This window comes from Nostoc sp. (genome assembly GCF_036918015.1).
Lineage (GTDB): Bacteria > Cyanobacteriota > Cyanobacteriia > Cyanobacteriales > Nostocaceae > Nostoc.
In genome coordinates, this window is sequence record NZ_JBALEO010000012.1 from 1 (window position 1) to 55,810 (window position 55,810).

At 42.9% G+C, this 55,810-nt stretch carries 69 protein-coding genes; 58 read left to right on the forward strand and 11 right to left on the reverse strand.

Annotated features, from left to right (window positions below; genetic code table 11):
- A partial coding sequence (locus V7K61_RS03215) for a HEAT repeat domain-containing protein (RefSeq protein WP_335050908.1) occupies positions 1–1,122 on the forward strand: 1,122 nt, incomplete at its 5' end.
- Positions 1,123–1,657: 535 nt separating this feature from the next.
- The gene (locus V7K61_RS03220; RefSeq protein ID WP_335050910.1) at positions 1,658–2,584 is read left to right on the forward strand and encodes a PEP-CTERM sorting domain-containing protein; all 927 of its coding nucleotides are present in this window, start codon (positions 1,658–1,660) and stop codon (positions 2,582–2,584) included.
- 133 nt (positions 2,585–2,717) lie between these two features.
- Here V7K61_RS03220 and V7K61_RS03225 read toward each other — a convergent pair whose 3' ends face one another.
- Positions 2,718–3,002: a DUF427 domain-containing protein gene (locus V7K61_RS03225; RefSeq protein WP_289799246.1), complete on the reverse strand. Its 285-nt coding sequence runs from the start codon at positions 3,000–3,002 to the stop codon at positions 2,718–2,720.
- Between the two features lie 834 nt (positions 3,003–3,836).
- Between V7K61_RS03225 and V7K61_RS03230 the strand changes: the two genes are divergently transcribed.
- The 9 genes from V7K61_RS03230 to V7K61_RS03270 all read left to right on the forward strand — a co-directional run bounded on the left by V7K61_RS03230 (position 3,837) and on the right by V7K61_RS03270 (position 10,693).
- On the forward strand, positions 3,837–4,061 hold the full coding sequence (locus V7K61_RS03230; RefSeq protein ID WP_335050912.1) for a hypothetical protein: 225 nt from the start codon (positions 3,837–3,839) through the stop codon (positions 4,059–4,061).
- A 257-nt stretch (positions 4,062–4,318) separates the two neighbouring features.
- Positions 4,319–4,720 carry a hypothetical protein gene (locus V7K61_RS03235; protein WP_335050914.1) on the forward strand — a complete coding sequence of 134 codons (402 nt, stop codon included), beginning with the start codon at positions 4,319–4,321 and terminating at the stop codon, positions 4,718–4,720.
- A gap of 218 nt (positions 4,721–4,938) precedes the next feature.
- Complete coding sequence (locus tag V7K61_RS03240; RefSeq protein ID WP_335050916.1) at positions 4,939–6,171, forward strand: damage-control phosphatase ARMT1 family protein; 1,233 nt, start codon at positions 4,939–4,941, stop codon at positions 6,169–6,171.
- Positions 6,172–6,297: 126 nt separating this feature from the next.
- Positions 6,298–6,513, forward strand: a complete 216-nt coding sequence (locus tag V7K61_RS03245) for a hypothetical protein (RefSeq protein ID WP_181928639.1) — start codon at positions 6,298–6,300, stop codon at positions 6,511–6,513.
- Positions 6,514–6,520: 7 nt separating this feature from the next.
- Positions 6,521–6,946, forward strand: coding sequence for a type II toxin-antitoxin system VapC family toxin (locus V7K61_RS03250; RefSeq protein WP_229462944.1), 426 nt, complete (start codon positions 6,521–6,523; stop codon positions 6,944–6,946).
- Between the two features lie 132 nt (positions 6,947–7,078).
- On the forward strand, positions 7,079–8,647 hold the full coding sequence (locus tag V7K61_RS03255) for a metallophosphoesterase family protein (protein ID WP_335050919.1): 1,569 nt from the start codon (positions 7,079–7,081) through the stop codon (positions 8,645–8,647).
- A gap of 176 nt (positions 8,648–8,823) precedes the next feature.
- A complete protein-coding gene (locus tag V7K61_RS03260) occupies positions 8,824–9,582 on the forward strand; it encodes a YebC/PmpR family DNA-binding transcriptional regulator (protein ID WP_335050921.1) in 759 nt (252 codons plus the stop codon).
- Positions 9,583–9,895: 313 nt separating this feature from the next.
- Complete coding sequence (locus V7K61_RS03265) at positions 9,896–10,072, forward strand: hypothetical protein (protein ID WP_335050923.1); 177 nt, start codon at positions 9,896–9,898, stop codon at positions 10,070–10,072.
- Positions 10,073–10,291: 219 nt separating this feature from the next.
- On the forward strand, positions 10,292–10,693 hold the full coding sequence (locus V7K61_RS03270; RefSeq protein WP_335050925.1) for a nuclear transport factor 2 family protein: 402 nt from the start codon (positions 10,292–10,294) through the stop codon (positions 10,691–10,693).
- Positions 10,694–10,777: 84 nt separating this feature from the next.
- Here the strand turns inward: V7K61_RS03270 and V7K61_RS03275 are convergent, their stop codons facing one another.
- Both V7K61_RS03275 and V7K61_RS03280 read right to left on the reverse strand, forming a co-directional pair.
- Complete coding sequence (locus V7K61_RS03275) at positions 10,778–11,095, reverse strand: RNA recognition motif domain-containing protein (protein WP_099102602.1); 318 nt, start codon at positions 11,093–11,095, stop codon at positions 10,778–10,780.
- Between the two features lie 264 nt (positions 11,096–11,359).
- Complete coding sequence (locus V7K61_RS03280) at positions 11,360–11,899, reverse strand: phycobiliprotein lyase (RefSeq protein ID WP_335050927.1); 540 nt, start codon at positions 11,897–11,899, stop codon at positions 11,360–11,362.
- Positions 11,900–12,431: 532 nt separating this feature from the next.
- On the opposite strand from V7K61_RS03280, the gene V7K61_RS03285 reads away from it, so the two are divergent.
- From V7K61_RS03285 to V7K61_RS03295, 3 genes are all read left to right on the forward strand, one after another.
- Positions 12,432–13,871, forward strand: coding sequence for an efflux RND transporter periplasmic adaptor subunit (locus V7K61_RS03285; RefSeq protein ID WP_335050929.1), 1,440 nt, complete (start codon positions 12,432–12,434; stop codon positions 13,869–13,871).
- A gap of 68 nt (positions 13,872–13,939) precedes the next feature.
- Entirely contained in the window at positions 13,940–17,251 is a 3,312-nt protein-coding gene (locus tag V7K61_RS03290) for an efflux RND transporter permease subunit (protein WP_335050931.1), read from the forward strand.
- Between the two features lie 604 nt (positions 17,252–17,855).
- Entirely contained in the window at positions 17,856–18,329 is a 474-nt protein-coding gene (locus tag V7K61_RS03295) for a GNAT family N-acetyltransferase (protein ID WP_335050934.1), read from the forward strand.
- A 42-nt stretch (positions 18,330–18,371) separates the two neighbouring features.
- Here the strand turns inward: V7K61_RS03295 and V7K61_RS03300 are convergent, their stop codons facing one another.
- Positions 18,372–18,848, reverse strand: coding sequence for an NAD(P)H-quinone oxidoreductase subunit N (locus V7K61_RS03300; RefSeq protein ID WP_292848162.1), 477 nt, complete (start codon positions 18,846–18,848; stop codon positions 18,372–18,374).
- Positions 18,849–19,810: 962 nt separating this feature from the next.
- Between V7K61_RS03300 and rplC the strand changes: the two genes are divergently transcribed.
- The 31 genes from rplC (at position 19,811) to prfA (ending at position 37,949) form a co-directional block, all read left to right on the forward strand.
- Complete coding sequence (rplC, locus tag V7K61_RS03305) at positions 19,811–20,443, forward strand: 50S ribosomal protein L3 (protein WP_094349087.1); 633 nt, start codon at positions 19,811–19,813, stop codon at positions 20,441–20,443.
- Between the two features lie 103 nt (positions 20,444–20,546).
- Positions 20,547–21,185, forward strand: a complete 639-nt coding sequence (gene rplD, locus V7K61_RS03310; protein ID WP_289800116.1) for a 50S ribosomal protein L4 — start codon at positions 20,547–20,549, stop codon at positions 21,183–21,185.
- A complete protein-coding gene (locus V7K61_RS03315) occupies positions 21,178–21,492 on the forward strand; it encodes a 50S ribosomal protein L23 (protein WP_335050937.1) in 315 nt (104 codons plus the stop codon). The genes rplD and V7K61_RS03315 overlap by 8 nt, the downstream gene beginning before the upstream one ends.
- Positions 21,493–21,591: 99 nt before the next feature.
- Positions 21,592–22,455 carry a 50S ribosomal protein L2 gene (gene rplB / locus V7K61_RS03320; protein WP_094349090.1) on the forward strand — a complete coding sequence of 288 codons (864 nt, stop codon included), beginning with the start codon at positions 21,592–21,594 and terminating at the stop codon, positions 22,453–22,455.
- 108 nt (positions 22,456–22,563) lie between these two features.
- Positions 22,564–22,842 (forward strand): 30S ribosomal protein S19, encoded by a 279-nt coding sequence (gene rpsS / locus V7K61_RS03325; protein ID WP_012410721.1) that lies wholly within the window; start codon positions 22,564–22,566, stop codon positions 22,840–22,842.
- 149 nt (positions 22,843–22,991) lie between these two features.
- Positions 22,992–23,348 carry a 50S ribosomal protein L22 gene (gene rplV / locus V7K61_RS03330; RefSeq protein ID WP_069070777.1) on the forward strand — a complete coding sequence of 119 codons (357 nt, stop codon included), beginning with the start codon at positions 22,992–22,994 and terminating at the stop codon, positions 23,346–23,348.
- A 53-nt stretch (positions 23,349–23,401) separates the two neighbouring features.
- The gene (rpsC, locus tag V7K61_RS03335; RefSeq protein WP_334835599.1) at positions 23,402–24,184 is read left to right on the forward strand and encodes a 30S ribosomal protein S3; all 783 of its coding nucleotides are present in this window, start codon (positions 23,402–23,404) and stop codon (positions 24,182–24,184) included.
- An 80-nt stretch (positions 24,185–24,264) separates the two neighbouring features.
- Positions 24,265–24,690, forward strand: a complete 426-nt coding sequence (gene rplP, locus V7K61_RS03340; RefSeq protein ID WP_179068333.1) for a 50S ribosomal protein L16 — start codon at positions 24,265–24,267, stop codon at positions 24,688–24,690.
- Between the two features lie 3 nt (positions 24,691–24,693).
- Positions 24,694–24,921 carry a 50S ribosomal protein L29 gene (rpmC, locus tag V7K61_RS03345; protein ID WP_289799262.1) on the forward strand — a complete coding sequence of 76 codons (228 nt, stop codon included), beginning with the start codon at positions 24,694–24,696 and terminating at the stop codon, positions 24,919–24,921.
- Positions 24,922–24,927: 6 nt separating this feature from the next.
- Positions 24,928–25,176 carry a 30S ribosomal protein S17 gene (gene rpsQ / locus V7K61_RS03350; protein WP_100901244.1) on the forward strand — a complete coding sequence of 83 codons (249 nt, stop codon included), beginning with the start codon at positions 24,928–24,930 and terminating at the stop codon, positions 25,174–25,176.
- A gap of 46 nt (positions 25,177–25,222) precedes the next feature.
- Positions 25,223–25,591 carry a 50S ribosomal protein L14 gene (gene rplN / locus V7K61_RS03355; RefSeq protein WP_069070772.1) on the forward strand — a complete coding sequence of 123 codons (369 nt, stop codon included), beginning with the start codon at positions 25,223–25,225 and terminating at the stop codon, positions 25,589–25,591.
- The gene (rplX, locus tag V7K61_RS03360; RefSeq protein ID WP_069070771.1) at positions 25,591–25,944 is read left to right on the forward strand and encodes a 50S ribosomal protein L24; all 354 of its coding nucleotides are present in this window, start codon (positions 25,591–25,593) and stop codon (positions 25,942–25,944) included. Before rplN ends, rplX begins: the two co-directional genes overlap by 1 nt.
- Positions 25,945–26,070: 126 nt before the next feature.
- Complete coding sequence (gene rplE / locus V7K61_RS03365; protein WP_292848148.1) at positions 26,071–26,619, forward strand: 50S ribosomal protein L5; 549 nt, start codon at positions 26,071–26,073, stop codon at positions 26,617–26,619.
- A gap of 20 nt (positions 26,620–26,639) precedes the next feature.
- Positions 26,640–27,041, forward strand: coding sequence for a 30S ribosomal protein S8 (gene rpsH / locus V7K61_RS03370; RefSeq protein ID WP_094349096.1), 402 nt, complete (start codon positions 26,640–26,642; stop codon positions 27,039–27,041).
- A 128-nt stretch (positions 27,042–27,169) separates the two neighbouring features.
- Positions 27,170–27,718: a 50S ribosomal protein L6 gene (gene rplF / locus V7K61_RS03375; RefSeq protein ID WP_163927942.1), complete on the forward strand. Its 549-nt coding sequence runs from the start codon at positions 27,170–27,172 to the stop codon at positions 27,716–27,718.
- A 2-nt stretch (positions 27,719–27,720) separates the two neighbouring features.
- Positions 27,721–28,083, forward strand: coding sequence for a 50S ribosomal protein L18 (gene rplR / locus V7K61_RS03380; protein WP_099101131.1), 363 nt, complete (start codon positions 27,721–27,723; stop codon positions 28,081–28,083).
- Between the two features lie 93 nt (positions 28,084–28,176).
- A complete protein-coding gene (gene rpsE, locus V7K61_RS03385) occupies positions 28,177–28,704 on the forward strand; it encodes a 30S ribosomal protein S5 (protein WP_094349099.1) in 528 nt (175 codons plus the stop codon).
- A gap of 148 nt (positions 28,705–28,852) precedes the next feature.
- Complete coding sequence (gene rplO, locus V7K61_RS03390) at positions 28,853–29,296, forward strand: 50S ribosomal protein L15 (RefSeq protein ID WP_069070765.1); 444 nt, start codon at positions 28,853–28,855, stop codon at positions 29,294–29,296.
- Positions 29,297–29,370: 74 nt separating this feature from the next.
- Positions 29,371–30,681 (forward strand): preprotein translocase subunit SecY, encoded by a 1,311-nt coding sequence (gene secY / locus V7K61_RS03395; protein ID WP_099101133.1) that lies wholly within the window; start codon positions 29,371–29,373, stop codon positions 30,679–30,681.
- A gap of 2 nt (positions 30,682–30,683) precedes the next feature.
- Positions 30,684–31,238 (forward strand): adenylate kinase, encoded by a 555-nt coding sequence (locus tag V7K61_RS03400; protein ID WP_335050939.1) that lies wholly within the window; start codon positions 30,684–30,686, stop codon positions 31,236–31,238.
- A 170-nt stretch (positions 31,239–31,408) separates the two neighbouring features.
- On the forward strand, positions 31,409–31,633 hold the full coding sequence (gene infA / locus V7K61_RS03405; RefSeq protein ID WP_006196724.1) for a translation initiation factor IF-1: 225 nt from the start codon (positions 31,409–31,411) through the stop codon (positions 31,631–31,633).
- A gap of 117 nt (positions 31,634–31,750) precedes the next feature.
- Complete coding sequence (rpmJ, locus tag V7K61_RS03410) at positions 31,751–31,864, forward strand: 50S ribosomal protein L36 (protein WP_015129703.1); 114 nt, start codon at positions 31,751–31,753, stop codon at positions 31,862–31,864.
- Positions 31,865–31,979: 115 nt separating this feature from the next.
- Entirely contained in the window at positions 31,980–32,360 is a 381-nt protein-coding gene (gene rpsM, locus V7K61_RS03415; RefSeq protein WP_094349103.1) for a 30S ribosomal protein S13, read from the forward strand.
- A gap of 54 nt (positions 32,361–32,414) precedes the next feature.
- Complete coding sequence (gene rpsK / locus V7K61_RS03420; RefSeq protein WP_069070761.1) at positions 32,415–32,810, forward strand: 30S ribosomal protein S11; 396 nt, start codon at positions 32,415–32,417, stop codon at positions 32,808–32,810.
- A gap of 310 nt (positions 32,811–33,120) precedes the next feature.
- Entirely contained in the window at positions 33,121–34,068 is a 948-nt protein-coding gene (locus V7K61_RS03425) for a DNA-directed RNA polymerase subunit alpha (RefSeq protein ID WP_094349104.1), read from the forward strand.
- 31 nt (positions 34,069–34,099) lie between these two features.
- On the forward strand, positions 34,100–34,450 hold the full coding sequence (gene rplQ, locus V7K61_RS03430; protein WP_094349105.1) for a 50S ribosomal protein L17: 351 nt from the start codon (positions 34,100–34,102) through the stop codon (positions 34,448–34,450).
- Between the two features lie 116 nt (positions 34,451–34,566).
- The gene (truA, locus tag V7K61_RS03435) at positions 34,567–35,415 is read left to right on the forward strand and encodes a tRNA pseudouridine(38-40) synthase TruA (protein WP_335051103.1); all 849 of its coding nucleotides are present in this window, start codon (positions 34,567–34,569) and stop codon (positions 35,413–35,415) included.
- Between the two features lie 65 nt (positions 35,416–35,480).
- A complete protein-coding gene (gene rplM, locus V7K61_RS03440) occupies positions 35,481–35,942 on the forward strand; it encodes a 50S ribosomal protein L13 (protein WP_335050941.1) in 462 nt (153 codons plus the stop codon).
- Complete coding sequence (gene rpsI / locus V7K61_RS03445; protein ID WP_012410698.1) at positions 35,942–36,358, forward strand: 30S ribosomal protein S9; 417 nt, start codon at positions 35,942–35,944, stop codon at positions 36,356–36,358. The genes rplM and rpsI overlap by 1 nt, the downstream gene beginning before the upstream one ends.
- Before the next feature lie 147 nt (positions 36,359–36,505).
- Entirely contained in the window at positions 36,506–36,748 is a 243-nt protein-coding gene (gene rpmE, locus V7K61_RS03450; RefSeq protein WP_069070756.1) for a 50S ribosomal protein L31, read from the forward strand.
- Positions 36,749–36,851: 103 nt separating this feature from the next.
- Entirely contained in the window at positions 36,852–37,949 is a 1,098-nt protein-coding gene (gene prfA / locus V7K61_RS03455) for a peptide chain release factor 1 (RefSeq protein WP_185583541.1), read from the forward strand.
- Between the two features lie 88 nt (positions 37,950–38,037).
- Here the strand turns inward: prfA and V7K61_RS03460 are convergent, their stop codons facing one another.
- Positions 38,038–38,484, reverse strand: a complete 447-nt coding sequence (locus V7K61_RS03460; RefSeq protein WP_335050943.1) for a hypothetical protein — start codon at positions 38,482–38,484, stop codon at positions 38,038–38,040.
- 240 nt (positions 38,485–38,724) lie between these two features.
- Here V7K61_RS03460 and V7K61_RS03465 point away from each other — a divergent pair, with 240 nt between their 5' ends.
- From V7K61_RS03465 to V7K61_RS03520, 12 genes are all read left to right on the forward strand, one after another.
- Entirely contained in the window at positions 38,725–39,087 is a 363-nt protein-coding gene (locus tag V7K61_RS03465; protein ID WP_012410694.1) for a helix-turn-helix domain-containing protein, read from the forward strand.
- 124 nt (positions 39,088–39,211) lie between these two features.
- Positions 39,212–39,670, forward strand: coding sequence for a DUF29 domain-containing protein (locus V7K61_RS03470; protein WP_335050945.1), 459 nt, complete (start codon positions 39,212–39,214; stop codon positions 39,668–39,670).
- A gap of 108 nt (positions 39,671–39,778) precedes the next feature.
- Positions 39,779–40,489, forward strand: coding sequence for a DUF4336 domain-containing protein (locus V7K61_RS03475; protein WP_335050947.1), 711 nt, complete (start codon positions 39,779–39,781; stop codon positions 40,487–40,489).
- Positions 40,490–40,592: 103 nt separating this feature from the next.
- On the forward strand, positions 40,593–41,120 hold the full coding sequence (locus V7K61_RS03480) for a hypothetical protein (protein ID WP_442936290.1): 528 nt from the start codon (positions 40,593–40,595) through the stop codon (positions 41,118–41,120).
- A gap of 49 nt (positions 41,121–41,169) precedes the next feature.
- Complete coding sequence (locus V7K61_RS03485; RefSeq protein ID WP_335050949.1) at positions 41,170–42,015, forward strand: Rpn family recombination-promoting nuclease/putative transposase; 846 nt, start codon at positions 41,170–41,172, stop codon at positions 42,013–42,015.
- 51 nt (positions 42,016–42,066) lie between these two features.
- Positions 42,067–42,378: a hypothetical protein gene (locus tag V7K61_RS03490; RefSeq protein WP_335050951.1), complete on the forward strand. Its 312-nt coding sequence runs from the start codon at positions 42,067–42,069 to the stop codon at positions 42,376–42,378.
- Between the two features lie 155 nt (positions 42,379–42,533).
- Entirely contained in the window at positions 42,534–44,219 is a 1,686-nt protein-coding gene (locus tag V7K61_RS03495) for an ABC-F family ATP-binding cassette domain-containing protein (protein WP_335050954.1), read from the forward strand.
- A 221-nt stretch (positions 44,220–44,440) separates the two neighbouring features.
- Positions 44,441–46,039, forward strand: a complete 1,599-nt coding sequence (gene gpmI, locus V7K61_RS03500; RefSeq protein WP_335050956.1) for a 2,3-bisphosphoglycerate-independent phosphoglycerate mutase — start codon at positions 44,441–44,443, stop codon at positions 46,037–46,039.
- Positions 46,040–46,197: 158 nt separating this feature from the next.
- Positions 46,198–46,431, forward strand: coding sequence for a preprotein translocase subunit SecG (gene secG / locus V7K61_RS03505; RefSeq protein WP_179066611.1), 234 nt, complete (start codon positions 46,198–46,200; stop codon positions 46,429–46,431).
- Between the two features lie 10 nt (positions 46,432–46,441).
- Positions 46,442–47,248 carry a peptidase gene (locus V7K61_RS03510; RefSeq protein ID WP_335050958.1) on the forward strand — a complete coding sequence of 269 codons (807 nt, stop codon included), beginning with the start codon at positions 46,442–46,444 and terminating at the stop codon, positions 47,246–47,248.
- Between the two features lie 36 nt (positions 47,249–47,284).
- Positions 47,285–47,470: a PIN domain-containing protein gene (locus tag V7K61_RS03515; protein ID WP_335051107.1), complete on the forward strand. Its 186-nt coding sequence runs from the start codon at positions 47,285–47,287 to the stop codon at positions 47,468–47,470.
- Positions 47,467–47,703 carry a hypothetical protein gene (locus V7K61_RS03520; RefSeq protein WP_335050960.1) on the forward strand — a complete coding sequence of 79 codons (237 nt, stop codon included), beginning with the start codon at positions 47,467–47,469 and terminating at the stop codon, positions 47,701–47,703. Before V7K61_RS03515 ends, V7K61_RS03520 begins: the two co-directional genes overlap by 4 nt.
- 73 nt (positions 47,704–47,776) lie before the next feature.
- Here the strand turns inward: V7K61_RS03520 and V7K61_RS03525 are convergent, their stop codons facing one another.
- Entirely contained in the window at positions 47,777–48,220 is a 444-nt protein-coding gene (locus tag V7K61_RS03525) for a DUF29 domain-containing protein (RefSeq protein WP_335050962.1), read from the reverse strand.
- Positions 48,221–48,310: 90 nt separating this feature from the next.
- On the opposite strand from V7K61_RS03525, the gene V7K61_RS03530 reads away from it, so the two are divergent.
- Positions 48,311–49,213 carry a pentapeptide repeat-containing protein gene (locus V7K61_RS03530; protein WP_335050964.1) on the forward strand — a complete coding sequence of 301 codons (903 nt, stop codon included), beginning with the start codon at positions 48,311–48,313 and terminating at the stop codon, positions 49,211–49,213.
- Between the two features lie 322 nt (positions 49,214–49,535).
- On the opposite strand, the gene V7K61_RS03535 is transcribed toward V7K61_RS03530, so the two are convergent.
- The 5 genes from V7K61_RS03535 to V7K61_RS03555 form a co-directional block, all read right to left on the reverse strand.
- Positions 49,536–50,684, reverse strand: coding sequence for a glycosyltransferase family 4 protein (locus V7K61_RS03535; protein WP_335050966.1), 1,149 nt, complete (start codon positions 50,682–50,684; stop codon positions 49,536–49,538).
- Positions 50,685–51,040: 356 nt separating this feature from the next.
- Positions 51,041–52,693 carry an MFS transporter gene (locus V7K61_RS03540; protein ID WP_335051109.1) on the reverse strand — a complete coding sequence of 551 codons (1,653 nt, stop codon included), beginning with the start codon at positions 52,691–52,693 and terminating at the stop codon, positions 51,041–51,043.
- Positions 52,680–53,591 carry a DNA repair protein RecO gene (gene recO, locus V7K61_RS03545; RefSeq protein WP_335050968.1) on the reverse strand — a complete coding sequence of 304 codons (912 nt, stop codon included), beginning with the start codon at positions 53,589–53,591 and terminating at the stop codon, positions 52,680–52,682. Before recO ends, V7K61_RS03540 begins: the two co-directional genes overlap by 14 nt.
- Before the next feature lie 102 nt (positions 53,592–53,693).
- On the reverse strand, positions 53,694–54,374 hold the full coding sequence (gene deoC, locus V7K61_RS03550) for a deoxyribose-phosphate aldolase (RefSeq protein ID WP_335050970.1): 681 nt from the start codon (positions 54,372–54,374) through the stop codon (positions 53,694–53,696).
- A 170-nt stretch (positions 54,375–54,544) separates the two neighbouring features.
- Positions 54,545–55,720 carry a DNA cytosine methyltransferase gene (locus tag V7K61_RS03555; RefSeq protein ID WP_335050972.1) on the reverse strand — a complete coding sequence of 392 codons (1,176 nt, stop codon included), beginning with the start codon at positions 55,718–55,720 and terminating at the stop codon, positions 54,545–54,547.
- Positions 55,721–55,810 lie beyond the last annotated feature (90 nt).

Genomic DNA, 55,810 nt, shown 5'->3' on the forward strand with positions numbered 1-55,810 from the left:
CAACTGCTGCAATCAACTAATCTGGATGACGAAACCCGTAGGCAAGCAGCATCAAGCTTAGGGGAAATTGACCCAGGGAATAAAATAGCGATCGCCGCCTTGGTGCAACTGCTGCAATCAACTAATCTGGATGACTACTACACCCGTTGGTATGCAGCATCAAGCTTAGGGAAAATCGACCCAGGCAATGAAATTGCGATCTCCGCCTTGGAGCAACTGCTGCAATCAACTAATCTGGATAACTCCACCCGTAGGCAAGCAGCATCAAGCTTAGGGGAAATCGGCACAGGCAATGAAATTGCGATCGCCGCCTTGGAGCAACTGCTGCAATCAACTAATCTGGATGACGGCACCCGTAGGCAAGCAGCATCAAACTTAGAGAAAATCGACCCAGGCAATGAAATTGCGATCGCCGCCTTGGAGCAACTGCTGCAATCAACTAATCTGGATGACGACACCCGTAGGCAAGCAGCATCAAACTTAGAGAAAATCGACCCAGGCAATGAAATTGCGATCGCAACTCTGGTGCAACTGCTGCAATCAACTAATGTGAAGGGGTACATCCGTAGACATGCAGCATCAAGCTTAGGGAGAATCGAGCCAGGCAATGAAATTGTGATCGCAGCTTTGGTGCAACTGCTACAATCAACTAATCTGGATGACGAAATCTTTAGCTACGCAGCATCAAGCTTAGAGAAAATCGGCACAGGCAATGAATTTGCGATCGCAGCTTTGGTGCAACTGCTACAATCAACTAATCTGGATGACTCCATCCTTAGGCAAGTAGCATCAAGCTTAAAGAAAATTGGTACAGGCAATGAATTTGCGATCGCAGCTTTGGTGCAACTGCTGCAATCAACTAATGTGCATTACTACCCCAGTAGGTATGTAGCATCAAGTTTAGGGGAAATTCTACAGAATAATAAGCATCGCTTTGCGGTAGTCAAAGCTTTAAGTAGTTTAAGTAGTTATTGGCAATTCAATAATGATTACTACGATTTAGCGTGGAAATGCGCCCAGAATATGCCTTACCACAAATTCTATCAAGCTTGGCATCAGCATAATGTTGCTACTCGTGCGATGCAAAGCTTAAAGAAAATCCTCTTCACAAGAATAATTTAAGTACTTTTGCAGCAGCAACGTTACAAATAAAGTTGCCGCGATCGCAACAGCTTGTCCACTCGTTACGAAGACAGACGCGGACTTTACGAATGTTTGTCTGTTAGCAACAACAGCTTAAACATTTATTATAAATGGATACTCATTTGCTGCGATCGCTGTCTTATCCATAACTAATACTTAAAATTTAAACTAACAAATTAAGCATTAATTATAATTGAGTACTCATTTATCGTATTTGAGTACTTATTTATCGTATTTGAGTACTCATTTATCGTATTTAGGTACTCCAATATCGTATTTGGGTACTCCAATATTGTATTTGGGTACTCCAATATTGTATTTGGGTACTCCAATATCGTATTTGGGTACTCCAATATCGTATTTGGGTACTCCGATATCGTATTTGGGTACTCCGATATCGTATTGAGGTACTTGTTTGTTATAAATGCTTGCGATAATTAATATTTAGTTAAAAAATGTAAGATGAATATCCGAGATTTTTTTAATTTTTCAAAATTAATACAAGGAGTTTTAGGTGAAAAAAAACAATAGAAAAAAGGCTGTTGCTCAAGCTATTTCTACAGCCATTGCTCTAGGTTGGGTGATAATGCAAGTGGAATCAGCACAAGCTGCTAACTTGGTAGTTAACAATCTCAATGATAGTGGCGTTGGCTCATTGCGAGACACTATCAACATTGCAAGTAACAATGACGTGGTAGAGTTCTTATTGGGCAGTAATCCTAGTACAATCACTCTGACCAGTGGGGTACTTGCGATCGCAAAAAATCTCACTATTAATGGCCCAGGTGCTAACTTACTTACCATCAGTAGCAATAATCACTTCCCGGTGTTAGACATTAATGCTGCGGATGTTACATTTTCTGGGCTTGCGATCGCTGGTAATATCAATGCTTACAATTCTAGTAATCTAACGTTTACCGATAGCACCATCAGCGGCGACAATGTGAATATAGATGGTAACTTAACACTTATCAATAGCACTATCAACAGCGAGAATTTAGCGATCAATGGTGGACTAACGGGAATCAATGATAGTAATGTAACAGTTCTCAGTAGTACCACCATTGGCGGCAATTTAACCAGCTCTAGCGGCAATTTAACTATCTCTACTGGCAGCCTGCAAATTAACGCTAGTAGCAATAATTCAGAAGCAGCAGGTAGTTTAACTGTTACAGCCGATAGTGTTGTCGTCATAAGTGGTAGTCAGGTAACGATTCCCATTAGCACTAGTGGCAATTCTGGGCAAATTAACAGTGGTAGCCATAATTCAGGATCAGCAGGCAACATCACTATCAACTCTGGTACTTTGATATTGAACCCTGGTACTATTATATCGAAACCAGTACCCGAACCAAGTGCGATCGCTGGTACTATACTTGCTGGTAGTCTGGCTTGGCTAGTGAAGAGAAAGCAAGTAGTATTTCGCAAGGCGAAGGTATAATTAGTTATTAAAATAAATTTGTAGATGAAATAGTTTAAATAATTAGCCCGCACAGACGGGCTAATTATTTTATGGGCAATTAGTCGGACATAATATCAATTACCTGAAACTAAAATAATTCCAGGAACCTTTATTAAGCCTCGACTTTTACACCCTTCCAGAAAGCCACATAACCTTCAATATTCTTAGCCTTCTCCTTAGTGCTGGGATAATACCAAGCAGCATCTTTATTGGTTTGCCCCTCAACTTCGATGCTGTAGTAACTAGCAACACCTTTCCAAGGACAAGTAGTGTGGGTGTTACTTTCAGTAAAGTACTGCTTGTTAATGGTGTCAACAGGGAAATAATGGTTTCCCTCGACAACTACAGTATTATCACTCTCGGCTAAAACAACTCCATTCCAAATTGCTTTCGGCATAAATGACTTTGTAAATAAACTATACATATAACATTTTGACACTATCAGCTTATTTGTAGTGAATTTCTGGAACCCGTGACGCTGCCAAAATAGTTCAGAAGTCATGAAGAGGCAATGAGTTACAGGATTTCCCTCTAGATATTAATTACAATCACTTTTACTTATCAATTTGAAAATTAAAAGCATTTGCTTCTACCAGAAAGATTTTCTAGCATATTGGTATGGAAAGTTTATTAGCAAAAACAAAGTTAAATTTCGCTTGATAGCCTCAAGCAAAAAATTTCTAAATATGTAAGTAAGCGATGCTTGCGGTAAGCAACGCTAACGCACTTTCTAGAAATGCTTGTCAGCTAAAGATTTTATTTAGCATATCTTTGCATCTTTTAAGTTCTGATTAAACCTGCTCAGAATGTTCAATTTCTCCAATTTAGGTGAATTTGACTAACCCGTTTGAGTAATTAACAAATCAACCTATCAGGTGAACCGATCCTAAAAGGTTGAGATTATTGAAGAAGAATTCAGAAGTCAGGAGTCAGAATCAAGACGCGACGCTCGTTCCTCGCTAACGCTTTGCTATCGCGGACTCGCTAACGCTGCGCTATCAGTCGGGGATTCAGACCGCGCAGGAATTGAAGACCACCAAATTTTCAATTTGGTGGGGGTCTTAAAGCCGATTATTCAGACGTTCGAGTACTCGCTAACGCTGCGCTATCCGCCAGTCGCACAGAATTCAGAATGAATTCTGACTCCTGAATTCTGTTTGATAAAACAGTGGACTCTATTACTAGAGAATACTGATTGCAATTGCATTTTGTTCTAATTGAGGATAACTCTATGAAATTCACAAACTCGCTAAAATCTGCACATATTATTGCTTGGATTAACTCTATGCCGAAAATCACTTGCTTTCATCAAGCCAAGAATCACAATAGCCCATCAATAAACACAGCCGTAAACTCTGAAACTTCCCCTAGCTATTCCACTAATATCAATTATCTCAAACCTTTTGATACTGCTTCTATTGCCTATTACATGATGGGTTTTGGTAATTTTGAATGAGCTAAGTTACCTCTATGCTTTTGAGATGTAGCTTATATCATTTTATCAATTACAGTTTTGTTTCCAAAATACTCCATTCTTACCCTGTAGTAATTTTCTTAAAAGCTTATTTCTCAAGGTTTTAGGGAATTATCTCACTCAAATATGTGAGTAATAAATCAACAAATATGATGACCTAATCACAAAAGCTTGAAATTGCTAAGAAAGAAGACTCTATTACTTTAAAACACTAATTAATTTATACCAAGGATAAAATCATGAAATTCACAACCTTGCTTAATTCTGCACTTATCATTACTTCTATGGTTTTTATACCTGGAATTGCTGGCGCTCAAACAGTTAATACTAACAATGGTGGTGGACAAATAAATACAGATGTCAACTCTAATACTTTACCTAAAAATCCTACAGATACTAAATATCTGCAACCCTTTAATATTGCCTTTCTAGCTTATCAAGGTTATTTAAAAGAGCAGGGTATTCCCAGTGGGGGCACTTTGTTATTCAAATACCAAACCGGATACTTGACTGCGAAAGATGTGGTTCAAGCTGCTATCAGGGCTAATAAGTTACCAGCGGAAGTTTTAAACGATCGAGGTTACGTTAACGCAGTCGAGTTACAGATGAAATCATTTGGTGATATTAATGATTCACAATAGACAATTTAGGAGTGCTAGAATCAATCTCTACATTTCCCTATAATTTTAGACGCGATAAATTGCCGTCTCTACAATAATCAGACGCGATAAATCGCCGTCTCTACAATAATCAGTCTTTCGTCTTGACGGCGATTTATCCGGCTTTTGAGTTGATTAGGTTTGAAAGAAAGTCGCGCACAGCGTTAGAATAACTGAAAATATGAGGAGAATCAAAGTTTGTGGCGAATATATCCCACATCCCCAAATTACCCATACCACCGTCTCTTTTGGGGTCAGAAGTTGGTTCTTTTACTGAGTATACAGTTACTCAACGAATGCCTGCGATCGCTCGCAAAGTTATTGCTGAAAATAATTTCTCGTCTGAAATTAATACCAGCTTAGAAAACCTGGCTACAGAATTGCCAACGGGATATGTGCAACCTCTTTTAAATAAGACTGCTGTAGATTTTTCAGCCTGGAATACATATTTAGAATTATACAAAGGTCAGCGTTGGCTAGATGTTCCTTGGTTTTTTGCCGAAACTTATTTTTTTCGGTTGATTTTAGAAATTACCAATTATTTTCGCCCTGGTGTCTGGCAAGGTGTCGATCCATTTGAATTACAAAAGTCTCAAAGTTTAGAAGCATCTTTGGATTCGATTATTCTACTGTGCGATCAGGCTAACAATTGGTTAAATAATTCCCAACTGAAGCGAGAATCAAATCAAACAGCTTTAATCGCATTGTTATATTTTGCTTTGTGGGGAAATCGAGTTGACTTGAGTTTATGGTCAGCATTCGAGAGCGATCGCAGTCGTTTTGATATTCAAACCCAACTAGCTCATATTTTAGTAAATGATGCCTCTCAAGTCACGGAATTGTTAATCAACTCTCAAGGGGGACGGATTGATTTTGTTGTAGACAATGCTGGTTTTGAACTCGTTTGTGATTTATGTTTAGTAGATTTTTTGTTAAGTAGCGGATTGGCTAATCAGGTTTACCTACACTTAAAGCCACATCCGACTTTTGTCTCTGATGCCATGATTAAGGATGTACATGACACAATAAGTTTTTTAGCCGCTAGTGGAAATCAACAACTTACATCCTTTACCAACAGACTGCAAGACAATATTGCATCAGGGCATTTAGTACTATCTGAAGATTACTTTTGGACATCGCCTTTAGCATTTTGGGAAATACCCAACTCCCTCAAAAATGAGTTAGCCAATGCGAGTTTGGTTATAGTCAAAGGAGATGCCAATTATCGCCGATTATTAGGCGATCGCCATTGGGATCTTACCACCAACATTGCAGATATAGTTTGCTACCTACCCGTGCCAATGGTAGCTCTACGCACCCTAAAGTCAGAAGTAGCAGTTGGTTTAAAACCAGAAGTTATTGAGAAAGTAGCAAAATCTGACTCTTCTTGGTTGACAAATGGACAGTGGGGTGTAATTCAGTTGGTGGTTTAGGCAATTTTGAAAAATCGAGATAATTTGTAAAAGAAGTATACGTATCTTCACTACTTATAGGGTCGTCTGCCCTACCCGTATCGCTACAACCAGCTTAGGATAGACTAGAATAACTTTCTAAGGAAAATGGTAGAAAAAATCACAGCTGTCTTTAATGGCAAAGTGTTCTATCCGGCTGAACCGATCGCACTGCCAATCAATACCCGCGTGCGAATCAGTATTGAAATTTTACCGCCAAGCGAACATGAAACGGTATCATTTTTGCAAACGGCGCGATCGCTCAACCTCGAAGGGCCGCCTGACTGGTCTGCCAATATAGATAAATATTTGTACAGTAAATAAACTTTTCATGCATTCTGAAGTCTTTCTTGATACATCATTTGCTATTGCCTTATCTGCACCGAGCGATCGCTTGCATGACCGAGCCTTACATCTGGCTAAAATGTTACAAGCCGCAGAAACTCGTTTGGTAACAACACAGGCGGTGATGTTGGAAATTGGCAATGCCTTATCCCAACAACCTTATCGTCAAGCGGCAATCATATTATTAAATTCTCTAGTAGCAGACTCGAAAGTAGAAATTGTCCCCCTTTCCCAGGAACTTTACGAACGTGCTTTCGAGCTATATCGCGAACAAACAGAGAAAGAATGGGGATTTGTCGATTGTGTATCTTTTATTGTTATGCAATATAGCGGAATAACTGAAGCACTGACTGCCGATGAGCATTTTCAACAAGCAGGCTTTCGAGCATTACTGCGAGAAAATTTGCCGTAAGGATGGAGATTGGCATTGGACATGGGACATGGGGCATTAGTTATTCACAAATGACAAATGACAAATGACAAATGACAATTAAATATTTCGTTACAATCGGTGTGTGCGTTAGGCATTCAAGAGTTATCAGCCATGAAATTGATTTCCGATCCACCGATTCCTGTGAAAATTCAAAAGATGAAGGAACGGGTGCGGTGGATGCATCCAAGTTTTGTGCAACGGGGAATTGACCAAACCAGTCTAGTTATTGACGATCGCAGGCAAGATAATCCAGAATTTTCCTTTATGGTTATTGGTGATTCTGGTACTCAATCCCATTATCGACAGCACCCCCAACGAAAAGTTGCCGAACTGATGCTTCCTCACCGCGATGATTGTAGCTTTGTGTTGCACACTGGCGATGTCATCTATGTGGTGGGTTCCCAAGAATATTATTCAACAAACTTTATTGAGCCTTACCGGGAATTTCTTGTCGGTGGTGACAACCCGAAAGGCATTCCTTATGATCGTATGGTGTTTAATCTGCCGTTCTTGCCAGTACTTGGTAATCATGATTACTACGATGTGCCGTTGATGTACCGTTTATTTACTGGTACAACATCGTCACTACGTCGCCTGTTCCGCTACAAAGACATTGAGATTGGCTGGCATGGCTCGTATCAAGGTAATGCTTATGCACGAGCATTTATGGACTATACCCAGGCGATATCTCCACAAGAGTTAGAACGTCATTTAGATCGGCACTACACTGCAAAGACCGACACAGGGCGCTGTTTGCGTTATGAACCTGGACAGTTTACCCGTTTACCCAATCGCTATTACACCTTTCGTTACGGCGGGATTGACTTTTTTGCACTGGATTCTAATACCTTTAATACACCCTCACCTTTACCTGCTACGAAAGAAGGGGAAATTTACCGCCGGGAATTACAAAAGCGTCGCCAGGAAATAGATCGAGAAGAATTGCAGATTTTGAAAATATGCGATCGCCTCAACCCAGATAAACCCACCGAAGCGGAACAACTAGATGACCTTAGTGCCAAATTAGACCAAATAGACGAAATCAAAATCGACATTGAAAAACAACTAGCATCTCATCAAATGCCTGCGATCGACTTTGAACAACTTGAATGGTTGCGAAGCAGACTAATCGAATCTTGGAATAACTCAGAGGTGCGCGGACGTGTAATCTTTTTCCACCATCCTCCCTACGTCACAGAAGCTACCAAGTGGAATCAGGCCCAAACCTTGGCGGTTCGTCACCGTTTGCGCTGGGTGTTTGAACAAGTCGCAGAAACTCTTGGTACTCTAATTAAAGAACGTCCCATAGTCGATTTGATTTTAAACGGTCACGCTCACTGTTTAGAGCATCTTTGCACAACTGACACCGGATTTGCAGACTCGCATATTAACTGTATTATCTCTGGTGGGAGCGGTCATCGTCCCCGCTATCAACGGCGAGAAGGGACTGAATTGATGGAAACTTTTGCTGAGATTGCAGGTAAACCCACTCGGAAAGTTGCAGATTCAACGCTATTTGTCGGCCGTCATAACTACAATTTCCAGAACCGACTGCCTTATTCATGTGTGCGGATTGATGTTCTGGATGGTAGCCCACCCAAGTTTATCATCAGACCGTTGATTACTGAACGGGTTGAACAAGAGTGGCATAACACAGAACTGGAACCTTTTGCGATCTAAACGGGATGCGAAGTAATTGAAGTACACCATTCCTCATCTGACTTGAAAATCAAATCTCAGTGCTGCTGGGTTGCTTTGAATGATTATCTTGGCAAACTTTTACCAAATGCACCTTTGCATTGAGACAAAAGCTAGGTATATCCTAATCTTAAATAGAGTTACGATCATCTCAAATTATGGCAGGACATAGTAAATGGGCAAATATTAAACGCCAAAAAGCGGTAGTAGATGCAAAAAAGGGAAAAACCTTTACTCAGTTATCCAGGGCGATTATCGTTGCGGCTAGAAGCGGCGTCCCAGATCCAGCGCTGAATTTTCAACTTCGCACAGCAGTTGACAAGGCAAAGGCTGCGAGTATTCCCAATGATAATATTGAACGAGCGATCGCTAAGGGTGCAGGCACTTTTGGCGGCGATAGTGCTACCTTTGAAGCGATTCGCTACGAAGGTTATGGCCCTAGTGGTGTAGCGATTTTAATCGAAGCCCTCACAGATAATCGCAATCGCACTGCTGCTGACTTACGTGTAGCTTTTAGTAAAAATGGTGGCAATCTTGGTGAAGTCGGTTGCGTTAGCTGGATGTTTGAACAAAAAGGCGTTTGTGTTGTGCAGGGTGTGCTTGACGAAGAACAGCTTTTAGAAGCATCCCTCGAAGGCGGTGCCCAGTCTTATGAAATGACTGAAGATGAGATGGCTGAGGTTTTTACTGATATTGGAAATTTAGAAACCCTTAGCCAGACACTCAAAAATCAAGGCTTTAAGGTAACTGATGCCGAATTGCGCTGGATTCCTAATAATAGTGTAGAAGTTACCGATCCCGATCGGGTGCGATCGCTTTTCAAGTTAATTGATACTCTAGAAGGCTTAGATGACGTGCAAAATGTCACAGCTAACTTTGACGTAGCAGAAGAATTTATGTCTATCACCATTTCCTAATCAAAATTAACCCAAGTATCATAGCCAAATTACAGTTATTTGGATGATGTCCAAATTGTTACATTGAAGATTGAAATGCCAGCAAGTATTTTTTAGCTAAGTATTCCACGTAAGCCCATAGGATTCAATTAAGCTTTTTTGATGAAAATTCTAGATTGTAGAGACGGCGATTCATCGCGTCTCTTGCCTTAACCGAGTAAATCCTATATTTGACGAATGTAAAAATAGACATGAAAGATTCATCTCAATTACAAACTTATGACATACGTCTATTGGATAGTTAAATTGTTGATTACCTGATGAGGATTTTCAAGTGAATAAGTTCGCTAAAGCTTTACTTTTGGCTCTAATTTTTGCTGCACCTGTAACCGCTTTTACATCCCAAGCTCAAGCTAAAACTATCCATCATACTAGCGTAAAATCTGCTAAAGTTCATCACACCAAGCATCACAGACATCATGCTAAAAAACTAGTTCATAAACACTTATAAATAGTTACTATTAGTCGTAAAAGTTTCTAGTAGCTCTGTAATCAAGTTTAGTGTTGGTTTCTCTGAAAAGATAACTGTATTATTTAACCCCGCTGAAATCCCTACCAATCAGCGGGTTTTTTTAATTAACTTGCTCAAGGGTGCGATCGTATAAAAATCAAAGTTAAAGCGATCGCCTAATCCTATCTGCTACCATTCAATTTAGTCTTCAAAACATATATGAAAGCAGACTCTTTAGAAGAATTACTTCTTCGTGAGTTGGAGGAGCGTTTGCTTCAACCCGATTTCCGAAAGTCAGCTAAAGATATCACGGATTTACTTGCTGATGAGTTCATTGAATTCGGAAGCTCAGGGCGTGTTTTTAATAAACAGCAAATTATCGAGAGCTTGCAGAATGAACCTATCCAATCCCTGGCTCAAAGATTGATAACAGAATTCAAAACGTTAGTTTTAGCAACAGGGGTTGTTTTGGTAACTTATCGTATAGTCAGACATATATCTGACGAACAACCTGTTCATTCGCTGCGAAGTTCCATCTGGAAATTAAACAACGATCGATGGAAAATAATCTTTCATCAGGGCACTTTGCTTAGAGAATCATCAGTGCAGTATGATGAATAATTGGCCAAAATTATTTAGAGTCAAAGTTTTGCATAAAAAAGGCTCAAGCATTTTTGCGTGAGCCTTTTCTAAATTCAATTAAGCTTAGTAGCGGTTGTTGCTACGGTTGTAGCCACCGCCACCACCACGGTTTCCACCAAAGGAACCACCACTTCTGTCTTCTTTAGGCTTGGCTTTATTTACCTTAAGGTCACGACCAAGCCATTCAGCACCATCAAGAGCTTCAATAGCTTTTGCTTCTTCATCTTCTGAACTCATTTCCACGAAAGCAAAGCCGCGTAAACGACCTGTTTCACGGTCAGTGGGTAATTGAACACGCTTTACAGCACCATATTCTGCAAATACAGCACTCAGCGCATCTTGTGTAACATCATAGGAGAGGTTACCAACGTAAATTGACATCAAATGTCTCCAAAATCATAAGTTTGTAGAGATTTAGATTTCGGAGAGAAGTCTGTAATACCAAAAGGAAAAAGCCTGTCAATACTAAAAACAAACACTGTCGCCGAATTAATTCTCATTTCACTTCCCATGATGACATAACAACCAAATTTCTGGGTAAAAGTTTGAAAAACTGTTATAAAAAGTTATATAAGTGGTTAATAGCTAGATGCTGGCTGGTCTAAAAACGGGTGAGGCTATAGTGAACCGCACCCAGGAGATCGGCTAATCCACTCTCTTTTCTAAATATTGACCAATCATCAACTGCTCACCAGCACGGGAGATAATGGTTTGTCTGGTGCGGTATTTGCTGCCAATTAGCTTTAACTCTTCTTCAAAGACCGAACCGTTGTACTCAGTTCGCAAACACATTGTTTTAGGGTTAGAGAAATAATACTGAGCGGTGACTGGTTTGGATATGGCAAAACCGCGATCGCGGTACAAAATGTTTCCTAAAGCTCCAAATATTGTTGAACCTTGCGACTCTTGCCTGTCCTTCAGCACATCCATACTTTCCCATATAACTGCTGCACCACAGATCAAACTACCTGTATCAGGCAAATCGTGCATCTGAGCTAGGTTTTGCAATTCATCACAGCCTTGGTTGAGAAAATTGATCGTAACTATACTCTCCATCTCCTTGGTTTCTCCCTTGGGTAGGGTATAGTAGCGCCGTTGCGATCGCCACTTACCCACCGATTCCTGGAAAAATTCGGAAATCTGGGCTTCGTCAGCGGTTTGGGCAATTTTTAACAATGATGTCACTTGTTACTTTCCTGGCCTAAATATATATCGCCCTCTTCTTTGCTGTATATGCGATGTCTACGACGGGCTACGCCTACGCTTGACCACATATACAGCTTCAGAAAAAGCAACTTATGTTTACTATTCTTAATATATTTGATTGAGCGTAAAAATTACTAAGTATTTTGCTATATTAAATTTGGTTATTTCAGCCATAAGTATAGCTACTTAATACTGCCCATTTTAGAAGTAGGGGTGTGAAAGTCCCGTATCTTCAGTAAACGCAAGTCTTCTACTAAGGGCAGATTGCAAGAAATTTAAAAATATTTATACTGGGTTAAGAATTGCATTGGAAGCTAAAAAGCTGCTAACTCAATGTAATGAGTTAAAGTGGTGAGAATTTTTTTTGAATAGAAAGTAATTTTTGATACAGAATTCTGCAAGAAGATAGCCAATTGACTCTCGCCGCTTTTCACTATTTATAATGTCTCAAAATTACTTGGTAATGCACGGCTGTTTAACCCAAAAAGCTCCCCAAATACAAGAAAAATAAATGATTTTGGACAGAAATAAGCCGCACAAGCAGGCGAAAATCTCACCTTTGGCAGCCGCTAACCAGGTAATTAATACCCCAGTTGTTAAGACTGATGTGGCTGTTGCAGATACAAAGAGTAGCGTTGACACAAAGGTGTCTTCCCCTTTTCCATCCATATTATTGATTCCCTGTTTGCTGGGCATAGGACTGCTGACAGCGAATTGTGGAGCGCTACCCAAAGAAGAACAGGCTGATGCCCAATCTCAGAGTCCTGGTAGTGGACAACGTGGTAGTGCAACGGCTGTAGATGCGGCGATCGCTCGAACTGATACGCTGCAAACACAACCAGAATACACAGGTAATACAACACCCTTTCGGATTGTATCAGTGCGATCGCAAGTAGAAGCCCGATTGTTGGCTTTGAACCTTGATGTTGGCGATACAGTAAAACTTGGGCAAAACGTCGGGCGGTTAGATGATGCCATCCTTTCGACCGAATTAAAGCAAGCAGAAGCAGAACTAGCAGCCCTGAAATCAGAAGTAGCTAGGGCAACAAATCAGGTAAGCAATGCCCGTGCAGACGTTGAACGGGTACGGCTAGAAGTGGTACAAGCTGAAGCAGACTCAGAACGCCAACAGAATCTATTCAAAGCTGGAGCGATCGCTGAACAAACTGCCCAGCAAGCACGTACCCAGGCAAAAACAGCTGCCCAAGCATTGCGCGCAGCCCAAGAGCAGGTTCGTACAGAACAGCAGGCCGTTGCAGCTGCCCAAGGTAGAGTACTTGCCCAACAAGCATTAGTTGCCCAAACCAAAGAGCGCAAGTCTTACGCTCGGTTGGTATCCCCCATCACTGGTATAGTCACAGAAAAGGTGACAGAACCAGGCAACCTACTGCAAGCAGGTAGCGAAGTCTTGAAAATTGGCGATTTTAACCGCGTCAAAGTCGTTGTGCAAGTTTCCGAATTAGAACTAGCACAAATTCAGGTTGGGCAGTCTGTACAAGTCCGCTTAGATGCCTTCCCCAAAGAAACATTAATTGGCAGAGTTACGCGCATTTCTCCAGCTGCCGATGCCACAGCCCGTTTGATACCTGTAGAAGTAGTGATTCCTAACACTCAAGCCAAGATTGGCAGCGGATTGCTGGCGCGAGTCAATTTTCAAACCCAGACTCAACAGCGCGTAGTAGTGCCGCAAACAGCGATTCAAAAACCAGCAGGGGCAGCAAAGGGAGCAGAAAAAGAGCAAGAAAACCCATCGGGGACGCTATTTGTCGTGAAAGACACAGAAGGCAAGACGAAAGTAGCGACACGTGCAGTTACTTTTGGAAAAAGGGCTGATGGCAGAGTGGAAATTTTATCCGGTTTGCAAGCAGGAGAGCGCTACGTTGTTCGGAGTGGTAAGCCGTTAAAAGAAGGTGACACTGTGAGTCTTTCAATTCTTTCAGAAAAGCAATAGTAGGGTGAGCAATAACTACCATCCCAAAGAAAAAAGTACTCAGTAGTCAGCACTTATCACTTAGTATCATGCAACAGGCAAACAATAATAATGGCAATGGCGGATTTAGCCTTAGTGCGATCGCTATCCGCCAACACATTGGCACACTCATGCTCACCGTGGCAGTAATTGTCATTGGAGTATTTTTTCTCACAACGATCCAAGTCGATCTTCTACCATCAATTACCTATCCCCGAATTGGGGTTCGGCTAGAAGCCCCTGGTATTTCACCAGAAGTAGCAGTAGATGAAATCACCAGACCCTTAGAAGAAGCTTTAGCAGCTACCGAGAATGTAGTGCAAGTTTTTTCCCGCACCCGTGAGGGACAGGTAAGCCTCGATTTATACTTCCAACCAGGGGGCGATATTGACCAAGCCCTAAACGATGCTACTGCTGCTTTTAACCGAGGTCGAGGACAACTGCCAGATACGATAGAGGAGCCGCGCTTATTTAAAGTCGATCCTTCTCAATTGCCGGTTTATGAATTGGCACTGACCTCTGCTTCCTTGCCAGGTAAAGATTTACGCGTATTTGCTGATGAAGAGTTAAACCGTGAACTCAGTGTAGTGCCGGGAGTCGCTTCTGTTGATGTATCTGGTGGTGCAGAGGAGGAAGTCCGGGTACTTCTTGACTTAAACCGATTGCAAGCTTTGGGTGTCGGGTTAAATGATGTCTTAAATGAATTAACAGCCCGTAACCAAGATACTTCTGGTGGTCGGATTCTGGGGCAAAATTCCGAGCCATTAACTCGGACTGTCGGACGTTTCCAAAATGCCAAGGAAATTGAAAACCTTTCCTTGGAAGTTTCTTCTCCTACTAGTGCTAATACCACTAATAGCAGTAATACTACTACCACTCCCACTACTACACCTGCACCCTCCCGCCGCGTTTATTTGCGAGACTTTGCAGAGGTAATTGACGATACAGAAGAACAACGAGTATTTGTTTACCTCAACCGTCAGCCTGCGGTAAAATTTTCAATTCAAAAGCAGCCTGAAGCCAACACAATCACAGTTGTAGATGCTGTCAAGCGGCGAATTGAACAATTACGGCAATCAGGTTTAATTCCAGCAGATATGACTTTGAGTCCCACCACAGATGAATCTGTCTTTATCCGCAATTCTCTAAATGATGTCATCTTTTCAGGGATTTCTGGGGCATTGCTAGCAGCAGCAGCAGTATTGTTATTTTTGGGATCGTTCAGGCAAACATTTATTATCAGTTTGACGATTCCGCTGTGTACTCTGGCAGCGATCGCTTTAATGAGAATATTTGGTTTAACCTTGAATGTTTTTAGTTTGGCAGGTCTGACATTAGGAGTCGGTCAAGCAATTGATACATCGGTTGTGATCTTGGAGAACATTTCCGAAAAAACAGGGATGACTCCCAATCAGAGAGAGATGGAGGCAGGGGAGCAGGGGAGCAGAGGAGCAGAGGGGAAAGGGAGAAATTCCAAATTCTTTATTGATAGTGCGATCGCAGCTTCCCAAGAAGTAGAATCTGCTTTAGTTGCTGCTACAGGTGCAAACTTAGTTTCTGTAGTACCATTCCTCTTAATTGGCGGCTTTATTGCACTGCTATTTAATGAACTGATTCTGACAATTAGCTTCGCAGTCGCAGCATCTCTTGTCGTCGCCATTACAGTAGTACCGATGCTGTCTTCTCGACTCTTGGGAATTCCTTGGTCTAGTCGGATCAGTGAATTTTGGCTGCTTAAACAATTTAATCACCGATTTGAAGATGCGACGCGGGGATACGGTAACTTCTTAACCAAGGTTTTACGCTATCGGCTTTTCGTCGTTACCGCCGCTTTGCTAATTTTAGGCGGCAGCAGCTTCTTCATGTTTGGTCAAATTCCCCAAGAAATTTTACCCCGCATCAGTACTGGTCAAGCTAACTTGAGAGCGCAGTTTCCGCCCGGTACACCTTTAGCAACTTCTGAAAAAGTTATGCAAATTGTCGATGACATTTTGCTCAAACAACCAGAAACCGAGTCTGCTTTCACAACTGTTGGTGGTAATTTATTTGGTAGTAGTACTACAGAAAATCCTTTACGTGCTAGTAGTACCATCAATCTAAAACCAGGCACAGATGTCGAAGCCTTCGTCAAAAAAGTAACTCAGGAATTTAATAAACTCAACTTAGCAGGAATTCTGCTGCGCCTCAATCCTGGTCAGGTGCGGGGTTTAATCTTGAGTAATTCTCCAGTACAAGGGTCAGAAGTTGACGTGATTCTGCAAGGTGAGAATGAAGAAAACTTGACCCAAGCAGGCGCACAAGTACTGCAAGCATTGCAGGAAAGGGCAAAATTAGCGACATTCCGACCAGATGCCGACCCCCGACAACCGGAAATCCAAATTCGCCCCGACTGGGAACGGGTTTCGGCTTTAGGCTTGAGCGCCGGGCAAATTGGTGCAACAGTTCAAACAGCAATTGAAGGTTCAGTTCCCACACAAATTCAACGGGGTAATCGTTTAGTTGATGTACGGGTACAGCTAAATAAAGCAGCGATTCAGCGTCCTTCCCAGCTAGAGCAATTACCGCTATTTACAGAAAACAATCAACTAATCCGGCTTTCTGATGTGGCGAACATTCAAGAAGGTCAAGCGCCTGGTGAGGTGCAACGGATTAATCAGCGCCAAGCTTTTATTGTGGCAGGAAATCTTAGCGAGGGAGCTAGTCTTGGTGAAGCGATCGCAGAAGTAAACGAGGTACTTCAGGATGTAGACTTACCTGATGGCGTTTCCATTGTGCCTAGTTCTGCCCAAGAAACTAATCAGCAACTTCAAGATGCTTTAAAAACTTTGGGGGCGTTGGCGACTTTCTTAATTTTTGTAGTCATGGCGGTGCAATACAATTCGCTGATTGACCCATTGGTAATTATGTTCACCGTACCACTAGCGTTAGCTGGAGGAATTTTTGGACTTTATATTACCCAAACTGCAATTGGCGCAACTGTAATTGTTGGTGTCGTACTGCTGGTGGGAATTGTGGTGAATGCAGGGATTCTCATGGTGGAACTAGCAAACCAAATTCGGGACGAAGAAGGTTGTAGTCGCCAAATTGCCATCATGAAAGCTGCTCCTCAACGCTTGCGCCCAATTATCATGACCACAGTCACCACTATCTTGGGACTGTTTCCTTTGGCATTGGGTATTGGCGAAGGTTCTGAGTTTTTGCAGCCTTTAGGGATTGTAGTTTTCTTTGGGATGGCGATCGCAACAATGCTGACACTGTTTATCATCCCCTGTTTTTATATTCTGCTGCACGATTTGCTTGGTGGAAATTGGGCAAAGCCAGTGTTAACCCGATTGCGTGGATTTACGAAAAAATTTATTTAAATCCCCGATCGGGATTAACGCAAAACAGTGTACACAGTTTATCGAATTACCCAAAACAAAAACCTCACCCTGTCCTGACGGACATCCCTCTCCTTACTAAGGCTACGGTGTACACACAAGTCAAATTACCCCCCTTAATCCCCCCGATGCATTGGGGGGAAACAAGAAAATCTAGTTCCCTCCCCTTTGCAAGGGGAGGGTTAGGGTGGGGTAAAACCCTGGTTAATCAGCTACTTCAGACTTTTGTATATACCGTAGCCTTTGCAAGGGGAGGGTTAGGGTGGGATAAAACCGTGATTTATCAGCTATTTCAAACTTGTGTATACCGTAGCCTTACTAAGAAGAGGGACAGGTTTTGCGTAGCAGAACCAGGGTGAGGTTTCTTATTCGCTTTAAAGTAAAGCGGCGTTGCATCGTTAACTAGCTGATGTCTGGTCTATAATCTTCTTAAATCTCTCAATCACATCCTTTCGGATCAACTTGAAATCTGAATTTTCTATTTTATTTTCAGCTTGGTCTGTGCCATCAACGAGTAAGTGAATAAAAACTAATACCTCACTGCAAGGCATTCTTTCTTATATGTGCTTTTTCTGCTTGAAAGCTTATGGTGATCCGCCCCGCCACAATAACTGACGTACCCGCAGTTTTACCAATGGTTGCCAAAATTTGTGCTTTGCATGAGTCTTGGGATTCTGCCAAGTATGGTTTTCTAGCGCATCCAGAACAGCGTTACGAACAATGGTTGACGCGTTTAGCAAATAGCGATCGCAGTGTATTTCTAGTATCCGAAAACGAAGGGCAAATTGCAGGATTTCTTATAGCAACAGTTGAGCGAGAAATACCAATTTATCGCTTACAGGAATTTGCTTTTATTCATGATATCTGGGTTGAGCCAGAATATCGCCAAAAGGGGATTGCGCGGCAGATGGTGATGCTGAGTGTTGAACGCTTTCATCAGATGGGCGTTAAGCAAATTCGTCTAGATACAGCAATTGCTAACGAGGCTTCACGGCGGTTATTTGCATCTTGTGGTTTTCGCTTCAGCATTATTGAAATGCTGATTGAATTGAGTCATTAGTCATTAGTTATGAGCAAATGACTAATGACTAATGACTAATGACTAACTAGCTAACAGAGTTTTTTCTAGAGAAGTCCAACGGAAAGCGCGATCGCCACCTCTCTCAATAATGACTTTCACTCGTGGTTCTAGTTGAGGCAAATTCGTTAAATACTCAACTTCCTCATTAGAAAGAATATGCCCTTCAATAATCCACAAGACCAGCCCCTTCGATTTTGGTGGCAGCTGTTCTAAATGAGAATTGAGAATTGGCGGCAGATAGTAAACCTGACCCACTGCTGCACCACTACCAGTGCTTTTCTTACCAAGATGAGGAGGTCTGACTCCATGAATTCTTGTGAGATACGCAGCTACGTCACCCAGTCCTTTAGCGGTAATGTGGAGGGTAGTATAGCCAGCTGCCCGTATTCGGCGCTGATATCGACCTTCATAACCCCCTTCCAGAGGTACATACACACCAAGAGCGCCAAATTTTTCCAGATCGCGGATTAAACCGTTGCCAGTGGTAATTAGTGCCATAGATTTTCGTCTTATCCCACTTAGATATCTCTATTATTTACCCTGAACCGATAGATTAAAAGCATTTTTTTGGGTATTGGGCATTGGGGATGAATTATTCTCCTCTGCTCCCCTGCTCCCCTGCTGCCCTGCTCCCCTGCTCCTCTGCTCCCCCACTCCCTAAAAATAGCTCTATAAATTACTGGACAAACATAAATAAATAATTTATATTATTAGATTGTGACCAAAAACGCAAATTAGGTTGACTTTTGACTGTCATTCTGAGGTAGTGTTAGCATCAAAAACTGATGACTTAATCCAAATTGGATAATCTAGCTCAGAGCGATCGTAGACTGGTAAACTAAGAAAGCTTTCAGGTCAACATTAGAGCTTATGGAAGAATAACTAAAGTTAATCCTAAGCTCCAAGGTACGTTTACTCCTGTGCCTCAAAAAAAGCAGGCAAAAGCTTAAACAATAGTTTAAGGTGTTTAAGGAAGTAAAGACTGAGCAGCAATGTTGGTTTCATGGCATTACGTCAGTCTCAGTTAACGGATACTGGGTGGTGATAACCGCTTAAGTCCAACTGCAACACGGCAGTAGCCAATCTCCGGGAAGCCGCCCTTCGGGCGTGTACAAATCGGAAAACCCGCCGACAGCGCTGCCTCCAGAAAGTGCCAGAGCAATTGCTTGGACGAAAGCATTGCTGCACACAGCTTAAAGCTGTAGCGCCTTGCATTGATTCCAGAAGTTACTCCTTCCCAATGGGAAGAGACTTGTGGCTGTTCTGGTGATCTAATGAGTGAAGCTAAACGGATTCACCAAGCAGTAAGGACACGGTTTGTTGTGTCCGAAAGCATTTGGAGCGGTTTATTGAAACCATTCCAAATTTCGCAGGCTAACCCAGCCTAAACTGATGCGTACAAAGCGTGTCCTCTAAAGTCCAATTCCAAGGTCAGCAAGTAGAAAGGAGAACCAGTTACTGTGTCTGTAGGTATTCTCGGCACCAAGCTGGGCATGACTCAAATATTTGACGAAGCAGGAGTATCTATTCCTGTAACTGTCATTCAAGCAGGGCCATGCACCGTTACACAAGTTAAAACGAAAGAAACCGACGGTTACTTTGCCATTCAAGTTGGTTATGGCGAAGTGAAACCCAAGGCACTAAACAGACCTCTACTGGGTCATTTGGCTAAATCATCTGCCCCAGCATTGCGTCACTTAAATGAATATCACACCGATAGCTCTAGTGATTATGCTTTAGGTCAAGAGATTAAAGCAGATATTTTTAGCGCTGGTCAAATTGTCGATGTCGTCGGCACAAGCATTGGTCGCGGCTTTGCGGGAAACCAGAAGCGCAACAACTTTGGTCGCGGGCCAATGTCACACGGTTCCAAAAACCACAGAGCGCCCGGTTCTATTGGTGCTGGTACAACGCCCGGTCGTGTCTATCCAGGTAAGCGGATGGCAGGTCGTTTGGGTGGAAAACGTATTACAATCCGCAAACTGACCATAGTGCGAGTTGATCCAGAACGCAACTTATTGTTGATTAAGGGAGCTATACCTGGTAAACCAGGCGCTCTAGTAAGTGTTGTGCCTGCAAAAACAGTGGGATAGTCAAAAGTCATTAGTCAAAAGTCATTAGTCAAAAGTCATTGGCTAAGGACAAATGGCAAAAGACCAATGACAAATGACAAAGGACAAAGGACAGATAACAAAGATGGTTGAAAGCGTAGTTAAAAATTGGCAAGGAGAACAGGTTGGTGAGACAACCTTCGAGTTGCGCGTTGCCAAAGAAGGAACAGCGTCTCATATTGTGCACCGCGCCTTAGTACGGCAATTGACCAATGCTCGTCAAGGAAATGCGAGCACAAAAACTCGTGCTGAAGTCAGAGGTGGTGGCCGTAAACCTTGGCGGCAAAAAGGTACTGGTCGCGCTCGTGCAGGGTCTATTCGTTCACCATTGTGGCGTGGTGGTGGTGTGATCTTTGGGCCAAAGCCTAGAGACTTCGACCTGAAATTGAACCGCAAAGAGCGACGTTTAGCACTGCGGACAGCATTTGTCGGTCGTATTGACGACTTGATCGTAGTAGAAGAATTTAGCACCGAGCTATCTCGCCCGAAGACTAAAGAATTAGTGGCAGCACTTGCCCGTTGGGGAATAGTACCAGAAAGCAAGGCACTGTTAATTTTGTCTGAAATTGCGGATACAGATAACGTTTATTTATCAGCCCGCAACATTGAAAATTTAAAACTAATTGCAGCCGACCAGCTAAATGTTTTTGATTTACTGCACGCTGACAAAATTGTAGTTACGGCATCAGCCCTAGAAAAAATTCAGGAGGTCTACAGTGCCTAGCTTTGACCCCCGCGACCTTGCCGACTTAGTACGTCGCCCAATCGTCACCGAAAAAGCGACCATCTTGATGGAGCAAAACAAGTACACCTTTGAAGTAATTCCCAAGGCATCAAAGCCAGAAATTAAGGCTGCGATCGAAGACTTGTTTCAGGTCAAGGTTGTAAAAGTCAACACCATACTACCACCGCGTAAAAAACGGCGCGTTGGTAAATTTATTGGTTATAAGCCCCAATATAAGAGAGCGATCGTCACCGTCGCATCTGGGGATGAAGACAAGATTAGACAAGTTCTATTCCCAGAAGTCTAAAAAAGTTAGGAGTTAAGAGTTAAGAGTTAGGAGTTACTAAGCTCAAAACTCAGCACTCAAAATTTCAAACTCAGCACTCAGCACTCAGCACTTAAAAATATGGGTACTCGTTCTTATCGCCCTTATACCCCCAGCACTCGCCAAGTTACAATCTCTGACTTTGCGGAAATTACCAGAACCGAGCCAGAAAAATCCTTAACAACCTCGAAGCATCGCGCTAAAGGTCGGAACAATCACGGACGGATTACTAGTCGTCGCCGGGGTGGCGGACACAAACAACTTTATCGGATCATCGATTTTAAAAGGGATAAACATAATATTCCGGCCAAAGTCGCAGCGATTGAATACGATCCTAACCGCAATGCCAGAATTGCCCTTTTGTATTACCAAGATGGCGAAAAACGGTACATCCTTCACCCCAACGGATTGAAAGTTGGAACAATAATTGTTTCTGGGCCTGATTCTCCCTTTGAAGATGGTAATGCCTTACCGCTTTGGAAGATTCCCTTGGGTACTAGTGTTCACAACGTAGAATTCACTCCTGGTAAAGGTGGTCAAATTGTACGTGCTGCTGGTGCTAGCGCCCAAGTTGTGGCCAAAGAAGGTAATTATGTAACTCTCAAGTTGCCTTCAGGAGAAGTCCGCTTAATTCGACGCGAGTGCTACGCCACTATTGGGCAAGTAGGCAACACCGATGCGAGAAACCTGAGTGCAGGTAAAGCCGGACGAAATCGCTGGAAAGGTCGCCGTCCTAAGGTTAGAGGCAGCGTCATGAACCCAGTGGATCACCCACATGGAGGTGGTGAAGGTAGAGCGCCTATCGGTAGATCCGGCCCTGTTACACCTTGGGGTAAACCTACATTGGGTGCGAAGACACGCAATCGCAAGAAACTTAGCAGCAAGTTGATTGTGCGTCGTCGTCGTAAGTCTTCTAAACGCGGTCGCGGTGGTCGTGAATCTTAAAGAGTTAGAAGTTATGAGTTATGAGTTATGAGTTGAATCTAAACTTATTAACTCCTCACTCCTAACTCCTCACTCCTAATTCCTAAATCCTAAATCCAAAATTGAACTATGGGTCGTTCTCTAAAAAAAGGTCCTTTCGTTGCGGATCATCTCTTAAAGAAAATTGAAAAGCTCAACGACAACAACAGAAAAGAAGTTATTAAAACTTGGTCACGAGCTTCGACAATTTTGCCCTTAATGGTAGGTCACACTATCGCTGTTCACAACGGACGCCAACACGTTCCAGTTTTTGTAAATGAACAGATGGTAGGACACAAGTTGGGTGAATTTGCCCCGACACGTACCTACAGGGGTCATGGAAAAAGCGACAAAAAAGCGGGTAGGTAGTTATTAGTCATTGGTCATTTGTCATTGGTGAGCCAGTGCGGTGTTGGGGGTTTCCCCCATGAGCAACTGGTGAACCCGAAGGGTCATTAGTTATTAGCTTTTGACAAAGGACAAAGGACGAAGGACGAAAGATAAAATTGGAGAAAATTATGGCTACTAATACTACTGAAGTAAAAGCGATCGCTCGTTTTATCCGCATCTCGGCCTACAAGGTGCGTCGGGTACTCGATCAAATCCGCGGGCGATCTTACCGAGAAGCGTTAATCATCCTGGAATTCATGCCCTATCGCGCCACTGAACCCATCTTGAAGGTTCTCAGAAGCGCTGCTGCCAATGCCGAACACAACGCTGGGTTAGATCGGACTCAACTAGTGATTACTCAGGCTTATGCCGATCAAGGGCCGCCGTTGAAGCGCTTCCAACCAAGAGCGCAAGGTCGAGCTTACCAAATTCGCAAGCCGACGTGTCATATTACTGTGGCTGTTGCAGCCGCCCCAGAAAAATAAGCACGTTTACACGAATAAATTGCGTAAAGTAAGAAATTTTAGAGGAAGCATTCGTGGGACAGAAGATTCATCCAGTTGGTTTTCGCCTGGGTATTACACATGAACACCAATCCCGTTGGTTTGCTGTTCCTGATCGTTATCCAGAACTTCTACAAGAAGACTACAAACTCCGTCAATATATAGAACAAAAGCTGGGTAGACAGGCTCAAAATAACGCCGGAATTTCCGAAGTGCGGATTGAGCGGAAAGCCGACCAAATCGACTTGGAAGTACGCACAGCTAGACCTGGTGTTGTAGTGGGTCGTGGTGGACAAGGTATTGAATCCTTACGTACCGGACTCCAAGGACTGTTGGGTAGTAATCGCCAAATTCGCATTAACGTAGTTGAAGTGCAACGAGTTGATGCTGATGCTTACCTAATTGCTGAATACATTGCTCAACAATTGGAACGTCGGGTTTCCTTTCGGCGGGTAGTGCGGCAATCGATTCAACGCGCTCAACGGGCGGGTGTCCAAGGTATTAAAATCCAAGTTAGCGGTCGCCTCAACGGTGCAGAAATTGCCCGGACAGAGTGGACTCGTGAAGGTAGAGTACCTTTACATACCTTACGGGCTGACATTGACTACTCTTATTGCACGGCAAAAACTGTTTACGGCATTTTGGGTATCAAAGTATGGGTGTTTAAGGGAGAAATTATTCCTGGACAGGAACCAGAACCGCTACCACCAGCAAGCCGCGATCGTGAACGTGACCCCCGCGATCGCGATCGAGAACCCCGTCGCCGTCAACAACAACGTCGTCGCCAGCAATTTGAAGACCGCTCAAATGAAGGATAAATCGTCATTAGTCATTAGTCATTAGTAAATGGCAGATGGCAAATGACAAATGACAAATGACAAACGACAAATGACAAACCATGTTAAGCCCTAGAAGAACTAAATTCCGCAAACAACAGCGGGGACGGATGGAAGGACTAGCCACCCGTGGTAGTACCCTCAACTTCGGTGATTTTGCACTCCAAGCTCAAGAACCTGCTTGGATTACCTCGCGTCAAATCGAGGCTTCCCGTCGGGCAATGACTCGTTATATTCGTCGGGGTGGACAAATCTGGATTCGGATTTTCCCTGATAAACCTGTAACCATGCGTCCTGCTGAAACCCGGATGGGTTCCGGTAAAGGTAATCCAGAGTTTTGGGTAGCTGTAGTCAAGCCGGGGCGGATTTTGTTTGAAATCGGTGGAGTTACTGAAGAAATCGCCCGTGAAGCGATGCGTTTGGCTTCATTTAAACTGCCCATCAAAACTAAGTTTATTGTGCGCTCTCAACCACAGGAGCAGGAGTAACTTATGCCTCTTCCCAAGATTTCAGAAGCTAGAGAATTAAGTGACGAGAAGCTCTCTGATGAAATTGTCGCAATTAAAAGACAACTATTTCAGTTGCGCTTGCAAAAAGCCACCAGACAATTAGAAAAGCCCCACCAGTTTCGACAATTGCGCCACCGCCTAGCCCAACTGCTGACGCTAGAAACAGAACGCAAACGGGCAGCAAGTCAATCGGCTAAAGAAGCAAAGTAGGAGATTATGGCAGTTAAAGAACGAGTTGGCTTGGTAGTGAGCGATAAAATGCAAAAAACTGTGGTAGTTGCCATAGAAAACCGCGCTCCTCACCCCAAGTACGGCAAGATTGTGGTTAACACCCAACGATATAAAGTTCACGACGAAGAAAATAAGTGTAAAGTAGGCGATCGCGTTCGCATTCAGGAAACTAGACCCCTGAGTAAAACCAAGCGCTGGAAAATCACAGAAGTCCTGAACGTCAAGCCTACTTAAACCTCATCGTTGTTAGAAACTAACAACATTACAAGGGAGAATAATTGTGATTCAACCCCAGACTTACCTGAATGTCGCAGATAATAGCGGCGCCCGCAAACTAATGTGTATCCGCATCTTAGGCGGAGGCAACCGTCGTTATGGTTTTATCGGCGATAAAATTATCGCAGTTGTCAAAGATGCTACACCCAACATGGCTGTAAAAAAGTCTGATGTTGTGGAAGCAGTAATTGTTCGGACTCGGAAAGCTGTAAGTCGTGACAGTGGTATGAGCATTCGCTTTGATGATAACGCCGCTGTGATTATCAACAAAGATGGCAATCCCAGAGGCACACGGGTTTTTGGCCCAGTTGCACGGGAACTGCGCGATAAAAACTTTACTAAAATTGTTTCTCTGGCTCCGGAGGTGCTTTAATGGCAACCAAACAGGGTACGCCCAAAGTATTCCACAAAATGCACGTCAAAACTGGCGACACCGTACAAGTAATTGCTGGCAAAGACAAAGGAAAAGTTGGCGAAATTACTCAGGCACTTCCCCAACTGAGTAAAGTTATCGTCAAAGGTGTCAACATCAAGACCAAGCACGTCAAACCCCAGCAAGAAGGGGAATCAGGGCGAATTATTACCCAAGAATTCCCAATTCATAGCTCCAACGTCATGCTTTATTCCACCAAGCAAAACGTTGCTAGTCGTGTTGGTTACACCTTTACCTCAGAAGGTAAAAAGGTCAGAAAACTCAAGAAAACTGGCGAAATTCTAGATAAATAGTCATTAGTCATTGGTCATTAGTCATTAGTTATTAGTAAAAAGACAAATAACAAAAGACAAAGGACAAATAACAAAGGACAATAAAAGTTCCCTGACCAAGCCCAGGGATATCAGGACAAAAAAACTATGGCGACAACAAGACTCAAAACCTTATATCAAGAGACAATCGTCCCCAAACTGACCACTCAGTTTCAATATACCAACGTTCATCAAGTACCGAAGTTGGTAAAGGTTACGATTAACCGGGGTTTGGGTGAAGCAGCTCAAAATGCGAAGTCTCTAGAGGCATCCATTAACGAAATTGCCCTGGTAACAGGTCAAAAACCAGTGGTGACAAGGGCGAAAAAGGCGATCGCTGGCTTTAAGATTCGTCAAGGGATGCCTGTGGGGATCATGGTGACTCTCAGAGCCGAACGGATGTATGCCTTTTTCGACAGACTAGTTAGCCTGTCACTACCCAGAATTCGAGATTTTCGCGGCGTTAGCCCTAAAAGCTTTGACGGACGCGGTAACTACACTCTGGGTGTGAGAGAACAGCTAATTTTTCCAGAAGTCGAATACGACAGCATCGATCAAGTACGTGGGATGGATATTTCCATCATCACCACAGCAAAAAACGACGAAGAGGGACGCGCCTTACTTAAAGAATTAGGAATGCCCTTTCGCGATCAATAAGTTCATCTATAGAGGGAACGATGGCGGCTAACGACACAATTGCAGATATGCTGACGCGCATCCGCAATGCCAACCTGGCGCGGCATCAAACTACACAAGTGCCAGCGACAAAATTAACCCGGAGCATTGCCAAAGTGCTACGGGAGGAAGGCTTTATTGCTGAAATCGAAGAAGCAGAAGAAGGGGTAAAACGCAATCTGGTGATTTCCCTGAAATACAAGGGTAAAAACCGTCAGCCTTTGATCACCGCCTTAAAGCGGGTCAGTAAGCCTGGCTTGCGTGTTTATTCAAACCGAAAAGAATTACCAAGGGTACTAGGCGGCATTGGCATTGCCATTATTTCTACATCCAGTGGCATTATGACTGACCGCGAAGCGCGGCGTCAGAACTTGGGTGGCGAAGTACTTTGTTACGTTTGGTAGTCATTGGTCATTAGTCATTAGTCATTAGTCATTGGTCATTAGTCATTTGTTATTAGTGAAATACAAAGGACAAAGGACAAATAACAAAGGACAAAAGGCAAAGGACAAATAACAAAGGACAAAAAGTCATGTCTCGTATTGGTAAACGTCCAATTACTATTCCCGCCAAAGTTCAAGTGGCGATCGATGGTACAAATATTGTGGTGAAAGGCCCGAAAGGAGAACTTTCTCGCACCCTCAGAGATAATGTCTCACTCTCTCAAGAGGGGGAAATCTTACACGTAAATCGTCGGGATGAAACTCGCACATCGAAGCAATTGCACGGCTTGAGCCGCACTTTAGTTGCCAACATGGTCGAGGGAGTTTCGCAAGGTTTTCAGCGCCGTTTGGAAATTCAAGGTGTTGGTTATAGGGCACAACTTCAAGGGCGTAACCTAGTTTTGAATATGGGTTATAGCCATCAAGTGCAAATTGAACCACCAGATGGAATTCAGTTTGCCGTAGAAGGTACCACTAACGTCATTGTTAGCGGCTATGACAAAGAAATCGTCGGTAACACAGCCGCCAAAATTCGTGCCGTTCGTCCACCAGAACCTTACAAAGGTAAAGGCATTCGCTATGCCGGTGAAGTGGTCAGACGGAAAGCTGGTAAGACTGGTAAGGGTGGTAAGAAGTAGAAATGAAACTTACTCGTAGAGAATCAAAAAACCGTCGTCATCGACGCGTTCGTGGCAAAGTTATTGGCTCCCCAGAACGTCCCCGTTTAGCGGTATTTCGTTCTAATGAGCATATTTATGCCCAGATAATTGATGATACTCAGCATCAAACCATCGTGGCCGCATCGACTGTAGAACCAGAGTTGAAATCTAGTTTAGCGTCATGTGCAAACCGCGATGCCTCGGTACAAGTTGGGAAGTTGATCGCAGTGCGATCGCTAGAAAAAGGCATCACAAAAGTAGTCTTCGATCGCGGTGGTAACTTATATCATGGTCGTGTCAAAGCACTAGCTGATGCAGCCCGCGAAGCTGGTTTAGATTTCTAAAGTCATTAGTCATTAGTCATTAGTTATTGGACAAATGACAAAGGACAAATGACAAATGACAACTGACAACTGACGTTCCCCAGAGCATAAATTATGGCAACAGAGCGTAAAAGTAGAACAAAGCGTGCCAAAAAAGAAGAAACCACTTGGCAAGAGCGGGTTATCCAAATCCGCCGCGTAAGTAAAGTGGTCAAAGGTGGTAAAAAACTCAGCTTCCGAGCGATCGTTGTCGTTGGTAACGAACGCGGTCAGGTTGGAGTTGGAGTAGGCAAAGCTTCCGATGTAATTGGCGCCGTTAAAAAAGGCGTAGCCGACGGCAAAAAACACCTGATTGATATCCCAATCACCAAATCCAATTCCATCCCCCATCCCATTGATGGCGTCGGTGGCGGTGCGAAGGTGATGATGCGCCCAGCCTCACCTGGTACTGGGGTAATTGCGGGTGGTGCTGTGCGAACTGTCTTGGAATTGGCAGGAGTTCGTAACGTTTTAGCCAAGCAATTAGGCTCCAACAATCCGCTCAATAATGCTAGAGCCGCAGTTAATGCCTTATCTACACTGCGTACCCTTTCTGAAGTCGCCGAAGATCGCGGTATTCCTATTCAAAATCTCTACATCTAATTTAGTCATTAGTCATTGGTCATGAGTCATTAGTGAATAACAAAGGACAAATGACAAATGACAAACGACGAATGACGCCACCTGCTTCACTTGGGGAGACCCCAAGACCGCAGTGGCTCACAAACGACAAATGAGAACTTGATAAATTATGAGACTCCATGATGTTAAGCCGCAAAAAGGCTCAAAGAAACGCAAGAAGCGTGTAGCTAGAGGTATTTCTGCCGGTCAAGGCGCTAGTGCTGGTTTAGGTATGCGGGGTCAAAAATCTCGTTCTGGTAGCGGCACTCGACCAGGTTTTGAAGGTGGTCAACAGCCATTGTACCGCCGCTTACCTAAGCTAAAGGGCTTTCCGATTGTTAATCAGAAGATTTACACTACGATTAATGTAGAGAAGCTAGCCTCCCTTCCCGCGAATACAGAAGTAACTTTGACCTCATTGAAAGCCGCAGGTATCCTGACTGCTGTCAAAGGGCCATTGAAAGTTTTAGGTAACGGGGAATTGAGCATTCCGCTCAAGGTACAAGCGGCAGCTTTTACAGTTTCAGCTCGTAGCAAAATTGAGGCAGCTGGTGGTAGTTGTGAAGTCTTATGAGTGAGCCGGAACAGCGCACTTAAATGCAAGCCAACTCGCTGCCAGTGCTTGGTTCACTATAAAGGTAGCACTCTATGATCAGTCGAGATAAAGCCCCAACGGCTCAAGAAACTTTTATGCAGATGGCACAGGCAGCTGGCCTCAGAGGTAGGCTGCTTGTCACCGTCGGTATTTTAATTTTGGTTCGCCTGGGTATTTTCTTACCCGTCCCAGGCATTGATAGACCAAGATTTGCCGAAGCCATATCGGGCAGTAATTCCATATTTGGCTTATTGGATATATTTTCCGGGCGAGGACTTTCGACTTTGGGAGTCTTTGCTTTAGGAATTTTGCCCTTCATTAATGCGTCTATTATCATCCAATTACTCACGGCGGCGATTCCAACTTTAGAAAATTTACAGAAAAATGAAGGGGAAGCCGGTCGGCGAAAAATATCGCAAATTACCCGCTATGTAACTGTAGGTTGGGCAATTCTTCAAAGTACAGCTTTTTCGGCATTATTCCTTCAGCAATTCGCCCTCAAGCCAGGGCCTATATTTGTCGCTGAAACTGCGATCGCTCTGACAGCTGGTTCGATGTTCGTCATGTGGGCATCAGAACTGATTACAGAACGGGGTATTGGGAACGGAGCATCATTGTTGATTTTTGTCAACATTGTTGCATCATTACCAAAAGCTTTAGGTGATACCATCGACTTGGTGCAAGTCGGCGGTCGGGAAGCAGTGGGTCGGGTGATCGTGCTGATCTTAGTTTTCCTAGCAACAATTGTTGGTATTGTGATTGTGCAGGAAGGAATGCGCCGCATCCCAATTATTTCGGCTCGTCGTCAAGTCGGTCGAAGAGTTTTGGCAGAGCAACGTAGTTATCTGCCACTGCGGCTAAATCAAGGCGGCGTAATGCCAATTATTTTTGCTGCTGCCATCCTCAGTTTGCCACTGCTAATCGCCAATTTTACTAAAAATGCCGATTTGGCGAATATAGTTAACACTTATTTGAGTCCAAGCGGTTCTAGCTCCTGGGTCTATGCCTTGGTTTACATGATTTCCATTGTTTTCTTCAGCTACTTCTATTCTTCGTTGATTCTCAACCCGGTAGATGTGGCGCAGAACTTGAAGAAAATGGGTTCTAGTATTCCTGGGATTCGTCCCGGCAAGGCAACTAGCGAGTATATCGAACGCGTATCCAACCGACTCACTTTTTTGGGTGCGATCTTTTTGGGCTTCGTTGCTATTATCCCCACTGCCGTAGAAAGCGCTTTGAATGTGAAAACTTTCCGGGGAATAGGTGCAACCTCGTTGTTAATTTTAGTTGGTGTGGCAATTGAGACAGCCAAACAAGTCCAAACTTATGTCATCTCTCAGCGCTATGAAGGAATGGTGAAATAATAGTGACGCGATTAATCTTCTTGGGGCCACCTGGAGCGGGTAAAGGAACACAAGCTCAAACTTTGGCTGAACACTTGAATATTCCCCATATTTCTACGGGTGAAATATTAAGACAAGCTATGAAAGAGCAGACTCCTTTAGGAATCAAAGCTCAAAGTTATGTTGATAGCGGCGAGTTAGTACCCGACCAACTAGTGGAGGACTTGGTAAAGGAGCGCCTCAGTCAACCAGATGCCAAAAATGGTTGGATTCTGGATGGATTTCCCCGAAAAGTGACCCAAGCAGCTTTTCTGGAGAAGTTACTGGAAGCAATACATCAAGGTGGCGAAAGGGTAGTCAATTTAGATGCACCAGATGAAATTGTCATCGCACGTTTGCTTGCTAGAGGACGAAAAGATGATACCGAAGAGGTAATTCGTCGTCGTTTAGAAGTATACCGCGCTGAAACTGCACCTTTAATTGATTATTACGGCGATCGCCAAAAACTCCTAACAGTCAATGGCAATCAGTCCCAAGAAGATGTCACTGATGAACTACAAAAGGTAATCGCTTCCTGAAAACGAGGGGAAGTAGGGACTAGATAATTCCCGACTCCCCACTCCCAAGAAAAAGATCAATTTTAGCTAAGATATATTAATAAACTGTTGATATATTTCTTAAAATGTGTTTCTTTGCAGATGAAGCGCTGCAACTGAACACGAAATTGTTGAGTTGAGGAAAAAACAAATTGTCTAAGCAAGATTTGATTGAAATGGAAGGCACGGTTACAGAGTCCTTGCCCAATGCGATGTTTCGCGTTGACTTGGACAATGGCTTTAACGTGCTAGCACACATTTCCGGCAAGATTCGCCGAAATTATATCAAGATTTTGCCCGGCGATCGCGTCAAGGTGGAGTTAACTCCCTACGACTTGAGCAAAGGCAGAATTACCTATCGACTACGAAAGAAGTAAGTATATGTAGAGAATTTTACCATAAAACCATTTTTTTGACTGTTTACTAGTCATTTAACTGGATTAATTTCCCTATAAATGCTATAATTTTATATTTGGAGTCAAAAAATAAAAGGCATGAAAGTTAGAGCCTCAGTCAAGAAAATTTGTGAAAAATGTAACGTGATCAAACGTCGTGGTCGCGTCATGGTGATTTGCGTGAACCCCAAGCACAAACAACGTCAAGGATAACGCTCTTACCAACAGAGTGAGTTGTAGCACGCATATCATCATTAAAACGAAAAGACGCGATTAATCACGTTTTTCCAACCAACAGTAATTGCGAGAACAATAGGGAGAGTTCATTGTGGCACGTATTGCCGGAGTAGACCTTCCACGCGATAAGCGCGTCGAGATCGGTCTGACTTACATCTACGGAATTGGGTTATCACGCGCTCAAGAAATTATAGCGGCAACTGGTGTGAATCCAGACATCCGCGTTAAGGACTTAAGTGATGCCGATGTAACAGCCCTACGAGGGGAAATAGAAAGCAACTATCAAGTTGAAGGCGACTTGCGGCGCTTGGAGTCTTTGAACATCAAGCGCTTAGTTGACATTGGTACCTACAGAGGTCGTCGTCATCGGATGGGCTTACCAGTCAGAGGACAAAGAACTCGCACCAATGCCAGAACCCGTAGAGGCAGAAGGCAGACAGTGGCAGGGAAGAAGAAGGCTCCAGGGAAATAATTTTGCAACGCTTGCTAATCCGAGCAAGTTTTACCTTAAATCAACTAAACAAGTATGGCGAGACAACCAACTAAAAAAACCGGGAGCAAGAAGCAGAAACGGAATGTACCCAGTGGAATGGCCTACATCCAGTCTACTTTCAACAATAGCATTGTCACCATTACCGATCAAAACGGAGATGTCATATCCTGGGCTAGCGCTGGTTCTAGCGGTTTTAAGGGAGCAAAAAAGGGAACTCCCTTTGCAGCGCAAACCGCAGCTGAAAGTGCAGCCCGCCGAGCTATCGATCAAGGAATGCGCCAAATTGAGGTAATGGTCAGTGGGCCAGGAGCAGGTAGAGAAACCGCTATCCGGGCACTTCAAGGAGCAGGACTGGAAATTACATTGATTCGGGATATTACCCCAATTCCTCACAATGGTTGTCGTCCACCCAAGCGCCGTCGAGTTTAAATACTAAGACTTGGGCAGTGAGGGCAAAAAGTGACAGCCAACAATGACCGCTTGAGCGTCTAACGTGCAAACTGTCATTGAGTCAAAGCTTGGGCGACCAGAAGCGTGTCAGATTTTCCCACTGGGAAAGCTGTTAGGCTTCGGGCTACCCAAAATATTATTAGCACCTGCAAGCTCAATAGAAGTGTCAAACTATACCGTAAATTTATACTAGTAGTTTGATATACCTATAATCTACAGGACATAAATTCAATTCGGGAGGCAATTGATTTGTCTGCTAGCAGCACCTTAGAAGAAGGGAGGCTCATCCGTGGCGCAGTTTCAAATTGAATGTGTAGAGTCGAATACCGAAGAAAGTCGGAACCATTACAGTAAATTTGTTTTGGAACCTCTCGAACGCGGTCAAGGGACAACTGTTGGCAACGCACTGCGGCGGGTTTTACTGTCTAATTTAGAAGGTACAGCAGTTACAGCAGTGCGGATTGCGGGCGTTTCACATGAGTTCGCCACAGTTCCGGGCGTGCGGGAAGATGTGCTGGAAATCCTCATGAGAATGAAGGAAGTTATCCTGAAAAACTATTCTTCGCAGCCTCAGATTGGTAGATTACTCGTTAGCGGCCCAGCAACAATCACTGCGGCACATTTTGATTTGCCCAGTGAAGTAGAAGTCATCGATCAGACTCAGTATGTAGCTACCATCGCTGAGGGTGGAAAGCTAGAAATGGAATTTCGGATCGAGAAAGGCAAAGGCTATCGCACTGTAGAGCGAGGACGTGAGGAAGCCACATCGTTGGATTTTCTTCAAATTGACTCGATATTTATGCCGGTGCGAAAAGTCAACTACAGTGTTGAAGAATCTCGTGGGGAAGGCTTGATTCCAAAAGACCGACTACTGTTGGAAGTTTGGACAAATGGCAGTATTTCCCCCCAAGAAGCACTATCTTCGGCTGCTGCGATCTTGGTTGATTTATTCAACCCGTTGAAAGATATCTCCCTGGAACCAACAGACACAGGTTCCGATATTCCAGACGATCCAACTGCCCAGATACCCATCGAAGAGTTGCAACTTTCTGTGCGGGCATATAACTGTCTCAAACGGGCACAAGTTAACTCTGTGGCAGATTTGTTGGATTATACCCAAGAAGACCTCTTAGAAATTAAGAACTTTGGGCAGAAGTCAGCAGAAGAAGTCGTGGAAGCTTTGCAGCGACGCTTGGGCATCACCCTGCCAATGGAAAGAGGCTCTAAACACCCTTAAGAAAAACCTTCATAATTCATAGTGCATAATTATGCGTCACCGTTGTCGCGTCAAAAAACTCAGTAAACCAGCCGATCAACGCCGTGCTTTACTGCGATCGCTCGCCACCGAGCTGATCCGTCATGGTAAGATCACCACCACTTTAATTAGAGCGAAAGTTCTCAGAAGTGAAGTGGAAAAAATGATTACCCTAGCCAAAAATGGCTCCTTGTCAGCACGTCGGGAAGCCCTTGGCTATATCTTCGACAAACAACTGGTTCACGCTCTATTTGAGCAAGCTCCAACTCGGTATGGCGATCGCCAGGGCGGTTATACCCGCATCCTGCGTACCGTACCGCGTCGGGGTGATAATGCAAAAATGGCAATAATTGAATTGGTTTAAGTCATTGGTCATTGGTTATTAGTCATTAGTCATTAGTCATTAGTCATTAGTGAATAACAAAGGACAACTGACAAAGGACAAATGACAAAAAACAAATGACAAAGGACAAAATCTGTATGTTAGAAAGCCACCAGCCTACACAAACTCATCGAGTAGCCTTGGTAATCCAATACCTGGGCACTCATTTTCATGGCTGGCAAAGGCAAAAACAACACCGGACAGTCCAAGAAGAAATCGAAATTGCGATCGCTACTATTCTTGGGCATCATGTAACATTACACGGTGCTGGGCGAACCGATTCTGGAGTTCATGCTGCTGCTCAAGTAGCCCATTTTGAAGCAACAGGTTTTATTCCGCCTCACAAGTGGGCAACAATCCTCAACAGCTACCTGCCGCCAGATATATTAATCAGGGCTTCAGCTAGTGTCGATAACCGTTGGCACGCTCGTTTTAGTGCAGCCTATCGACGGTATCGCTACACAATATATACTGAAGATCGGCTTAACTTGTTTGTAAGACCCTTCAGTTGGCATTATTATTATGCACCCCTGGATGAATCTTTAATCCAAGCTGCCTTGAAACCTCTCTTGGGAAAGCATCACTTAGCTGCTTTTCACCGTGCAGGCTCAAAGCGATCGCATTCCTGGGTAGAGGTGCAAGCAGCAGAGTGTCGTCGCAGTGGGCCATTTATCCATATTGAAATACAGGCAGATGGATTTTTGTATGGCATGGTACGGCTGTTGGTAGGGATGCTGGTAGAAGTAGGTTCTGGACAACGAACACTTTCTAACTTCACCGAACTCTGGAAAGAAGAACGCCGGCAAGAAGTGAAATATGCCGCACCGCCTCAAGGCTTGTGCTTGTTGCGAGTCGGCTATCCCGATTTTCCCTTTCCAAAAGAGATTTGGTACGACACCTTGCCAAAGTTCGTCACTAGTCAAGAGTCATTAGTCATTGGTTCTTAGTAACTACAAATGACAAAAGACAAATGACTAATGACAAATTAAAAATGACAAAGGACAAATGACAAATGACAACAGTTAAAACATACCTTCCTTCTCAAGCAACCCTTGAGCGTGAGTGGTACATAGTAGATGCCACCGACAAACGCCTCGGTCGCCTCGCCAGCGAAGTCGCTCAGGTATTGAGAGGCAAAAAGAAACCCGAATATACACCCCACCTAGATACAGGTGACTTCGTAATCATCATCAACGCCGAGAAAGTAGCGGTCACGGGCAAAAAGCGCACTCAAAAGCTTTACCGCCGCCATTCTGGTCGCCCTGGTGGGATGAAAACGGAAACTTTTGCTAAACTACAAGACCGCATACCAGAGCGGATTTTAGAACAAGCTGTTAAAGGTATGCTACCTAAAAATAGCCTCGGTAAGCAGTTGTTCACCAAGCTGAAAGTCTACGCTGGGCCTACGCATCCCCATGAAGCTCAAAAACCCAAAGAACTAAAAGTTAGTACAATTCCTGGAGAAGAAAATTAATGGTAGTAGCAGATGCTAATAGCGGTCGCGCCGTATACTGGGGTACTGGCCGTCGTAAGAATGCAGTAGCAAGGGTACGCTTGGTTCCAGGCACCGGTCAACTGACTGTGAATGGTAAAGATGGAAACTTGTATTTCCAATTTAACCCCAACTACCTGGGAGTGATTAAAGCACCCTTGGAAACTCTGGGATTAGAAAACGAATATGACATTTTGGTAAAAGCAGAAGGCGGCGGCTTGACCGGACAGGCTGATTCTGTTCGTTTGGGAGTTGCTCGTGCTTTGTGCCAACTCGACCCAGACAACCGCCCACCTTTGAAAACCGAAGGTTATTTGACTCGCGATCCCAGAGCAAAAGAGCGGAAGAAATATGGTTTACATAAAGCTCGGAAAGCACCTCAGTACTCTAAGCGTTAAGCGATTGGGCATTGGTGAAGAAGGTGATAGGTTACAGGGGACAGGTGATAGTTTTCTGTTACCTATAACCTGTTCCCTTCTCCCTTCTTCTAGCTGCAATTGAAACCTGAAAGTTATAATTGATATAGATTCATCACAAAAAGAACAATGGCTAAAGCTGATATTCACCCCAAGTGGTATCCAGATGCTAAAGTTTACTGCAACGGTCAAGTTGTTATGACCATTGGCTCTACCAAGCCAGAATTGCACGTAGATGTTTGGTCTGGAAATCACCCATTTTACACCGGCACTCAGAAGATTATTGACACTGAGGGTCGAGTAGAGCGCTTCCTCCGTAAGTACGGTATGAGCAGCACTCAAACATCTGGCGACGAACAAGACAAAAAGTAGCGAGTTGGCTCTGCTGTTAACGACGGCCCTGCATCAGCTGGGTCGATTTTCATTTATATGCTCGAGCCAATTTGTTATTTTTTAAGGAGCGATCGCAATCGTCATGGCTGAATCATACTTACTGGACAAACTAAAATCCGTTGAACAAACTTTTAATGAATTAACACGTCGTCTTGGCGACCCCGATACCGCTAGCAATCCTGATGAGTATCAAGAAATTGCTAAGTCTCGTTCTTCTTTGGAAGAGGTCGTTGATACTTATGAAATTTGGAAAACAGCCCAAGAAGACTTGATCGGAGCGCGTCAGGTTTACAAAGAATCTGCAAGTGACCCAGAGTTGCAAGAAATGGCATCACTGGAAGTAAAAGAACTTGAAGAAAAAATAGAACATTTAGAGTCTCGCTTGAAAGTCTTGCTGCTACCACGCGACCCCAATGATGAAAAGAATATCATGTTGGAAATTCGCGCTGGTACTGGTGGCGATGAAGCAAGCATTTGGGCTGGCGATTTGATGCAGATGTACACCCGCTATGCCCAGACTCAAGGTTGGAAAGTTTCTCTAGTGAGCGAATCTCGCGGAGAAATGGGTGGCTGGAAAGAGGTCATTCTAGAAATTAAAGGTAATGACGTTTATAGCCAGCTAAAGTTTGAAGCTGGAGTGCATCGTGTGCAGCGCGTGCCGGCAACTGAATCTGGGGGACGGGTTCATACTTCCACAGCTACCGTGGCAATTATGCCAGAGGTAGATGATGTGGAAATTCATATTGACCCGAAAGATATTGAAATGACTACAGCCCGTTCTGGTGGTGCTGGTGGACAAAACGTCAACAAGGTGGAAACAGCCGTTGACTTGATGCACAAACCAACGGGAATACGCATTTTCTGCACAGAAGAACGCAGCCAGTTGCAAAACAAAGAACGGGCGATGCAAATTCTGCGGGCGAAGTTGTATGACATCAAGTTAGGTGAACAACAAGCAGCTGTAACTTCCATGCGGCGATCGCAGGTTGGTACTGGATCGCGATCGGAAAAAATTCGCACCTATAATTATAAAGATAACCGTGCTACCGATCATCGGTTAGGTCAGAATTATTCCCTTACCCCTGTTTTGGATGGTGATTTAGAGACGCTTATCCAATCTTGTATATCTCTAGACCAGCAAGAACGTCTCGCGGAGTTAGCGACTTCTGCCGCTAACTAATACCAATTCAATTAATGATTGCAACACATCTTTGGTTGGATAAAGACGCGATGAATCGCGTCTCTACAAATGGTCATAATTTTTGCTGTTAAATCTTCTGTAAAACCACTTGTTTATCTGTTACTTTTAACACAGACAGGTGGTTTTCTAATATCGCGTGGAGTGTATCTTCTATTTCACTGGGATAATGGTAATAGGCAAATTCGTACTTCATAAGGTAATTTAACTTTGCCCATTCCTTCAGGGTTTGACAGGTATAAATTAAATTTTCTATTTCTTTTTGCCAACGCGCAAAAATCCGGTAGCTAAAAAAGCTGCTACATATATTGCCTTTTGCATCCCAGTAGGAAATACACACTTGATGCTTCAGAAGGTGGATTTTTTTGATTTGCTTAACATCGTAGCCTTTAACTTTTAAAGCTTTTTTGGTTTCTGTGTCAGAAATGTTCCACTGTTCTGGTTTAATTTTATTAGTGGCTATAAGATTTTTACCTTTGCGGCGATATTGGTTAATTTTGCGTGGCTTGCGAAACATGATGCACCTTCGATATTATTTATTCGCAGCAAAGTCTAGCTACTAGCACAAGCGCCGTAGCAAACTAAGTTTTTTGGGTTGGTTAAAGATAGATGGGTTATTCTACTAGCTTGATGCCTGTAGTTGCCAATTTACAACCAGAGATATAGTTTAGTACTAAAACACAAGGCTGTCAATATAAAAGTAAACTTGTATTATTGAAAGTAAACTTGTAAATAAAGTTGGCTAGCTATATAAGCAGTGAAGATCGAAAGCAAACAAAAACTGATTGAGATCATTAAACTAGCTCGCGGTTCAATGAGTCAGCGAGCATTTGGTAAGCTTTTGGGAGTATCTGCTACTGCTGTTCAGATGTGGGAAAAAGGTGTGAAAGTGCCAGATACAGAAAATTTGGCTCGAATCGCATCGAAAGCAGGCTACACAATGGAAGAGTTAATCAGTTGCATAGATGGCAAGCCAATTCCAGAAACCTCAGATTTGAGTCTGATTCTTAGACAAATCCAGCACATGCCTTTAGCTCAAGTGGCTCAAATTGTGCAGGCTGCGGCAGATAGATTGGCGGCTGTGGCTGAAGCATCTGGGGATGAGGCGAAGGCAAGTTGAATATTAAAATAATTCGTAATTCGTAATTCGTAATTCGTAATTCGTAATTAAGTTTTTTAAGGGCGATTTAGCGCAAAATCGGATCAAACTAGCTGGTGGTTTCTTGCTGTCAAGATTCAACTCTATGGACAAACCTTTTTTGTATGACCAAGACTTCTATGGCTGGACACAGCAGCAGGCTAAAGCGTTAGAGCAGAGGCTAGTTATGGAACTAGACTGGCAACACCTGCAAGAGGAAATTCAAGCTTTGGGGAGACAGGAGTATCGGGAACTCGTGAGTCGTCTGAGTGTATTACTCGGTCATCTTTTGAAGTGGGAGTATCAACCCGAACAACGTTGTCGCAGTTGGTTTTTAACAATTCGAGAACAGCGCCGCGCCATTCATAGGCATCTGCGACAGAACCCCAGTTTAAAGTCTCGAATAGAAGAAGCCTTGTTAGATGGCTTTGAAGCAGGAGTGGATTTGGCGCTACGAGAAACTAACCTACCATTACGGACTTTTCCAGAGCATTGCCCTTATTTATTTGATGATGCGATCGCAGACAATTTTCTATGCGATACTCGTCAAGACTGGGAAGGATAATTACTACAATTTTTCTGCATTATAAATTTTTAGTTTAATACAGAATCGACTATTGAGCCTTGTCAGTTCGCCACACATAACCGCTCAAAGCCACTGCTGGAATTAGTTATGCTCAGAAAAATTGATAAGAATATTTGGGTCGCCGAGCAACCATTAAAGTATTTTGGATTGAGTGTCGGTACAAGAATGACGGTAATTCGTTTCAAGAATGGTGAACTAGCTGTTATCTCTCCGAGAGAAGTTGATGACGAAACTACAGAGCAACTCAATCAGCTTGGAAATGTTAAGTATATTATTGCTCCAAATCTTTTTCACTATCTGTTCTTATCTAGCTTTAAGGCTCTCTATCCTCAAGCAAAGGTCTATGCTGTATCGGCATTGAAGGCTAAAAGACCTGAGATATCTATTGATCAAGCATTAGAGGATAATGGCGAAAATCTTTTAGGCGAACTTGAATTTTTATTATTTGAAGGGTTCAAAACCTTTCTTCCAAGTGGAGCATTACCTTTAAATGAGTATATTTTTTTTCATGCTGAAAGTCAAACTTTGGTTTTGACAGACACAGCTTTTTACTTTGATGAAAGTTTCCCAATGACAACAAAATTAGTATCCAAAATAATGGGAGGGTACAAGAAACTTAGACCATCATTGTTAGAACAGTTGGCTACTCAAGAAAAGGAGAAGGTTAAACAATCAGTTCAAAAGGTACTGCGATGGGACTTTAGAAGAGTTATTGTGGCTCATGGCAGCATTGTAGAGCATGATGCGAAGAAGCAGTTTAAAGAAGGGTACGAGTGGTTTTTAGGGGAATCTCTTTAAAACCACGCACCACCGCAGCTTTGAGGGAGATAGTTTCAGCACAAGGTAGCCTCACATAGATTTGGTATTAGACCAAATAGAACTACTGGCAGTTAAGGAATAAATGGTTTTAAAATGGTGCAATCTTAAAATATTTAGGGGTGCAGCTATGTCGCTACGCAATGAGCCTTTAGATTGGCAACTTGAAACGAATAATCCTTATATACCAGTTTATCATCAAGGGAATTTGGTGGGATTTTTTAAACCAGAATATGCCAGTGAAATTATTAAAATTTTAAATGAAGAAGAAGTTTTAAAGAAAGCGCTGAAAATGGCTTGTACTGATTTAATTAAAAAAATCGGTGGCGATACCAGAAAAGTCAATTATTTAATGGAAAAATATGTAAAAGTTAGTGAGCGTCCGAAGCATGGAACTAGAGCGATCGCAGTTTTACTTAGTGATAGGCAAAAAGAGCTTGATTTGAGTAACCAGGAGTTTGCAAAATTCTGCGACACCTTTAAATTATCTCCTACGGAACTGAATAATATTTATGCCGGAGAAGCATTTGATGATAGTTTATTAGCACCACTTTCACGTATATTAGGGATAGCAAAAGAGCAATTGCTGAAAGTGCGAGATGGTTGTGAATAACAAAGTAACACATGAACAGCAAATCAAAATATTCAAATGATATAAAGTTGTGAAAACAGACATCATCTTTTATCGGCTGTTTCAAGAATTTCCTGATATCTTCTTTGAACTTATTGGTAATCCGCCAGAAGAAGCTAGCCTTTATCAGTTCTCATCAGTTGAAATCAAACAAACAGCCTTCAGAATCGATGGTGTATTTCTGCCTACACAAGGAAGTGAGAACCCGATTTACTTTCTGGAAGTGCAATTTCAAGCTGATGGGGAAATTTATTCACGGCTAATTGCAGAAATATGTTTATATCTCCGTCAGAATCAACCATCAAATGATTGGGGTGCTGTGGTTCTATACCCAAATAGGAATGTAGATACAGGAGATATCAAACATTACCGTGAGTTTTTCACAAGTGGGCGCGTCAGGCGCATTTATTTGGATGAATTAGGTGAAGGTGCATCGCTTCCAATTGGCATTGCAACTGCTAAATTAGTAATTGCAACCGACGATATAGCGATCGCTAAAGCAAGGGAGTTGATAGACAGAACCAAGTCAGAGATAAGCTCACCACCAAAACAGCAGCAATTATTACAATTTATAGAGACTATTTTGGCTTACAAATTTCCTGCAATGAGTAGGGAGGAGATGGAGGAAATGTTTGGCTTAAGCGAGTTAAAGCAAACCAGATTTTATCAGGAAGCCTTTCAGGAAGGTGTTGAACAAGGAAAGGTTCAAGGCATTGAACAAGGTAGGGTTCAAGGCATTGAACAAGGTAGGGTTCAAGGCATTGAGCAAGGTAAACTCAAAGCAGTACCAGCAATGTTAGCAGCCGGGTTGACTGTAGAACAAGTAGCACAGGCGCTAGATTTGAGTGTCGAAGAAGTCAGACAAGCCGCGCAGTAGGATTCTTCTGATCGAGGAGTAGAGGAATTGGTGGACTACAACATAGGAACTATGAGTTTCAAAGATACAAAAGTTTATCAAGAAGCATTTGAAGAAGGGCGTTTGGAAGGTTTACGGCAATCAGTACCTCGTCTATTAGATTTAGCGTTAACTATTGAGCAAGTTGCGGAGGGATTAGGTTTAACTATAAACCAAGTTCAAAACGCGAAACTCTATCATGATGGCATCCAAATAGGGGAGCGTATAGCCAAATTAAAATTAATACCCACCTTATTAAAATTGGGGGTGACAGTGGAACAAGTGGCAGAGGCATTTAGTTTCAGTATCGAAGAAGTTAGACAAGTAGCACAAAGTCAACCTTGAGATAGATGTGGTAAATTTTATCCGTGGCTCAAGCCAAATTTTGTTTGCGGCTTCCAAACTTGATCGCGACGAATTTATAGTTAATTTTTGTTAATATTAGAGGCGGTGTTAGTACTTCGTCCTCAACCACCCACTCCCTACCTGAGAGAAACTTAATGCTGCGACTAGAACATATAAGTAAAATTTATCCCACAGGCGAAGTTCTCAAAGATATCAACTGGGAAGTTAAACCAGGCGATCGCATTGGCTTAGTCGGTGTCAACGGTGCTGGAAAATCCACCCAACTCAAAATCATCTCTGGGGAAATGGAACCCACCGCCGGCGAAATCATTCGCCCTAATAGCTTACATATAGCCTACCTTAACCAAGAGTTTGAAGTAGACCCTACCCGCACCGTTAGAGAAGAATTTTGGACTGTCTTCCAAGAAGCCAACGAAGTACAGTTATCTCTGGCGCACATACCACAAGAGATGGAAACGGCTAACCCAGAGGAACTGGATCGACTGATCGACAAGTTGGATCGCTTGCAGCGCAAATTTGAAGCCTTGGATGGCTACAACTTAGATGCACGCATTGGGAAAATCCTACCAGAGATGGGGTTTGGGCTAGAAGATGGCGATCGCCTTGTCAGTGCCTTCAGTGGTGGTTGGCAAATGCGGATGAGTTTAGGGAAAATCCTGCTGCAAAAACCCGACTTATTGCTGCTGGATGAACCGACTAACCACCTAGATTTAGAAACCATTGAGTGGTTAGAAAATTACCTCAGAGGGCTGATTACGCCGATGGTAATAGTCTCCCATGACCGGGAGTTCCTTGACCGTCTCTGCACCCAAATTGTGGAAACTGAACGTGGCGTTTCTGCTAGCTACCTTGGTAACTACTCGGCATATTTGGAACAAAAAGCCGAAAGTCAATCAGCACAACTGAGTGCTTACGAACGCCAGCAGAAAGAATTAGAGAAACAGCAAACCTTTGTTGATAGATTTCGCGCCAGTGCTACCCGCAGTACCCAGGCGAAAAGTCGGGAAAAGCAACTCGACAAAATCGAGCGCATTGAAGCACCCGTTGGTGGTATGAGAACTCTCCACTTCCGTTTTCCCCCTGCACCCCGCAGTGGACGCGAAGTAGTGGAAATTAAAGATTTAACTCATCTTTATGGTGAGAAAATCCTATTTTTATCAGCAAATCTGCTAATTGAAAGAGGCGATCGCATTGCTTTTCTTGGCCCCAATGGTGCTGGAAAATCTACCCTTCTGCGCGTAATTATGGGTATGGAACCACCCACTGAAGGTAGTGTTCAATTAGGCGATCATAATGTTATCCCTGGTTACTTTGAGCAAAATCAAGCTGAAGCTTTGGATTTGAAGAAAACTGTCATGGAAACTATCCATGATGAAGTTCCAGACTGGGATAATCAAGAAGTCCGCACCCTTTTGGGACGCTTCTTATTCACTGGTGATACTGTATTTAAGGCAGTCGGAGCATTAAGTGGAGGAGAAAAAGCTCGTCTGGCGTTGGCAAAAATGCTCTTACGTCCCGCGAACCTACTAATTTTAGATGAGCCGACAAACCACCTAGATATTCCAGCGAAGGAAATGCTGGAAGAAGCGCTCAAAAATTATGATGGCACGGCAATTGTAGTATCTCATGACCGCTACTTTATTTCTCAAGTAGCTAACAAAATCGTCGAAATTCGTGATGGTGAATTCCGGGTTTATTTAGGAGACTATCATTACTATCTCCAGAAAATTGCCGAAGAAAAAGAACAAGCAAAGTTAGCTGCTATAGAAGCCCAAAAAGCGGCTAAGAAAGCTGCAAAAGCTTCCACAAAAAGGAAATAAAGGATTGGATAACACCTTAGTAGTAGTGCTAAAACGCTACTACTAAGTAATCACTCGTTATTAGCGCTCAAAAAAATTACAGAAAAACTACTAAAAGTTAAAAACTATTTCAAAAAACTGCAAGTCCTTCGTAAAAGAAGTTAATAAGCAAAAATTCACTTGCGGCGTGGATTAGCAGTGGTATCATTCGGGTATTACAAAAAGTAAAGGGCAATTTTACTATGACCAAAGCACCTGTTGCTCCTGTGGTGCTAGTCATTTTAGACGGATGGGGCTACTGCGAAGAAACGCGAGGAAACGCCATTACTGCTGCTAAAACTCCCATCGTGGACAGTTTATGGGCCGCTTACCCGCATACCCTCATCCACACATCAGGAAAAGCCGTAGGGTTGCCAGAAGGTCAAATGGGCAACTCGGAAGTAGGTCATTTGAACATCGGTGCTGGGCGAGTTGTACCGCAAGAACTGGTACGCATCTCTGATGCGGTCGAAGACGGTTCTATTGCCTTAAACCCAGCACTTGTCAAAATTTGCCAGGAAGTTCGCTCTCGGAATAGTAAGCTGCATCTAGTAGGGCTTTGTTCTGAGGGAGGGGTACATTCACATATCACCCATCTATTCGGACTGCTTGACTTAGCCAAAGACCAGCAAATTCCAGAAGTTTGTATCCACGCTATCACTGATGGTCGTGACACCGCCCCAACAGAAGGGGTAAAAGCGATCGCGCTGCTACAAGATTATATAGACCGCGCAGGAATTGGGCGCATAGTGACTCTCAGCGGTCGCTACTACGCGATGGATCGCGATCACCGCTGGGATCGGGTTAAACGCGCCTATGACGTGATGACCCAAGATGGTGTGGGTAGCGATCGCACGGCTGTGGAAATCTTGCAAGAATCTTACGCCGAAGGGGTAAAAGATGAATTTATCAACCCCATCCGAATTGCACCCGGTGCAATAGAACCAGGCGATGGGGTGATATTTTTCAACTTCCGCCCCGATCGCTCCAGACAACTGACTCAAGCTTTGGTCAGTCCCACTTTTAACGGTTTTGAAAGACAGCAAATCACACCGTTGTCCTTTGTCACCTTTACGCAGTACGATTCAGACTTACCCGTGGCTGTAGCCTTTGAGCCGCAGAATCTCAGTAACATTCTGGGAGAAGTCATAGCCAATCATAGTTTGAATCAGTTCCGCACTGCCGAAACCGAAAAATATGCCCACGTCACCTATTTCTTTAATGGGGGTCTGGAGGAACCTTTTGTCGGAGAAGATCGGGAACTGGTAAGTAGCCCGATGGTAGCGACTTACGATCACGCCCCAGCGATGTCAGCAGTAGCAGTTACAGATGTTGCGATCGCTGCGATTCAAAAAGGTACGTATTCCCTAGTTGTGATTAACTATGCTAACCCAGATATGGTAGGGCATACTGGTCAAATCGACGCTACCATTACAGCAATTGAAACAGTCGATCGCTGTTTGGGACGCTTACTAGAAAGCGTTATCAAAGCCGGTGGTACAACAATTATTACTGCCGACCACGGCAACGCTGAGTATATGCTAGATGAAGGGGGTAATCCCTGGACGGCTCATACCACTAACCCAGTCCCCTTCATCTTGGTGGAAGGAGAGAAAGTCAAAATCCCTGGATATGGTACAAATGTCGAACTGCGAAGCGATGGCAAGCTATCCGACATTGCCCCCACAATTCTAGAGATTTTACAGCTGCCTCAGCCACCAGAAATGACCGGGCGATCGCTGCTGAAAACAGCAGAATATGAGCTGCAACGCACTCGCACCCCCGTGCAAGTAGGGCTGTAAAAGAGTTAGGAGTTAATAGTGAGAAGTTAATAATTAAGAGTTAATAGTGAAGAGTGATGAATTAAAACTTTCTCAACTCCTAACTCCTAACTCCTAACTCCTAACTCCTAACTCCTAACCTCTGTTTTTTGAAACTTTTTATAAATGAGATTCCTACCATGACAATTAGTAATATCGTGCAAGGCATTTGGGCATTTTCCGCCACTGGTTTGATTATCTTAGTTTTACTGCATAGCCCTAAAGGTGATGGCGTTGGCGCTATTGGCGGACAAGCCCAGCTATTTAGCAGCACCAAGAGTGCAGAAAACACCTTAAACCGAATTACTTGGGCATTGACAGTAATTTTCCTCGGTTTAACAGTAGTTTTAAGTGCTGGTTGGCTGCCTAAATAAGGATAGGTAAATGGGGAAAATAACCCAACACCCGATACTTAACACCCTAATAAATTTAATTTCACAACGGTTAATTACAGCTCTTGCCTTATTTTTTGGCACAGGGCTGTTGATTGTTTTTACTAATATCCAGTCGAGTAATGGGTTTACAATAATACCAGAATATGTATATTCAGATTTAATAATCTCTCTCCCCACTTCCCCAAAACCCCATCCCTTACCGCCCACATTGGCGCAGTGGCATAACACTAACAGTGGTGACTACTTTTCCCAAGTCACAACAACTCAGGTGGGTTATTTAGTCTGGTCACAATTTCCCATTCGAGTTTATGTAGAACTACCAAAAGCCGTCAGTGAAAAACAAGCTCAAGTATGGGTTAATGCTGTTTTACAGGGTGTACAGGAGTGGAGTAATTATTTACCTTTAACAATAGTTGAACAGCCAGAAGTTGCTGATATTACGATCGCACGAAAAGCGCCACCTCTACAAATTTCCCCTGGTAGTAATATACCCCGTGCGCGATCGGCACAAACTACTTACGAGTTATACAGCAGCAACAACGTTTTATCGCACCGCTTCACCATCTTATTAAGTCCCAGTCAAACAGGTGAGTATATCCAAGCCGCAGCCCGCCACGAATTCGGACACGCTTTGGGAATTTGGGGTCATAGTCCGCTACAAACTGATGCTTTATACTTTTCCCAAGTTCGTAACCCGTCGCCTATTTCTGCAAGAGATGTGAATACTCTAAAGCGGGTTTATGAACAGCCAACCAGTTTAGGATGGTCTTTAGTGGATAATTCAAAGATTAATTGATCGATAGGTAAACTACAAGCTGCTAATAAATGTAGCATTTTCTATTTATGGCGGCCAGCAGCACGCGATCCTGATGATGATTTTCTCATCGATTTAGCTGTTGAATGTCAAGCCGACTTTATCATCACTTACAATCAAAAAGATTTACAAGACGCACAAAAATTTGGACTGAGGGTAGTTTCACCCAAAGAATTCTTGCAAATAGTAGGAGAAATCCCATGACTAACTTAAATGTACAGCTACCCGAATCTTTATATAAACAAATTGAAGCTTTAGCAGCCAGAGAAAATATTTCCATTGAACAACTTGCAACTATTGCTTTATCTGCACAAGTTTCCGCATGGATGACCAAAGACTATTTGGAAGAAAAAGCTAAAAGCGGTAGTTGGGAAAAATTCCAGCAAGTTTTGAATAAAGTCACTAACGTAGAACCAGAAGAATATGATAAATTGTAGCGACTTAATTTTATGGTATTGCTGAATTAAAATATGAATATATTTTGTTTGTGTAAAAAATCAAAATTTAAGATTAAGACAACCAATTTTTATCCAAAATTTGCTCTAAGGAATAAGGACATGATTCAGATAAATTGGTTAAATTTGTTTTAGCTTTAACATAATCTAAGGCATTGCTATAAATTCTGCTGAAATTATCCTCTAAATGTTTGCGTATATTGGTGCTTAAATCTTCATTTATTTGATTACGAAAACTAATAATTTCTGCTGCCCAATCATTAGCATTTATTGGCTTTTCTAAATTCCAATATTGATAAAGTAATAAATGTCTAATAATCTGTTCTAATAAACTTCTTACTCGCCTTTTTTCATTCTTAGCCAAATCTTCCAGTTCTTCTATTAAGTTTTCATAGTCAACTTCTGCTAATTGCCTCGCTTTGAGACATTTAATAGTCTCCTCTAACCATTGCAGGTAATTGGATTCATATAATGTTTTTAGGTCAATAATTGCAGTCATTTTTTAATTTTATTATTTATTCCATTAAGCCATTCTAGCGTTGTATATACAATGTATTTTATATGTGTTGCTTGATGCGAGGGTTAAATTATGGAAAGCGAAGAATTTTTCCAGCGATATGATGCTGGAGAGCGGGACTTTAGCGGTGTTGATTTGAGAAGAGTTATGAATTTCCATTACAGAGTACCCATCTTTAGGGATGCCATACTCAAAGGTGCGAATCTGAGTGGAATCACTAGATATCGTATTGATTTCAGTGGAGCCGACTTGAGTAACGCCTGTTTGGAAGGAACCGACATCAAGTACGCCAACTTGAGGCGAACTAACTTGAGTGGTGCTAATTTGAGGAATGCTAATTTGGCTGAAACTGACCTCAGTTTTGCTGACTTGAGAGGTGCTGATATGACTGGAGTTGATCTGAGTCGCGCCAACCTGACTGATGCCAACTTGCTGGGGGCTAACTGGAGTTCCATTATTCAAGAAGGAACCCTTTTCTGTAATACCACTATGCAAGATGGGAGTATTTATAGCGATCCCAGCAGGGTAATTAAGGTTGAGGAATTGCTCCAACGTTATGCCAATGGGGAGAGAAAGTTTTTCGGCGTAGTTATCCATCGCGCCAACCTCGAAGGAGCTGATTTGCGCGGCATTGCATTGAGTCGAGCTATCTTGAGTCACGCTAACTTGAGGGGTGCTAACTTGGAAGAGGCTAGCTTGAATAAGCTCAATTTCTGGGGTGCCAACTTGAGTGATGCCAATCTCGCTGGTGCTGAAATGAACCATGCTGACTTGAGGGACACCAACTTGAGAGGTGCTGACTTGAATGGTGCTGATATGGTCGCTGTTGACTTGAGTGGTGCCGATATGACTGATGCTATATGGGAGGACGCTTGGCTCTTGGATGCCAGATTGTGGAATACTATTTGTCCCAATGGGGAAGTTGTTGTTGAACGCTGTTCCATTGGTGGTGAACGCCGAAGAAGTCTCTATTAAAACAGATATATCTTCTTCACTGGCTAGAAGAGATGCTGTAGCGGGTCGTCCTTTCAAAGCATTCCTAATATTTTCATTACCAATATTAGATAAGAAGTTAAAACTATCACCGCCTGTTGCCTGAGCATTAAAAATATTTTCAAGTTCTAATCGCCAAATATCGGGATTTCGCCACTGTCCTGTGATGATTATTAGAGCAAGGTTAAAACCTAGCACCTAATATAAGACTGATGAAGAAAAGCTAAACTGCACCTAATGCATCTGGAGAACACTGATAAGCATAAAAATGCGTAGGCGCAGGCATCGCACTTTTTCCCTTTCCTTACGCTCTGCGACTTAGTGGTAGAGGTCGCTGTGCTAAAACTCCTTTATACAGTTCTTCCAGCAGACTAATATTTTTACTAAGGGTATAGCGGTCTAATACACGCTGTCTAGCTTTTTGCCCCAGTAGCGTTGTTAACTCTGGATGGTCTTGTAACACTGGCAAGAGGGTTTTTAATTGCGATCGCGCTGTTTTAGTATTAATAACAACACCTGCGCCCTTTTCCAAGACTTCTCCATCTGCACCCACATCTGTTGCTAAACAAGCCAACCCACATGACATTCCTTCTAACAGAGATAGGGACAAACCCTCTACCAATGAAGGCAAAACAAATACATCTGCGCCCCGCAAAATTTCGATGCGTCGGTCTTCATCAGCGACAAATCCCAACCAGATAATGCCATATTCTGAACCAAAAAATGGCTCTAAGGAAGACTTCAAAGGGCCGTCGCCAACAATTAGCAACTTAGTACCAGGCTCCATTGCCGACTGCTTCCAAGCACGGAGGAGGGCTTCGACATTTTTCTCTGGCGCTATTCGACCCTGATAGACAAACAAGCGATCGGCTTTAAATTCTGCTTTAATTTGAGAAAATCCTGGAGAATACTTAGCGGTATCAACACCATTGGGAATTACAGCAATATTTTCTTCCCGCACGCCCATCCCTGCTAATAATTCTCGCTGAATTTGGGAAAATACAATCACGCGATCATAGTTAACTAAAAAAGGCGCGTAGAGCTGATAAGCCAAAAGTTGTGTTCCCGATACCAGCTTTGCTCCCTTGCCAGCAAACGGTGTGTGAAAAGTGGCAACTAAGGGCAACCTCAGTTCCTCACAGATTTCTGGTAGAAAAAAGTCTAGAGGAGATAACGTCAAGGAAGCATGGACTACATCTGGTTTGATTTCCCGCAGTGAATCGGTTAAAACTTTGGTGGCTTTAAAAGTGGGAATCGTGTAAACCTGGGACTTGTAAATGAAAGGTAGGGAAACCTCTCGAAGATTTGGCCAATTATCAGGTTCAGAATCTTCCTGGGCGAAGTGAAGAAAGCTAACTTGATGTCCCCTATCTAGCAAGGCATTTGTAATTTCTCGACTGTAGGTGACATTGCCGCAAAAGGGTGTTTTTTTTCCAATCCAGGCTATACGCATTCTTTATTTAGCTGTAATAAAAGCAGGTTTGAGCTATTAATTTTGTGTCCTTTGTGATTTATCTTTTATCTAGCTATACTTGCAGGTTTTTTTATTTATTAAAAATCTCCACAACTTTCTACCAGTTTAAAAAGCTTGCTTTAAGCTGATTAAACCAGTGGATTTATGGCTTTATTTATTTTAGTTATAAGTTGTTAATTTCTGATATTTCAACAACTTATTCTGACTAATGTCAGATTCATATCCGGCAAGTATGTGATAAATTTTCACTGGAAACAGTTTACCATGAACGCAAAAGCTTTAAGTAAATATTAATTACTTCAAGGTAATGAATAATAACTCCTGTTAGCTGATAACTACTTGTGTGAGTTATACCAGGTTAATATACCTCCTGAAAAGACGATCGCAGCTAATCCCAAAAAAACTACCTGTAATCCCAGAAAGGTTTCTGCGACACCAGCTAATGCTAAAGGTAAGGAGAGGGCAATATTAATTACATTGTTCTGCAAGCCAAAAACTTTACCACGCATTTCTGGAGGTGTTTCTGTTTGGATTGCGGTTTGCATCGGGATTCCCACTAGCGCCCCAAAGATACCTAATAGCGTCACCAGTAACAAGACTAGCCACAGTTGAGTTGTAAATACTGATAGACCAATTAGGGATGCTGTCATACCCATACAACCGTACAGACTTAGCTGGGTGTAGGAGAAACGTTGACCAAATTGACCGAGAATTGTTGCTCCCGCCGCAATGCCAACACCACCAGCTGCTAGCAAAAAGCCAAACTGGGAAGCTTTCATGTTGGGAATTATTTCTGCCATCCGAACGGCTAGAACAGTTAATGCTGCAAAAACAGAAAACAAGATAATCAGTTGAAGCAAAGCATTGCGGATGCGATGATTTGCTTTGAGGTAGGCAAAACCGTCCCGCAAATCAGAGAATACGTGAGGGAATTCTGTGTCGGGGTGGTGGTGTTTTTCCTTAGTTGCCAGGAGGAACAAAATTAGTCCAGCGATCGCATAACTGCCACCTACTAAAAGTTCTTTGCCCAAACTACCACTACCACCAATTTGCAGCCAGAGTCCATCCGCGATCGCTAACAAGGGTTCTCCAACGGCAAACCCAACAATCACCGATGCCATCATCGTTGTCGTGTAAAGCGAATTTGCCGAGAGTAAATGCTGTTCTTCTACGATTAAGGGAATTGCCGCCTGTTCTGCCGGGGCAAAAAACTGCGTCAGTGTGGAAACTAAAAAAGTCACACCCAGAACGATCAAAAAACCCACTGGCAGCACTCCTATGGGTTTCCAGTCATGAGTCAACCACACCAGGAAGGGAATTGACAAAACCAAAATGCCGCGCCAAATATTCGTTGCCACCAGCACAGCCTTTTTCGACCAGCGATCGACAAACACGCCAGCAACGGAACCAAACAATACGGCTGGAATCGTAAAAGCCATCATCAAGACTGACACCCAACCACTAATACTCTGATTGCTCCCTTGAAACTGAGTATTAATTAAGGCAATCATCAGCACCAAATAAACTTTATCTGCCAATTGGGAAAAAACTTGACCACCCCAAAGAGCTAAGAAATTAGGATTTTTTAATACAGGTAAAAATCCCTGCTGTTTTACATTCCCTGCAATAGCTTCTCCACCTGAACCAGATCCATCTAATTGCGGTGGTTCTTTTTCTGCGATCGTGGCTACTGGCAAATTATGCCCATTACGAGTGCCGTTATTATCTACCTCAGCAGTGGTTAATTTGTCCTCAGATTGTGTTTCTGATTGACTTGGAACATCAGTTTTTGGGATCTCCTCTGTCCAACTTTGGTCGTTTTTAGAAACGTCTTTTGGAGACATTTCTTGGCCATTTATTTGACTAGGTGTACACTTGGGAATGGCACTCAAGTGATTCCTGACTGTAGGATCTGATACCCTATTCTGTTTTTTGACGAGGCTTGGTGACAAAGGCAGGATTTTTTTATCCAAATCAGACGGTTGCATCATGGTTGGCAGCAAAATAAGAGTCGATCAAGGTAGCAGAGCGAATAGGGCGACCTAATTGATACTGAGCATACTGGCGCAAAGTCTGCTCAACAGATAACCAGTGATGATCTTTAGCACCATCAATTTGCATTATCTCTGGTTGTGACAGATGTTGAAGCAAAGCTAGTTCCATAGCACCCAAACGACTAGAAATCACAGGTCTTTCTTGCCGATGCACAACAACTGTTTGGGTATTGGGCATTGGGGATAAGGGGTAAGGGGCATTGGGCATGGAGTATTGGTTATTAATCTCCCTCTGCCCTTCTTTTCGTAAACGTTCCCTAGCTTCTAAGGAAACCGTTCCACCCGCAGGGATACTAAATCCTACCTGCCAGTTGGGGTCTGTAAAGTCTGGCTTGAGGGGGTGCTGAGATAGGCAACAGATTTGCACTTGTGGCGTTAGTCCTGCTAAGGCTAAAAGATGAAATACACCATGAGCCAGATGAGCTAAAACACCAGATAGATTTGCACTAGACACCATCTCCAAACGATGAAGATGTTCATTGAACAAATCATAAAGTTCTTCTTGGGGTTGTTCGCTCAAAGCTTCACACAGAACTATTTCTGCTAAATATTGACTGGCGGCCAGTTTTCCCAAATCTTTAGCTAAACCAGGATAAGTTTTTAACGTCTGTGCTTGAGTAATTTTATCAAGCGATCGCCCCTTGGCAATCAATAGTTCATTCACAACGAACATTCCACTCCTACCACCCAGGCTGGAGTTGTGCTTACGTGACCCTGGAGCCACGGCTCGAATCAAACCGAATTCCCGTGTCAAAATCGTCACTATTTTATCCGATTCTCCTAGCGCCTGGGTTTTAAGATTAATACCAGTTGCTTTGTAGGTTCTACTCATTAGTTATTAGTCATTAGTCATTAGTCATTAGTCATTGGTCATCAGCTTAGGACAAATGACATAGACGCCCTTTGGCGGCTTCCCGTAGGGTAGGACAAATAACTATTCACCCTTTCCCAGGTTATCGCGCTGACGGAGCAAATCCATACCGCGAGATGTGCCTAATCTAGTAGCACCCGCTACGATTAAGTCTAGGGCTTGATTGATAGTCTGGATACCACCTGAAGCCTTAATTCCCACCCTTTCTTTTGCCAATTCCTGCAAAAGTCGCACATCTGCCACTGTTGCACCACCATTCCAACCTGTACTAGTTTTTAAGAATGCTGCTCCCGCCTCCATAGCGATTTCAGCAGCTATTTTTTTCTCTGCATCTGTCAACAGGTTAGTTTCCAAAATCACCTTGACTGTTTGCCCAGTTTCTTCACAAATTTCGGCTATCTCTCGGTGGACTTCTTCAGTTTTGCCAGCTTTTAACCAGCCCAAGTTCATAACCACATCCAACTCAGTGGCCCCACTATCCGCCGCTTCTTGAGCTTCATACAGTTTCACGGCTGAAGTCGTTGCACCAGAAGGAAAACCAATCACCGTACAAACTTTCGGGTTTTTACCGTGGAGGAGTTCGACTGCTTGCTTAACATTAGCGGGGAACAGACAAACCGCCGCAAAGTTGAATCTATATGCTTCTTCACACCATTGCTCAACCTGCTCTGGAGTAGCTGTTGGCGTTAACAGGGAGTGATCGATAAATGGCGCAATATCAATGTCTGGATAGTCTGCTGCCATCGTGTCTTCTGCCAGTGATTGATTATTAAACTTTATAAAAAATTAAAACATTTCTTATATATATATTAAACCACATTTATTACGAGTTTATCCTGAAAACAAGCTGCTGAATTGTCTTGAATATCAGCTTTACAGATATCCCAGAATTACTGTAAGTATTTAAGTTGACGTTAAGTGGTAGTAATGTTATGAATGTCAACAGTATTTTTCACACTGGTTTCTAAGAAGTTAATAATAGTTTGAGCTAATGCCTTTGATGCTAAGTATGGAACACCATTACCAATAGTTTTAAACATATTTGTGAGCGACATATTCTCTGGAAGTATAAAATTTGCAGGCAAAGATTGGATAGCTAAAGCTTCTGCTACAGAAATCCGCCGGACTTTGTAAGGATGTAAATGTACTTCATTATTTCCATAGCAAGCTGTTGGAGAGTAACGCCATCTATGTAGACGTTTGAAAGACTTCCTGGAATTATCTCCTTCTTGAACAGCAGCAAATTTTGTCATACCTGCCCTTGGTTGAAAATAGTGTTCAGCATTGGGGTGATTAAGAACGTTATTTTTTCTAAACCAGTATTCAACTGTCAGTTCTTCAGGTATGCCATCAGGACAAGGTGTGAGAGAATTTTCTTTGAATGGTTCACACTTACGCCAAGGATAAGCGAAAACATTTTCTTGAGGATATAAAATAGAATTATTCCAAGGGAAAGTTTCTTCAGAAAGTAATTTTTTATCAAATGCGATTTTCATTTCCTGAAGAAAACTATTTTTGAAGCCAATTAAGATAATTCTGTCTCTATCCTGGGGTACGCCGTATTCAATAGCATTAATTAACCGCTCTGTTAATATATAGCCTGCTGCTTGTAATTGTTGCTTGAGCGATTCAAAAAATAAACGGTGTTTTGCCGTTTTCCATAAACCCTTAACATTCTCAAATAAGAAAAAATCAGGAAGATTGCGGCAAATTAATTCAACATAAGAAGCGGAAAGCTTACCATTATCTCCTAAACGTCCTCTATTTTTTCCACCAATAGAAAAATCAGGACAGGGAGGCCCGCCGATGAAACCAATTATATGATGAGATTTGCGGCAGTCTTTGACTAATTCTTGAAGGTGTTGTGCTGCTTTTTCGGTAATAAGATTTGTTACATCTCCTGCTTCATCATGATGATATCCATATTCAGGCGATCGCATTTTCAAAACTTCCCGTGAATGGCGATAGGCGGCGATGAATGGGGCGAAGATTTCATTGACATAAACAATATTAAAACCGCTGGTTTCAAAACCTAAATCTAGGAAACCCGATCCAGCAAAAAAAGAGAAAATACAAGGGCGATCGCTCATTGAATTACTAGTACGATCAAAAAATCTTATTAATATTCAGATTCTATGAAAATGGGTTATGTGCGTAACTTATAGAGAGAGTTAATACTA

Excerpts from the sequence above, each read along its gene's own strand:
- recO (WP_335050968.1), bottom strand. The coding sequence starts at position 53,591 with ATGAGTAGAACCTACAAAGCAACTGGTATTAATCTTAAAACCCAGGCG.
- V7K61_RS03295 (WP_335050934.1), top strand. The coding sequence starts at position 17,856 with ATGGTGATCCGCCCCGCCACAATAACTGACGTACCCGCAGTTTTACCA.
- V7K61_RS03475 (WP_335050947.1), top strand. The coding sequence starts at position 39,779 with ATGCTCAGAAAAATTGATAAGAATATTTGGGTCGCCGAGCAACCATTA.
- V7K61_RS03510 (WP_335050958.1), top strand. The coding sequence starts at position 46,442 with ATGGGGAAAATAACCCAACACCCGATACTTAACACCCTAATAAATTTA.
- rplP (WP_179068333.1), top strand. The coding sequence starts at position 24,265 with ATGTTAAGCCCTAGAAGAACTAAATTCCGCAAACAACAGCGGGGACGG.
- V7K61_RS03460 (WP_335050943.1), bottom strand. The coding sequence starts at position 38,484 with ATGTTTCGCAAGCCACGCAAAATTAACCAATATCGCCGCAAAGGTAAA.
- V7K61_RS03230 (WP_335050912.1), top strand. The coding sequence starts at position 3,837 with ATGAAATTCACAAACTCGCTAAAATCTGCACATATTATTGCTTGGATT.
- V7K61_RS03250 (WP_229462944.1), top strand. The coding sequence starts at position 6,521 with ATGCATTCTGAAGTCTTTCTTGATACATCATTTGCTATTGCCTTATCT.
- rplE (WP_292848148.1), top strand. The coding sequence starts at position 26,071 with ATGGCGACAACAAGACTCAAAACCTTATATCAAGAGACAATCGTCCCC.
- truA (WP_335051103.1), top strand. The coding sequence starts at position 34,567 with ATGTTAGAAAGCCACCAGCCTACACAAACTCATCGAGTAGCCTTGGTA.
- V7K61_RS03495 (WP_335050954.1), top strand. The coding sequence starts at position 42,534 with ATGCTGCGACTAGAACATATAAGTAAAATTTATCCCACAGGCGAAGTT.
- rpmE (WP_069070756.1), top strand. The coding sequence starts at position 36,506 with ATGGCTAAAGCTGATATTCACCCCAAGTGGTATCCAGATGCTAAAGTT.
- secG (WP_179066611.1), top strand. The coding sequence starts at position 46,198 with ATGACAATTAGTAATATCGTGCAAGGCATTTGGGCATTTTCCGCCACT.
- V7K61_RS03245 (WP_181928639.1), top strand. The coding sequence starts at position 6,298 with ATGGTAGAAAAAATCACAGCTGTCTTTAATGGCAAAGTGTTCTATCCG.
- V7K61_RS03555 (WP_335050972.1), bottom strand. The coding sequence starts at position 55,720 with ATGAGCGATCGCCCTTGTATTTTCTCTTTTTTTGCTGGATCGGGTTTC.
- deoC (WP_335050970.1), bottom strand. The coding sequence starts at position 54,374 with ATGGCAGCAGACTATCCAGACATTGATATTGCGCCATTTATCGATCAC.
- V7K61_RS03480 (WP_442936290.1), top strand. The coding sequence starts at position 40,593 with ATGGTTTTAAAATGGTGCAATCTTAAAATATTTAGGGGTGCAGCTATG.
- V7K61_RS03285 (WP_335050929.1), top strand. The coding sequence starts at position 12,432 with ATGATTTTGGACAGAAATAAGCCGCACAAGCAGGCGAAAATCTCACCT.
- rpmJ (WP_015129703.1), top strand. The coding sequence starts at position 31,751 with ATGAAAGTTAGAGCCTCAGTCAAGAAAATTTGTGAAAAATGTAACGTG.
- rpsH (WP_094349096.1), top strand. The coding sequence starts at position 26,640 with ATGGCGGCTAACGACACAATTGCAGATATGCTGACGCGCATCCGCAAT.
- V7K61_RS03525 (WP_335050962.1), bottom strand. The coding sequence starts at position 48,220 with ATGACTGCAATTATTGACCTAAAAACATTATATGAATCCAATTACCTG.
- V7K61_RS03490 (WP_335050951.1), top strand. The coding sequence starts at position 42,067 with ATGAGTTTCAAAGATACAAAAGTTTATCAAGAAGCATTTGAAGAAGGG.
- rpsE (WP_094349099.1), top strand. The coding sequence starts at position 28,177 with ATGGCAACAGAGCGTAAAAGTAGAACAAAGCGTGCCAAAAAAGAAGAA.
- rpsK (WP_069070761.1), top strand. The coding sequence starts at position 32,415 with ATGGCGAGACAACCAACTAAAAAAACCGGGAGCAAGAAGCAGAAACGG.
- rplR (WP_099101131.1), top strand. The coding sequence starts at position 27,721 with ATGAAACTTACTCGTAGAGAATCAAAAAACCGTCGTCATCGACGCGTT.
- V7K61_RS03470 (WP_335050945.1), top strand. The coding sequence starts at position 39,212 with ATGGACAAACCTTTTTTGTATGACCAAGACTTCTATGGCTGGACACAG.
- rplQ (WP_094349105.1), top strand. The coding sequence starts at position 34,100 with ATGCGTCACCGTTGTCGCGTCAAAAAACTCAGTAAACCAGCCGATCAA.
- V7K61_RS03535 (WP_335050966.1), bottom strand. The coding sequence starts at position 50,684 with ATGCGTATAGCCTGGATTGGAAAAAAAACACCCTTTTGCGGCAATGTC.
- rpsQ (WP_100901244.1), top strand. The coding sequence starts at position 24,928 with ATGGCAGTTAAAGAACGAGTTGGCTTGGTAGTGAGCGATAAAATGCAA.
- V7K61_RS03540 (WP_335051109.1), bottom strand. The coding sequence starts at position 52,693 with ATGCAACCGTCTGATTTGGATAAAAAAATCCTGCCTTTGTCACCAAGC.
- V7K61_RS03260 (WP_335050921.1), top strand. The coding sequence starts at position 8,824 with ATGGCAGGACATAGTAAATGGGCAAATATTAAACGCCAAAAAGCGGTA.
- prfA (WP_185583541.1), top strand. The coding sequence starts at position 36,852 with ATGGCTGAATCATACTTACTGGACAAACTAAAATCCGTTGAACAAACT.
- gpmI (WP_335050956.1), top strand. The coding sequence starts at position 44,441 with ATGACCAAAGCACCTGTTGCTCCTGTGGTGCTAGTCATTTTAGACGGA.
- V7K61_RS03520 (WP_335050960.1), top strand. The coding sequence starts at position 47,467 with ATGACTAACTTAAATGTACAGCTACCCGAATCTTTATATAAACAAATT.
- V7K61_RS03300 (WP_292848162.1), bottom strand. The coding sequence starts at position 18,848 with ATGGCACTAATTACCACTGGCAACGGTTTAATCCGCGATCTGGAAAAA.
- V7K61_RS03255 (WP_335050919.1), top strand. The coding sequence starts at position 7,079 with ATGAAATTGATTTCCGATCCACCGATTCCTGTGAAAATTCAAAAGATG.
- rplM (WP_335050941.1), top strand. The coding sequence starts at position 35,481 with ATGACAACAGTTAAAACATACCTTCCTTCTCAAGCAACCCTTGAGCGT.
- rplB (WP_094349090.1), top strand. The coding sequence starts at position 21,592 with ATGGGTACTCGTTCTTATCGCCCTTATACCCCCAGCACTCGCCAAGTT.
- V7K61_RS03235 (WP_335050914.1), top strand. The coding sequence starts at position 4,319 with ATGAAATTCACAACCTTGCTTAATTCTGCACTTATCATTACTTCTATG.
- V7K61_RS03270 (WP_335050925.1), top strand. The coding sequence starts at position 10,292 with ATGAAAGCAGACTCTTTAGAAGAATTACTTCTTCGTGAGTTGGAGGAG.
- rplX (WP_069070771.1), top strand. The coding sequence starts at position 25,591 with ATGGCAACCAAACAGGGTACGCCCAAAGTATTCCACAAAATGCACGTC.
- V7K61_RS03290 (WP_335050931.1), top strand. The coding sequence starts at position 13,940 with ATGCAACAGGCAAACAATAATAATGGCAATGGCGGATTTAGCCTTAGT.
- V7K61_RS03225 (WP_289799246.1), bottom strand. The coding sequence starts at position 3,002 with ATGCCGAAAGCAATTTGGAATGGAGTTGTTTTAGCCGAGAGTGATAAT.
- V7K61_RS03530 (WP_335050964.1), top strand. The coding sequence starts at position 48,311 with ATGGAAAGCGAAGAATTTTTCCAGCGATATGATGCTGGAGAGCGGGAC.
- V7K61_RS03275 (WP_099102602.1), bottom strand. The coding sequence starts at position 11,095 with ATGTCAATTTACGTTGGTAACCTCTCCTATGATGTTACACAAGATGCG.
- rplV (WP_069070777.1), top strand. The coding sequence starts at position 22,992 with ATGGCTACTAATACTACTGAAGTAAAAGCGATCGCTCGTTTTATCCGC.
- rplD (WP_289800116.1), top strand. The coding sequence starts at position 20,547 with ATGGTTGAAAGCGTAGTTAAAAATTGGCAAGGAGAACAGGTTGGTGAG.
- rpmC (WP_289799262.1), top strand. The coding sequence starts at position 24,694 with ATGCCTCTTCCCAAGATTTCAGAAGCTAGAGAATTAAGTGACGAGAAG.
- rpsS (WP_012410721.1), top strand. The coding sequence starts at position 22,564 with ATGGGTCGTTCTCTAAAAAAAGGTCCTTTCGTTGCGGATCATCTCTTA.
- secY (WP_099101133.1), top strand. The coding sequence starts at position 29,371 with ATGATCAGTCGAGATAAAGCCCCAACGGCTCAAGAAACTTTTATGCAG.
- rplF (WP_163927942.1), top strand. The coding sequence starts at position 27,170 with ATGTCTCGTATTGGTAAACGTCCAATTACTATTCCCGCCAAAGTTCAA.
- rpsI (WP_012410698.1), top strand. The coding sequence starts at position 35,942 with ATGGTAGTAGCAGATGCTAATAGCGGTCGCGCCGTATACTGGGGTACT.
- rplO (WP_069070765.1), top strand. The coding sequence starts at position 28,853 with ATGAGACTCCATGATGTTAAGCCGCAAAAAGGCTCAAAGAAACGCAAG.